Genomic DNA, 57671 nt, shown 5'->3' on the forward strand with positions numbered 1-57671 from the left:
GAATTCTAAGGCGCGCGGAAGAACTCTCGTTAAGGAACTCGGCAAAATGACCCCGTAACTTCGGGAGAAGGGGTGCCTCGGTAGGGTGAATAGCCCGAGGGGGCCGCAGTGAAAAGGCCCAAGCGACTGTTTAGCAAAAACACAGGTCTGTGCGAAGCCGCAAGGCGAAGTATACGGGCTGACGCCTGCCCGGTGCTGGAAGGTTAAGGGGAGTGGTTAGGGAGCAATCCCGAAGCTATGAACTGAAGCCCCAGTAAACGGCGGCCGTAACTATAACGGTCCTAAGGTAGCGAAATTCCTTGTCAGGTAAATTCTGACCCGCACGAATGGCGTAACGACTTGGGCGCTGTCTCAACGAGAGATCCGGTGAAATTTTAATACCTGTGAAGATGCAGGTTACCCGCGACAAGACGGAAAGACCCCATGGAGCTTTACTGCAGCTTGATATTGGACTTTGATACGATTTGTACAGGATAGGTGGGAGCCTAGGAAGCCGGAGCGCCAGCTTCGGTGGAGGCGCCGTTGGGATACCACCCTGATCGTATCGGAGTTCTAACCTGGTACCGTGATCCGGTGCGGGGACAGTGTCAGGCGGGCAGTTTGACTGGGGCGGTCGCCTCCTAAAGAGTAACGGAGGCGCCCCAAGGTTCCCTCAGAATGGTTGGAAATCATTCGAAGAGTGCAAAGGCATAAGGGAGCTTGACTGCGAGACTGACAAGTCGAGCAGGGACGAAAGTCGGGCTTAGTGATCCGGTGGTACCGCATGGAAGGGCCATCGCTCAACGGATAAAAGCTACCCTGGGGATAACAGGCTTATCTCCCCCAAGAGTCCACATCGACGGGGAGGTTTGGCACCTCGATGTCGGCTCATCGCATCCTGGGGCTGAAGTAGGTCCCAAGGGTTGGGCTGTTCGCCCATTAAAGCGGTACGCGAGCTGGGTTCAGAACGTCGTGAGACAGTTCGGTCCCTATCTGTCGTGGGCGTAGGAAATTTGAGAGGAGCTGTCCTTAGTACGAGAGGACCGGGATGGACGCACCGCTGGTGCACCAGTTGTTCCGCCAGGAGCACAGCTGGGTAGCTAAGTGCGGACGGGATAAGCGCTGAAAGCATCTAAGCGTGAAGCCCCCCTCAAGATGAGATTTCCCAATTCGTAAGACCCCTTGAAGACGACGAGGTTGATAGGCTGGGGGTGGAAGCACAGCAATGTGTGGAGCTGACCAGTACTAATCGGTCGAGGGCTTATCCAAAGAACTAAACACGCAAATGAAGTTTCGTATCCAGTTTTCAGGCGATCAACGCTTGAACCGTTTGGTGGCGATGGCGGAGGGGTTCCACGCGTACCCATCCCGAACACGACCGTTAAGCCCTCCAGCGCCGATGGTACTTGGACCGAAGGGTCCTGGGAGAGTAGGACGCCGCCAAGCAAAGATAAAGAGCACTACCGAGTTTTCTCGGTGGTGCTCTTTTTTTATACAACCATTTCGGTTGTGGTGACGGAAGGGAATATGCTCTGAAAAGGATAGTTAAAAAGGACTATTTTACAACTCATTACATAGTAAATTTTAACTACTTTTGATATTATGATAACGTTTCTCAAATAAGACGAAAGAAGGATAATGCACTCATGCTAGATTTTATTTACTCCAAAGTAAACTTTAAAGCAAGGCTGATCGCAGTAATTTCGTTTTTAGTGCTTCTCCCGCTAATCGTTACCAGCTTGATAAGTTACAGGCAGTCTTATGAAGGAATCAAAAATCTGACTTACGGTGATCTGGAATACATCGTACATATTAAAGCCAATGAGCTGTCCGCTTATACGGAATCGACCGAACTATCCGACAGGAGCAAATCTATCGTTGCGGATATCGTTTCCGATATCGAGGAAAATTACTATAAACCGAACGGGATGTCGGGCTATGCCTATGTCATTGATGAGACAGGCAAGGCGCTCTTTCATCCGGAAGAACAAACTGTGGGAACGGATCTTTCCACAAACGATTTTATCAAGGATATGCTGAGTCAAAAGAACGGAAAGATCGAATATGAATGGCACAACGGGAAAAAGATTGTTGCGTTCGAAGAGCTGCCTAATGGCTGGATTATCGCGGTGGGAAGCTATATTAACGATGTCATGCAACCGGCGTATAAGATTTTGCAAGACATTTTAATGACTGCCGGGATAAGTTTTATTATCGCTTTCGTTATTTCCTATTTATTCGGACAGGTCACGGTGAAACCGATCAATGAACTGATCGGGGCACTGAAAGCCTTCGAGAACGGGAATCTCGGTATTCGGCTTGCTGCCAAAACGAAAGATGAATTCGGAAAAATGAAAATCATGTACAACAACATGGCGGATCGCTTCACCGAAATGATCGGGACGATTCAAACGTCGGCGCAAAATTTGAACGCTTCGTCGGAAGAGTTGATGGCAAGCACCGAGGAAAATCTCGCGGCCACGGAACAAGTCTCCGCCACGATGCAGCAGATTGTCTCGAGCTCGGATATGCAAGCTACGGAAGTCAAAAATAGCGAAGCATCCATCTACGAAACGAATCGACTCCTCGAAGAAATGGTAAAAAAATTCGGCGAGATGGAGGAACAATCCGCAACAACGAAAGAGAATTCCAAGGTTGGAAGTGATTCTTTAGTCAACCTGCTTGAAAAAATGAAGGACATCACCTCATCGGTATCGACAACAGAACAAGCTATTGATAGACTTGGGAACAACTCGGTCTCTATTAAAGAAATTATCCTTACGATTCGGGAAATTTCCGAGCAAACGAATCTGCTTGCGCTGAATGCGGCTATTGAAGCCGCAAGAGCGGGAGAGGACGGCAGAGGCTTTGCGGTGGTGGCCGGCGAGGTCAGAAAATTGGCGGATCAGGCGAATCAAGCGACAGGAGAAATCGTTCGCACCATAGATGTTGTGGATGCCGATATCCAGCTTGCCGTCGCAGCGATTAAAAACACCTCCCTCTCAGTCACGGTGGGCGAACAGGCAGCTCAAAGCATGAGCGCGGTCCTGGAGCATGTGGAGCAGGCGTTGAACAACGTGGCAGAGAACATCTCCGATCTTCACGTTCTGTCCGAAAAGGTGAAGCAGCAGGCGGTCATTGTAGAACAGGGCTCAAGCTCGATTGCGGGCCTGTCCGTAAAAAATGCGGATGCGATTAATGAAATCAGCGCCACTTACGAACAATTAAATGCGTCCATGGAGGATATTACGAATGCGGCGCAGGGTTTGACCACGTTGGCTGAAGTACTGCGGCAGAAAGTGAACGATTTTAAATTTTAATCAAGTTAATATTCCAAGGCAAAATACCTGTTCTTGGTGCGGCGGCACGAAGGGCAGGTGTTTTTTTGTTCTTTGGTATGTGATTTTATGATGATCGTAAAAATTCAAACCATAAATCGCAATATTGCCTCCTCAAAATATCGGACGGATTCCAGTAGACTTAGGATGAAAATAAGAATTAGAAAGGGGTTTCATGAATGAAAAGAACCAGACCATGGGCAATGTTGATGGTGGCCGTTCTGTTGATCGCTTCCCTGGCCGCTTGCGGCGGAGGAAACAACAACAAAACAGCGAATGGCAATACGAGCACACCTGCAGCCACGAACAATGGCGGAACGGAGCCGGCAGAAAGCACGGAACCGGCTGAAAAGGTTGAGCTTACCTTCTGGTCGCTCGGCGTAACGAACTACGAGGACCTCGCCAAGGAATATACGGCACTGCATCCGAACGTAACGTTCAAGTTCCAAAACACGGCGGACCAAACCGCGCATCACAACAACCTGACAACAGCGTTGTCCGCGGGCTCCGGCGCGCCTGACATTTTCCAGCTTGAAATCGCATTCGTGGAACGGTTCATGAACAACACCGACAAGTTCCATAACCTGTATGATCTCGGGGCAAAAGATATCGAAGGCAACTACCTCGACTGGAAATGGAAACAAGTTACGTCGAAAGACGGCAGCTTCCAATTGGGGCTTCCTACGGACATCGGTCCTACGGTAGTTTACTATCGCACGGATTTGGCTGAACAAGCCGGCTTGCCGACAGATCCGGACAGCTTCAGCGCAGCTATCGATTCTTGGGATAAGTTTGCAACTGTTGCCAAGCAGTTCAAGGATAAAACCGGCAAACCGTTTGCCGATTTGACGGACCTCGTTTACAACGGCGTACGCGACCAATCCGAAGGAGAAATCTACTTCAGCAAAGAAGACGGATCCTTCATCGGCGCGGACAATCCGCAAGTAAGAAAAGCTTATGATTTCACCGTTAAAGGGATTCAAGAAGGCTGGATCGGTAACTGGGTACTCTGGTCTCCTGAATGGCAAAACGCCATCAACAAAGGCGACTTCGGCGTAATGCTCGGCCCTGCTTGGATCGCGGGTACCATCAGAAACGCCAAGGATTCCGCAGGTAAATGGGAAATTGCCCAAATGCCTGAAGGCGCTGGTAACTGGGGCGGTTCCTTCCTGGTGCTGCCGAAAGAAGGCAAGCATCCGAAAGAAGCTTACGAATTCATCTCCTGGGTTCTGAACAAAGAAAATCAATTGAAATCGTTTAAAGACAGCGGTTTGTTCCCGACGATTCCGGCCGTGTACGAAGAACCGGCCTTCAAGGAAGGTAAGGACGAATTCTTCAACGGTCAAGTTATCGCGGAAGCTTACGCGAAAGCGGCTCAATCGGTTAAACCGATTTACTACGGACCGCTTCATGACCAAGCCGACACGATCATCAAAAACGCACTCAAGAACGTCCTTGAGAAGAAAGCGGATCCGCAAAAGGAATGGGATAGCGCAATGAAACAAATCCAAGCGTTGGTGGATCGCAGCTAGGTCAAAAGATTCTCATATCGAATTCATTATCCGAATTCGCAGGACGATGTTCTCCTGCGGATTCGGATTTATCAATTACTTCCTGGAGGTGCATTCATGGCTGACACTGCTACAGCGGCTGCCCAGTCGGTCCAGGCGAAAAAGCCTTTCTGGACGGAGAAAAGACGCAGCCAGCTTACGGCCTATACGTTTATCTCGCCGTTTTTTATTCTTTTCGCCATTTTCGGCTTGTATCCGATCCTTTTCACGATATACCTGTCCTTTTTCAAATGGGACGCGCTCGGGCCGATGAAATATGTCGGCTTAAAAAACTACGAGCTGGTTACCGGCGATCCGACCTTCTGGATTTCGTTCAGCAACACGCTCATTATGGGGCTTATGGGGACAGTGCCTCAGCTTATCGTTGCCCTTCTGGTGGCGGTGATGCTGAATTCGGCTTTAAACAAGTTTAAAAACACATTCCGGATTCTGTACTTCATGCCGAACATCACATCGATCGTTGCCGTTACGCTGGTGTTCAGCACCATGTTCGGCAACAACGGGATGATTAACTGGATTCTGAACGGACTCGGCCTGGAAAGCGTTCCTTTTAACTCCGGCTGGTGGGGCGTCAAAATTGCTATCTCCACAATGGTCATGTGGCGTTGGATGGGGTATAACGCGATCATCTTCCTGTCCGGTCTGCAAAGCATTCCAACGGATATTTATGAAGCGGCAAAAATTGACGGAGCGACCCGCACCCAGCAATTGTTCCAAATCACGCTTCCGTTGCTCAGACCGTTTATTCTTTTCGTCACGCTGGTATCCACCATCGGGGCATTGCAGCTCTTTACGGAGCCGTATGTATTCCTTGGACAGTCCGGAACGGGCTCGACTCGCCAAGAAGGCGTAACGATGGTTACTTACCTGTACAACGAAGCGTTCAAGAACAGCTTCTTCGGTACGGCGGCAGCCACGGCGGTCCTTCTGCTGTTTGCCACAATACTTTTCTCCTTGCTTAATATGACGCTGTCCAGCCGTATGGGCGGAGATACAGGAGGAGGAAAAGCATGAGTACAGTAGCGGTTCGCAGAAAAAAACCGGATGATCCGGGTTTCGTCGCCAAATTTTTCTTTTACCTTGCACTCATTATCGGGGCTTTGGTTTCCATCTTTCCATTCTATTGGATGTTTGTCGTCGCCACGAACGATAAGGACGCGGCATTCCACATTCCGCCGCTGTTGACGCCGGGGCTGGAATTCTTCGACAACTTCTCGCGCGTTCTGGAACGGACCGAGTTTTTCCGCGCGCTGATCAATTCGGTCGTCGTTTCTTCGGCGGTCACCGTGTCGGTCGTGTTCTTTTGTACGCTGGCGGGCTATGCTTTTGCCAAGTACGAATTTCCGTTCAAAAAGCTGCTGTTCGTCCTGGTTCTCGGAACGATGCTGGTACCAGCACAGCTGAGCGTGCTTCCGCAGTACGTCATCATGGCCAAGCTGCACTGGATCGACAGCTATAAAGCGCTGATCGTGCCGGCGATGGTCAACGCGTTCGGGATTTTCTGGATGCGCCAATACATCTCTTCGGCGGTTCACTCCGAATTGATCGAGGCGGGACGGATCGACGGCGGCGGACACTTCCGGATTTTCTGGAACATCGCCATTCCGGTCGTCACTCCGGCGATGGCTACATTGGGGATCCTTAATTTTATGAACGTGTGGAACGACTTTTTCTGGCCTCTGGTCGTGTTGAAAAATAAAGAAAATTACACGATTCAGATCGCGTTGCAGCAGTTGTTTACCAATAAGGACGGCCTGGACTTCGGGATGATCATGTCGGCCACCTTTACGGCGACGCTGCCGCTGCTTATCGTATTCCTGCTCTTCAGCCGCTGGGTTATCGCCGGGTTGACGTCGGGTGCGATAAAAAGCTAGGTGTTTTTCCAATTGCACAAGGAGATAGAAACATAATGAAGAATAATAGAGTAGGAGATTGGGGAGGGAGGGCTTTGTCATGAAGCTCCGTCGAAAAATCTTACTGGCTATTATTCTTCTTGTGTTTATCCCCGTGATCTTGATGGGTTCAATTTCGTATTTCAATTTCTCCCGTGCCATGGAGAACAAGTCGACCAACTTCTACTGGGTTTCCCTGCTGGAGACGGATCGAAAGCTGAACTACGCCTTGAACGAAATCACGTCCATTTCAAATTTCGCGATTACGCAGGATGTCATACAGGATACGTTGAAAAAGCCGGGTTTTGTCATTACCTATGATCAACGTCAGGAAATCAACAATCTGATCAACCATCCGATGATTTCCGCCTTTGGACTGTATTCCAAGGATAAATTGTTGTATCCGTTTAATGACGCGATGTCATTTGATCAATTGCGCAACGAGAACTGGTATGAGGCGATGAAAGCGGCCGAAGGAAAGCCGATTTGGATCGGTCCGGGGGAAAACGGCAGCGCCTCTTCGGGGAAACCGGTTTTGATTCAAGCGCGGGTCATTAAGGATTATTATTCGTTGGAAGACATCGGGGCGGTTGTCGTTTATATCAAGCCGGATATTTTGGACCAAGTATTTTGGGATGCCGCCATGCTGAAGCAAGGGGATATTCTTTTGGTGAACCGGCGGGGGAATATCGTGTTTGACAAGTCGGGCGAGCATATTGGGGAACGAACGGACTTTCCTTTTTTGACGGAAGGAGATTCGAACGAGAAGGGTTACTATGTCGACAAATATTTAGGGGAAAAATCGCTGATCACTTATTTGCCGTCCCATAACAAGGACTGGTATTTGGTCGCGATTACGCCAAGCAAGCTTATTGCATCGGAATCGATCAATATCCGGAATATCGCCGTGGTACTTGTGCTCGTATCGCTGATCTCGGCATTCCTCTTCGACCGGTATTTCGTACGCAGACTGGTTCGAAGCATCAGCAGTGCGGTCAACGGGATGAAGCGGGTACAGCAGGGGATATTCACGCCGATTCAGCGCGTCGTAAGGGCAGAGGACGAAACGGATTTGCTGATTGACGGCTTCAACCGGATGAGCACTCAAATTTCCGAATTGATTGAACAGGTGCAGGTCGAACAGGCCCGCAAAAAGGAAGTGGAGCTTCAGGCTCTCGTTGCGCAAATCAATCCGCATTTTATCTATAATTCATTGGAATCGATCAATTCGATGGCCGTTTTGCAGGGGAACAAGGACATTAGCAAAATGGTGGTGTCCTTGGGCAAGCTGCTTCGAATCAGCATCAGCGAGAACCAACAGTTGATACCGCTTTCTATGGAAATGGAGCATGTCAGACATTATCTGGACATCCAGAAATTCCGGTTTGAGGACAAGTTTTCGTATCAGATCGAGATTCCGGAGTTTTTAAAATATTATAAAACCCAGAAGCTCATCGTGCAGCCGATTGTGGAAAATGCGCTGTATCATGCGATCGAGCAGATGGAGGGCAGCGGGTTTATATCCATAACGGCTCGCGACGGCGACAATGATATTTTGATCGACGTCATGGACAACGGACCCGGCTTTGATCACGAGACGCTGTTGAGCCTATGGAGCAAAAACCGGGAGAATCCGAAGAAATACCGGGAGAACGGCGTCGGTTTGAAAAATGTCCATGAGAGACTGAGAATCCGGTTCGGCGGGTACTACGGGATCATGATTTGTTCTTCCCCCGGTTACGGGTCGATTATTCGAATCCGGATACCGAAAATCTTATCTTGAATAAGGCGCTGTTCGAAAGGGGGAAGAGGACATGAAATGGTTTCTGAATTGGGGCTGGATTACCGTGTATGCCGCGGTACTGGCTATTTCGGTACTGATCATCGCGTTGAACGGCAGCGAGCCGATCGAAGAACAGCAAACCGAAAAAATTACGCTCACGTTCCGGCATTTTTGGATCAAGGAGCATGATACGAAAATGCTGCATATTTTCGAAGAAGTGGTTGACTCATTCCAGCAATCCCATCCGAACGTGAAGGTGAATTTTGAAGGAATGGATCAAACCTTTCACCGCGAAAATAAACTGAAGCAAGAGATGGTGACGGGAACCGCACCAGATATGTTTGTTTTGTTCGGAGGCGCGGAAATCGAGCCTTATGTCAGATCCAACCGCTTGATGGATTTAACGGATTTTGTGAAGGACAGCGGGCTTGACGGAAAATTCCAGGATCTTAGTCTGTGGACGTATGACAATCATATATATGGATTACCCTTGGAGGGACATGCGGAACCGCTCTATTATAATAAACAGATTTTTGAAAGGTTAAGCATTCAGCCGCCGCAAACGTTGGACGAGTTGGACGAGGCCGTCACGCTGCTGAAGCAGAGAGGCTACATTCCGTTCGCGCTGGGGAACAAGGAGCGGTGGCCGGCCGCGATTTTTGCACACTACTTCATGGACAGATACGCGGGACCCGATTTGATTGATGAACTGGCCAAAGGAAACGAGGCCTATAATTTCAATAATAATGGCTATTTGCAGGCATTCATGCATTTTAAATCATGGGTGGCGCAAGGGGCGTTCAGTTCTTCGTCCAATGATTTGTCGACGGAGGAAGCGATCGATCTGTTCACCTCCGGAAAAGCGGCCATGTACCTGAACGGAAACTGGGATATCAATTTATTCGAGGGCGGGGAAGAGGACGAAGATTTTCCGAGCAAGGTGGGCGTCATCCCTTTTCCGACGGAGTTTCCGGATCAGAAACCTTCGATGGCGGGCGGATATACGATCGGCATCGCGCTTTCCGCGAATCTGGATGAGGCAAAACGCGATGCCGCTCTGGAGTTGATGAGGGCTTTTTATACCGAGAATATTCAGCAGCGGATCGTTTACGAAGGGCTGAGAGTTCCGTCCATGAAAATCTCTTTCGATTCCGAAAGGACCGGACCGGTTTTCGCCCAGGTGATCGAATTGATGGAAGAAAGCGACGACATTTTTCTGGCTTACGATAATGTGTTGTCACCCGAAGTGAACAAAACGTTTCTTAAGGTGATCGAGCAAATGATTTCCGGTGAGATTACGTCGAACGAAGCCCTGGATCAAATTCAGGCGGCCTCGGAGCAGTATTGGATGCTGAGAAACAGTTCGCTTCCGAATTAACGGAATGGAGGGGGAAATATGGAGTTGGGTCAAGCGAAATACCGCGTCATTCTCGTGGATGACGAGCCGATTATACTCCGCAGCTTGAAAGTGGCCGTCCCCTGGAGTGAGCTGGGCCTAGAAATTGCAGGCGAAGCAAGGAACGGAGAAGAGGCGTTAAAGCTCGTCCGCGAACTGTCGCCGCATATGATCATCAGCGATATCCGCATGCCGGGGCTCGACGGAATCAGCCTGATGAAGGAAGTGATGGCCGAGAATCCGAAACGCCTGTTTATATTTATCAGCGGGTACGGCGAATTTGAATATGCCCGGGATGCTCTGAGGGAAGGGGCGTTCGATTATTTGCTCAAGCCGATCGATCATGACGAATTGATCGAAATGATCAAGCGGGCGAAGAAAACGATGGAAAAGCAGTCCGAAAACGACAAGCTGCTGCATTCGGTACAAGTGCTGTCCATGCTGGCCAGGGAGCGCATGTTTGCGGAGTTTATCGAGGGAAACCATAGTGAAAATCACCTGCGGCACATGCAATGGCTGGAGCATAGCAAGCTGGAGGAAAGCTATTTTGTAGCCGTGCTCCAACTGGACCATTATATGAGACTCTACGGGAGCTGGTCCATGGAGGAGCGCAGATTGTGGCTGTTTGCCATCCGTAACATTTTAAGCGAATGGTCGCTGTCCCAAGGGGCGCTTACGGTGTTCCCTTTTCACAGCGGCGAGTGGGTGATTCTGTTCCCGGAAGGGATGGACGCCCGCAAAGAACAGTTGGGTATTGACCTTATCCATCAGATCAAAATGAATACGAAATTGTCCTGTTCCGTCGGATTCAGTCCAACGGCCATCGGAATCGAGCAGCTTAGCGAAGCTTATCACGCGGCGGCAAAGGCGTTGTATCAACGGTTCTACAGCGACCAGGAGGGCGTATTCGTCGGTCAGGCGTCGGATGAAACGGGGGCGGCGAGCGAGCCGAAGTATCCGAAGCACCTGGAAGCCAGAATGCTCGAATGCATCCGTACCCTGGATGAAGCCCGTTTATTGTCCCTGCTGGATGAGACTAAGGTTTATATTGAAACCCAAGCGTTTACGAAAGAAACCGCCGAGCGCATGATCGTGGAATTAACGGTTGTCTTGTACCGGGAATTCGAGCATATGAAGCTACCTCCCGAATGGTCGTTGGAAGGCTTGCTCCAGGAGCTTCATACGCTCGGCACGCTCCATGAAATGATCGGGCTACTCAAATACAGCCTGGAGAAATGGATCCGGGACAGCAAGGAATCGGAGTCCAAAGAAAACATGCATACGGTAATTGCCAAAACCCAGGAGTATATCTCAAATAACTATCACAAGGATCTCAGCATCGAAGAAGTGTCCGAAATCGCGGATTTGAGCATCAGCCATTTCTGCATGCTGTTCAAGCAGGTCACGGGATATACGTTTTTGGAATATTTGACGAAGTGCAGGATTGAGAAGGCAAAGTATATTCTGAAAAATAGCCAGGTGAAAGTGTATCAGATTGCCCCTTTGGTCGGGTATCAGGATCCGCGTTATTTTACCCAGGTATTTAAAAAGGTGACGGGAATGACTCCCTCGGAATATCGCGAGGAATCCACCGCATCTTAAAACGAGAAAAGAACCGCCGGATCGGCGGTTCTTTTATGTGTGTGCGTGTCAAACTAGTTTCAAGATTCGATGCTCTGCGTTACGAACGTCCCCGGCGCATCGAGCCCATAATCAGGCTGACGATAAAGACAAGGACGACCGCGCCGATCAATGCCGGTACAAAATAGAAGTCGCCGATGACCGGCCCCCAGTTGCCAAGAATCAGGCTGCCGAGCCAAGCCCCGATGAAACCGGCGATGATATTCCCGATGATGCCTCCAGGGATATCTCTACCCATGATCAATCCTGCGAGCCAACCGATTACGCCGCCGATAATTAATGACCATAAGAAACCCATTCTAATCACCTCGAGTTTTTTAATTTGCTTGTCGATTAATATTAACCAAAGGAGTTCTTTTTAAACAGGGCTTCATGAGAACGAGGGCAGTCACCGCCTTTTGGCGGAACTGCCCTCGTTCTCGTTTTTTAGTGATAAGACCCTTTTGAGTCGTTATTTTTATCATAAACGTTTTCTTCGGAAAAAAAGAACAAACAGGGCGCCCAGGACGAGAACGCCCAAAGAGATCAATACGGTGACGGGCTCGTTGGGATTGGTTTGCGGCTGCGGGCCGTCGCCTCCGAAACCGCCGCCCATCGGGCCGCCGCCAAATCCGCGGCCTCCTCCGAAGTCGTCGTCCGGCGGACCCCATTGGCCGCCGTTTGCTCCCTGCCGGCCTTGGCCGCCCGGATTGCCTTGGCCATCGGCACCGCCTTGCGGCATTTGCGGCGCACCGTCTCCGCCCGGCGTCTGGCCATCCATGCCGCCCGGCGGCGTTTGTGCCGCTCCGTCGGAGATGTCTCCCGGCGCCCCCTGAGGGGGAGCCGGGAAGCCCGCTGGACCGGCGTCTGCACTTCCGTTAGCGTTGCCCCCGAACGCCGGCATGCCTCCGCCTCCGAATCCGCCGCCGCTGCCCGATCCGTCTCCGGAAGATGGAGAGGTTCCGTCAAGCTGCTGCGATATTTTTTCGATTTGCGAGGCGTTCGTGGAGATCAGCGCGGGAACGGCTTGCTCGAATTCCTCGTACGTATAGAACGGTCTCGGATCCGCTTTGACGTAAGGTGCGATCATTTCATACACCTCGTTTGCACGGGCTGAGAAATTGTCGTTGGCGAGATAGCCGTCCACCGCCGTCTGCAGAATCGCATGGTAACGCGCTTTGTACTCGTCCACGGCCAACAACTTTGCGACCAACGGCCGTTCGGCAACAGCGCCTTGCGTCGGTTCATCGATCAGCAGGCCGCTTCCACCGGTTCGGCCAGGATTGTTACGGTCGAACTGTTCTGCGGCATTGCCGTTGTTCGGAGCATTGTCGGCGTTGCCCCCGGCAGTAGCGCCGGTATTGCCATTCGTACCGGTACCTTCGGTATCCGCGGGGATTGGGGGTTCTTTTCCGGTAACCCCCGCTTCCGTTCCGGTAATTCCGGCTTTGGCATCGCCTTGGGCCGCGTTGTCGTTATCGTTAGCGATACCGCCTCTGCCGCCGAATCCGCCGCGCATGCCGCCACCCATACCTCCGCCCATGCCACCGAAGGCCATGTTGTAATCCCAAGGAAGAATCGAAAAGACCCCTTCATCTTCATACAGGTAGTAATTCTGCTTATTGCCGCCGATGTAGCTGTCCATATTGTTCGTAAGCACATTCAGCGCGATATAGCCGAGCGCATGCTCTACATTGAGCACTTTTTCATAATCCGAGCCGTTATTCAGCTCATCCAGCATATCGATCAGTACATCGCCGTTCGTCGTTTTCGACTTGAGCGCCAGCCCGGTATACAGATCCGGGTCGTCGCCAAGCCAAGCCAAGTCGCTGCCGCTGCCGGTCATTTCGCCTTTGTAAAGGGCCCCGTAGGCATTTCCGAAATGCCGGTTCAAATAAGCGTCGCCGATTTGTTCAACGGCAAGGTAGAAGCCCCATAGTTCGCCGTTTACGTAAACATTGACGAAAGAATATTTCGGCGTGGGCAGGCCCATTTTTTCCGCTAGCTCATAGGTTAGAAATTCGCGCATGGAGGAGGCGTCGCTGTAATTGTTATTCAGGTTGATTTTGCTGATGCCGTCCAGCGTCTGATTGACGTATTCGTCAAAGGAAAGCTTGAAGCTATAACGGTCCGAATCCGGCATTTGAACTACGCTACGCAAGCTCAAATTGCCTTTGGTGCGGATGCCGATATTATCAAAATGCTTCCCGTTGTAATCGACGGAAGCCGTTTTGTATTCCTCCGCGCTGGCGTTGTCGAGCATGTCCTGAAAATCGTCCTCGTCAATCGTGATTTTTACATCCACGACTTTATCCTTGGGAAAGACCTCCTCGTCCAGCTTCCGCTCTTCCTTTGAAACCGCCGGATCTGCATCCCCGTCCGTCTGCTGTGCGGTTCCCCCGCTGCAAGCGACGAGTCCGAGAATCAGCATCAGCGAGCAAAGGGCGGGAAGAAGCCGCGAAAATTTGGCTTTCATCTTGTCACCTCCGGCTTTTTAAGACACATAATCCCCGTTATAGCTGATCAGGACCGCATTTTTTACTCCGCCAAGCTTGGAAATTTCGTTAATGAGCTGCCCTTCCCGTTCGCGAAGGCGAATTTCGAGCGTCATTTCGATGTTGCCGGGAGATACGGTTTTTTGTTTGATGTTATAGCGTTTGACGAGTCCGGCCATATGGCTGTGCACCAGCCCTTCGCTTTCGTCGTTGTCGCAGTTGACGACAAGCAGGTAAGGGGTTTCCGAAGACGCATTTTTAATGAACAGGAACATGATCACGCCGACGATGACGGAACCGATGGCCGCAAGCGCGTAGAAACCGGCGCCGGTGACGATCCCTACCGCGGCGGCCCAAAACAGGAAGATCAGATCGGTCGGGTCCTTAATCGGCGTTCTGAAACGAACGATCGACAACGCGCCGACCATACCGAGGGACAGCACGAGATTGGAATTGACGGCGATAATGATCATCGCGGTTACCATCGTCATACCGATCAGGGATACGTTGAAGCTTTTTGAATACAGCACGCCGCTGAATACCCGCTTGTACAAAATAAAAATGAACAGCCCGATGATAAAAGAAATGCCGAGCGTAATCAGAATTTTGGAAACGCTAATGTCGGACGTAAAATTTTCGGCAAACGAATTTTTGATGATATCGCCGAAGGTGTTCGTTTGATTCGTCGTATTCATGATTTTATTGATCCTCCCAAGAGTTCGATTTTAAATATTTGCAGCAGATCACATACTTGGATGCGGCTTGCTGCCGCAAACCTTCCATTTGCAGGGCGCGTCTGATGTGTTCGGGAAGATATTCGTCATATTTGACTTCCAGAATCATCATATGGTCGTCGATGGCGGGCACGGGGCGGAGCGAACGGTCAAAAATATCCGTGGCATGCAGGCCGGTCCGCAATTCCTTGTCAAACGTGATCCGGACGTTTCCGTTAGGATACACGTACGGCTCGCGGACATAATCCACAATGACCTTAGGCCGGAGCATATTGTGCTTGAGCTCCCTGTACAATTCCATCATGAACGGTTTGTCCGGCTGATTGAGCGCCTCATAATCTCCGCGCAGGATGTCGTCGTACATTTCCCGGGTCAAGGGTTCCTTCAGCTTGGAAATGTAATCGCCGACCTTGATCTTTTTTTCGAAATGGATCACCTCGTCGCCCCCGTTATAAATCCGGATCCGGTATTTGCGCCGGTCGCGGAATCCGCCGAGTTTTTCGGATAGCGCCGAAAGGTCCATATCGTCAAAATACAGGCTGCGAATATGGTACTCGCCGTTTTGCCCCGCGTGTACGTCCCGGTGGATCAAGTTTTTTAGTCTCTGGCTGATGACGTAATATTGGTGACGATGGATCAAAAACTTGAGCTCATGTCGAAATTTAAGATGTTTATAAGCCCTATTCACTTTTGCACCTCATTTCCTGCTTCGTGTACTCAAACCATCCTAGCAACCTTTGCTGAGTCCACACTTAACGGAAACTGAATGTAAACTGAAAGTTTTTACATTGCGTTGACAGTTGGGGAATTGAGGAAATGAGGAAAAGGTTCAAGGGGACAAAAAAACCACCGGTCACGGTGGTCAAGAGTTCGCATAGCGATCCCTTCCTCTTAGAAGGAGAAGCAAAGCGACCGGAACGAATACGAGCATGAGCACAAGCGCCCAAAGAAGGTCACCGGGACTGACAATCCCTTCGGAGAGAAGACGGTAGTATGCGTACAGAGAATAAGGAAGGACCGGAAATACGGCGGTCAGAACTCCCGGGGTATACTTTTTCAAATATATCGTTTGTCCAAGATGGGTAAAAACATGAAGAAAGTATAAATGGAGAGCGGCGAGAAAAAGGAGGTAGAAGTCGAAAAATACGGCCAATCCGGTCGTGACGACAATTACCGAGTAGACGCCGAGCACATCTTTGGCAAAATTCAACGTGTTCATGTGCAGGGAGGAATTGAAGATCTTTTTGGCAAACCCGGGCAAGGTGTTCCGGACATGGTCGCCGTGTTTCCCGATCCATTTTTCGACCGTAATGATTTCCTCGAAATCATGGAACAAAAACGTAATCGGAAATAGCCAAAGCAAACTGATGAGCTCGATATGTTCGTTCAAAACGGTAAGCAGGTTCATGCGATTGCTCCTCTCCTTTATTCATTTTTTGTCATGGTTCAGTACGCCTTGTAGGAACAATAGCCTCGTTTGGCGCCCCAATTCCTCCGCATCCTTCTCCCCCGTGGAGATATATCGGTGTACCAAACGTTCCACGGAGGCGACCACCGATTCCGCGGCAACCTCGGGATCCACTTCCGCACGGATCAAACCGGATTGTTTGTTTCTCATCATATTGGAGGCGATCAATTTTACGATCTTATCCCGGAGCAAACTGCCGCCTTCAGTATCCTGAAACACGATCCGGGTCAGATTGGCGTTCGAGCCAAGCAAACGGAACAGTCCTGTGAAGGTGCCGACGACAAAAGCCTCGAGTTCGGCTGCCGATTTACCGCCGGCATAGCGCCCCGCGTCCGAGTATGGGAGCAGTTGCTCTTCAAACCGGTGAAGCATCTCGCGCAGAATCTCGTCCTTGCTTTTGAAATATAGGTAATACGAGGCTTGGGTAAGGCCGGCGTTTTTAACGATCTGGCTGACGGTGGTGGCATGAAATCCTTTCCGGGCAAACAGCTCTTCGGCGGAAGCGATCAATTTGCTTTTACTTGCTTCTCCCTTGGGTGTTAACATGGCGCGCATTCCTTTCTCAATAAAACTAACTAATTAGTTATAATTATACTCCGGAATTGGAAAAAATAAAAGCCCTTCTTCACCTGTTCGTTAAAAACGAAAGCGGGTGAGGAAGGGCAGGATTATGGCGGGATCAATGTCCGGTTGTATTTGGATGCAAAGGGGGCATTAGCCGCTGAGCATCGGTGCGATACGGTTCCGTTTCGCTGAATCCGCCGCATTCACGGAAAGCGAAATGACGGCAACCGCGGCATCGGTCAGCGTTCAGCGTGCTCAGCGTCTCGTTTAAGGCTTCCCCGGTATGATCGAACAAATGGGATGGACCGATCAGTTCCAGGGTGCCGGTTTTTTCAAGCAGCCGGCGGGGCTGAGGACGAATGCCGGTAACGGCGACACGGACGCCCGATGCTTTTAAGCGTTTGATCAAGGCGGCGAAATGCGCTTCGCCCGAGGTGTCCATTACAGGAACCTTACTCATGCGAAGGATAACCGCGTGCAATTCGGGCCCGTTTTCGATGACGGTTCCGAAATCCGCAAATGCCTGGGAAGCTCCGAAAAACAAAGGACCCTCCACCGTAAAAATGGATACCTGGGGGCAATCATGACCATCGGTGACGATGTGCGCGGACACTTTATTCTTCGGATTGGACGGATCCGGGAGAACTTTGCGAACGGTTAGCGTGTCGCTCATGCGCTTGATAAACAGAAGCGCGGCCAGCACAAGCCCGGCTTCAACCGCTGTCGTCAACGTCGTGAACACGGTGAGCAGAAAAGTGACAAGCAAAATAACGGTATCGCTTGTCCGCGTCTTTGCCAGCTTCGCAAAAGTTTTGCGTTCGCTCATATTCCAGGCGACCATCATGAGAATCGGCGCCATGCTGGCCAGCGGAATGTCCGAAGCATAGGGAGCGAACAGGATGACGACAAGCAGGACGACGAAGCCGTGGATCATACCGGAGAACGGTGAGACCGCGCCGTTTTTAATATTGGTCGCCGTTCTGGCGATGGCCCCCGTCGCAGGGATGCCGCCGAAAAGCGGGGTGACGATGTTCGCAATTCCTTGGCCGATCAGCTCTTTGTTGCTGTCATGGCGAGTCCCGGTCATCCCGTCGGCGACGACGGCGGACAGGAGGGACTCAATGCTGCCGAGCAGCGCGATGATCAAAGCGGGTTGCAGCATGGTTCCGATGTTTCCCCAGTCCAGCGGAATTCCGTGAAACTCAGGCAAACCGCGGGGGATGGACCCGTAAGCCGATCCGATCGTAGCGACCTTCCTAGGAAACAACCAGAATGCGGCCAATGCGGATACGATGATGCCGACCAGGGAACCAGGAACCTTCGGTACGTACTTTGGCGTCAGAATCAGGGCCGCCAAACAGATGCATGCCGTCAGGATGCTGTACATATTAATGGAGCCTATGTGCAGGGCGATTTCTTTCATATTTTCATGGAAATACTCGTGGCTTTTGAGACCTTGAAGTCCAAGAAAATTGCTGATCTGTCCGCTGAATATCGTAACGGCAATCCCGGCGGTAAAGCCGACCGTAACAGGTTTCGGAATAAACTTAATCAGGGAGCCGAGCCGGAACAAGCCCATTAGCACTAGCATGATGCCGGCGAGAAAACCTGCGATCAGCAAATTTTCATAACCGTACTCCATGACGATGGCGAGCAGAATCGGTATGAAGGCCCCCGTCGGACCGCCGATTTGAAATTTTGAACCCCCCAACACAGAAATGAGAATACCCGCAATAATCGTTGTATATAGTCCATACTCAGGCTTCACACCCGAAGCGATGGCGAATGCCATGCCTAGTGGAATGGCCACAATACCGACGATGATGCCGGAAACGAGATCCTTGCGCAACAACCCGGCATGATAACCTTTAAAACGTCCTGTCCACTTCATCCCAAAAACCTTCTTTTCCTTATAAAGTGAATTAATGCACAAGATTGAGAGCGAAACGAAAAAGACCCCCGCAAGAAGCGGGGATATTCCGAAGCTATATTTCTTTGCGGATTCCTTCAAGCAGTGAAATCGATTCGACCAGATGGTTGTCGAAGATTTGTCTTGCAACCGCCAATAAATCCTTGATTAACGGGTCGCGGAGTGAATAGACAACCGTTGTCCCTTCCTTCGCGGTATTTACCAGATTTTTGGCCCGGAGGACGGATAACTGCTGGGACACCGCGGATCCTTCCGACCCGAGAATGCTTTGCAGCTCGTTGACGTTGCGCTCTCCCTCGCAGAGAACTTCCAATATGCGGATTCGCATCGGGTGTGCAAGCGCCTTAAAAAACTCGGCTTTAAACTGTTGCAAACTGATATCCATTCCATCCCTCCTTATCTTAAATTTTAGGATTTTATATATTCAAAAGTTTGAATATTTAGAGTATATAAAGTATAGCATGCTTTCTATGGTAAGTATAGGAATTATTTGTCCGCATAATTGACAATGAGAATTATTATCAACTAGAATGATTGGTAGATTCATTAAACAGAGCCGTTTTGGACGGCACCTATTGAGGAGGCGTTGTCTCATGTTTGTAATGACCAGAACGATGAAGATTCAAAAAGGAAATAGTGATAAAGTGACAGCCCGATTCAGCGGGGAAAGCCCGATGGACAGTATGGACGGATTGGTCGATGTCAGCGTACTTGTCAACGACAAGAACAAGGAGTATGATGAGGTTCTCGTTCTGATCTGTTGGGAGTCCCAGGAAGCGTGGAAAAATTGGGAGAAGAGCGACGCGCACATTCAAGGCCACAAGGAAAACCGCGGGAAACAGCCGCCTGAATTCATTATCAGCACCGAGGTCAAATTATTCGACGGCGATGTTGTCAAACGGGGCAAAGCTAGCCGTTAAGAAGGGTAAGGTTTTTACGATGAAGTTGGTATCCTGGAATGTCAACGGTTTGCGCGCTTGCGTGAACAAAGGGTTTTATGATTACTTCAATGCCGCGGATGCGGACATTTTTTGCGTACAGGAGACGAAGCTTCAGGAAGGGCAGATTGACCTGGATATCGGTCCGGAATATGAGCAGTACTGGAATTATGCGGAGAAAAAAGGCTATTCCGGAACGGCGGTGTTTACGAGGATCAAGCCGGTGTCCGTCCGCTTCGGGATGGAAGAGGATTCCGAGCCCGAGGGCAGGCTGGTGACGCTGGAATTCGAGCGCTTTTTCCTCGTCAATGTGTATACGCCGAACGCGAAGCGGGATTTGTCTAGGCTCGATTACAGACTGGAGTGGGAAGAGCGGTTCCGCAGCTATTTGCTGGATTTGGACATTCGGAAACCGGTCATCGTTTGCGGGGATCTCAATGTCGCGCATCGGGAGATCGATTTGAAAAATCCGAAGTCGAACTTGGGTAATTCCGGATTTACGCTGGAAGAAAGGGGCAAGATGACGGAGTTGCTCGACGCGGGATTCGTGGATTCGTTCCGGCATTTTTATCCCGACAGGGAGAACGTGTACAGCTGGTGGTCCTACATGCCGAAAGTGCGTGAGCGGAACGTCGGCTGGCGCATCGATTATTTCCTGGTATCGTCGAGGCTTGCGCCTTGTTTGCAGGGTGCCGAGATCGATTGCCATGTTATGGGCAGCGACCACTGCCCCGTGACCTTAAATGTCGGAGACATCAATATCGTTGTGCCTGAGACTCAAACGGTATGATATATTCTTTTTAAGACGAAGAATGTCCTTTTGCCGGATATCCGGCAGGGGGCGTTTTTTTTATTTTGAAAATAACGGGATGAACTCCTTCAATTTTCGGTTAGTTGGCTTTTTTCTTCGAATTAGCCGGAAAACCTCCCGCTAATTCGGCTATCTAAGCAGTATTAGCTTCTTTTTTGCTGAAATAACGGGATCATTTCCGGTTAAAAATCGTCAGCACAACATCCGATGATCATTAGCGGGAGATTTTCCCTTTAATGCTCGGTAGAGCGCTCCCTTCCCGGCTGCAACATGATTCTGTGATGCGTCTTGCTGAGCTTCTCATAGAACAGCGTGGAATCTTTTAGCACCATATGCTTGACGACATGGATAAAAAACCAGAAGTCCGCCGCCAGCACGATCAGGCCCAGAAACAATCGCGATATCCCCGGCAATTCCGCGGATGAGAAGGCCAGCATACGGTTCAAACCGAAAAGCAGCCAGTAAAGGATCCCGTAGCGAAGGATCAGGGAATACAACGGTATGCGTTCCGGCCTGCCGAAATGCCCGGCTGCTCCGGACTTCATGCCGGAAACTTGATCCTTGACCGATTCGGGTCTTGCACCAACAACCCTAGCTTCCTCTGCAATTGCAGTGTCCCTAGCCGCCCCGACGGTCCGAGTATTATCGGCATCTTTGGCATCCTGGGCGACATCGGCGACCTCGCGAATCCCAGCAACCCCGCTAGCCCCGGCAACCCCTGGGATTTCGCCAACCCCGTCAACCCGAGCAGCCCTCGCGTCCCCGCCGTTCCCGGCATAGGTCAGCCGGATCCGCACCAGCCATTTTCCGAAGGTACAGCCCCCGGTCAAATACGGCAGCACCATAAAATACAGCCCGGTAACGGCAAAATAGGCCCCCGGGAGACGAAGCAGGGAAAACAGCACGATGATCACGCCGCAGATGACATAGTCGAACATGAGCGCAATGGCCCGCCGGGTATAGCTGACTCTTTTTAAAGACAAGTCCACGTCCCGGTCCAGATTCTCAATCCGCGGGAGCAGGCCGGACAACCATTCGGCGGCGAGAAATCCGATCATTCCCCCGAGCGTGTTGGTCATCAAATCATCGACATCGAACACGCGGTAAGCATGTTCATAAAAGCCGTAGATCCCAGTGAGTTGGGTAACTTCGAAAAAGAGGGAAAGCAGAAACGACAGCAAGAGGCTCCGTAAAGGGCCAAGCCGGAAATAATACCGGATCAGCATGCCGAACGGAACGGTAAGCAGCACATTGAATACGACCTGCAGAAAGGCGCGTTCCTTCAGGAGGCGCCAGTACGTTGACGGTTCCGATTTGACAACCGCCGTTTCCCTCAGAATATCTTGAATGAAATTAAAAGGCACAAGCTGCATGGCTCCTCCGCTCAGCGGGGGATTGTGCCGGGAAGAAGGCAGCGGCAGCATGACGAGAAAGACCGCGTTCATCAGATACAGCAAAAACAGATAAAGCACGAACGCCCGAACTTTGTTGACATAGCCGTGCCTGCGGTATTGAACGATGAGGAACGGCAGGGTAAACAGCAGCGCCGCGAACGGAAAAGCCATAAAGGCATGTGAGATCGGAAACAGATAAGACTGGATCATACGGTAAACATCCTCCAAAAATTTTAGCCGAATCGGCTTTATGACTGTTCCATTCTAACATGCGGAGCTTAAATCAGGGTTTAAGATTTGTTTAAGAAACGGCTATATCCCCGCCGCTTTCCGATATCTCATCACTTTCCGGTACACGGCCTTATCCGCGAGTTTGCTGAAAATGTAGGGATCCGGGTTGGTGTTCACTTCAATGATCCAAGGCCTCCAGGAAGCGTCGAACCCGACGTCGAGCCCGATCTGCCGAAAACCGGGATACTTCTTATGCAAATGACGGGCGCAAGTTACGCCCAGGTTCTCAAGCTGGCCGATCACCTTTCGGATTGCGTCGGGCTTCAGACTGGCGGATAGCAGGCGTTGCGTATCCATGAGCTTGCCGCCGTTATGGTAGTTGGTTACGATTTTTTTCGGATGCGCGATCCTTCCGATCAGGCCGGTCGTCTCCCATTTGCCTTTGGGGCTTAGCTGGACCATGACCCTGACATCAAAACGCCGCTTGTCGTATTTCATCAAATGGATGCCCTTCTGTATCAGATAACGTTTCTTGGCGGCAATTTTCCGAACGGAGGCGTAAAAAGTTTCAAAATCCCCGAAATTCCTCGTCCTCATGTCCACTTGGTACATGTACTTTCCGTGGTTAAGCTTTTCAGCGCGGATAACCCCATTCCCATGTGTGCCTACATCCGGTTTGACGTATACCATACCGTATTTATCTAGCATGCTTTTTAACGTGGATTCCCCGAATTGACGGGTGTCCGGAATGAACGGACTCACCGCTTTGTTCTCCAGCAGCACTTTCGTTTTGATCCATTTGCTCATTAAGAAGCTTCGAGGTTTCTTTTTTCCGCCCACTACCCCAATCCCTCCCGAAAATGAAAAATATAACGGCACCTAAAGACTTCCCTGTATATTATGCCCCCAACGGTTTCCGAACAGGGTAACTGTCACGGTCTCAGCCAATTGTCGGTGTTGCCGGGCGGCAATCAAAGGGTGCCGGTTTGGGGGGCCGTCAAGTGGATCGGGAAACAGAAACAGGGAAGAAGCGGCGTGATCCAAAAATTTACGTGGGGACGGATCGCCGACAAACTGTCTTCCCTGTACGCAAAGCTTTTTTAGGCCATTTTGGCACGGAACCATTTATACCATTCGGAGACAATATCGATAAGGGTCGTCAAGGCGATCAAAAAGATGAGGTTCTCGGTGACCAGCGTCCAAATCGATTTGACCGTGTCGAAAGCTTCGCCGTCGGACGGAAGAAATCCGCTCGCCTGCAATTGGCTCAGGAAATCGGCGTTCCAGAAACCTGGAGCCCCCACCAAAATAACGGCAAAAATCAGGCCAAGGACACTCAGGCATACATGGTAGACGAGCAAAGGCAGCGTGCGGCGGCGGGCGACAATTTTCCATATCTCCCTAAGCACAGCCAAGGCTCCCAAAGCTCCTATGATGGGAAGGAATTTGCGGATCACGTCTGCATTCATAACCGGTATCGAGGTCAATACGCCGTCATGAATTCGGTACGCGCCGATCAGGTCATTACCGAACATAAAGACGACCGTAAACAGTATGGTAAAAATAATCCCGGCCACCGGCTCCGCCAGTTTGATCTGTGACCGTACATCGGGAACCGGCGGAAGATTGCCTGGGGTCCACTTCTGTCCCGTCCAGCTCTCCTTTCCGTCGGGCTTTTTTTGAATCCCGTATTCGATCATGGCAAAGACGGCCGTCACCCAGAAAAATCCTTGCGTGCCCGTCGTAAACAGGGAAACGAGGTATCCCACAAAGTGGTCGAGAATCGAAACCGGCTCAAGTATCGCCTCAATGACAAATACCGCGCTCATTGCAATGAGAATGGAGATGGAGACGACTTTGATCGTAGACAAATACGAATCAAATAACGCCGGGCCTATCAAATAACGCTCATATCCTCTGTACTTGGCCGCCATTTGCGCCGGCGGGCCGAGCTTCAGCAGCACTTGCTCCACATCCTCCGGGCCGGGCTCGCCGTGAGGTGCTTGCTCCTCCAGCATATCTTCAATCAGTCCGCGCAGTTCTTTGCTGATTTCCTCTCTCTGCTTTTCCGGCAGGCGGTTCGTCACCGCGTACACATAACGGTCAATCAGTTCCATTCGATTGCCTCCTTGTTCAACGTTCATCTTAGTTCACAATGTTCTCCATGCTTGCGGTCATGGCTCTCCATTCGCGGCAAAGGCCCGCATAAACCTCTCGCCCCAACTCCGTCACCACATAATATTTCCTAGGACGGGCTTCATTGGTATCCCAACTGCTCTCAAGCAAAAGCTGCTTCTCTAGTCTTCTGAGCAGGGGGTACAGTGTACCGGGGTCGATGCTCATGCCCTTTTCCTCAAGTATCGAGACGAGGGAATAGCCGTATTGCGGCTCCTTGAGCTGGCTAAGAACTCCGATAATAATCGTTCCGCGTCTCAATTCCCCAAGCAAACCCTGAATGAGTTCTTCTGCTTCAGTCATGTGATCATCTCCTGATCGCATTATACTGTGTGTCGCACACTATTGTAAATAGACCATTATTATAAATATAAAAATAATAAGGGCACTCGCTCATGCGGCTTGGTTTTACAAGCCGAAGGCGGGCATTCATGAATAGGGCATTATTCGGTTATATCCGTATTGAGGGCAAAACCGAGCGTACGGCTAAGAGCCGCAGGCAGGACGCTCACATGGCTTTCTCCGGGAAAAATAACGAGCCCGGAGCTGAATCCGAAACGAGCCCACGATTTCAGGGTTTGGGCGAGCTCTTAGCATCGCCGAGCATATGGCCCAATTAGAATCTTGGTGTTTATGTTCTCAACGGTAACGGCTACAATAACATCAAGCGAAAAAATATAGAAACGGAGCAGCATAGCATGGATATCCAACAATTAAGGGAGCACAGACAATATCCGGACAATATCGGGCATGAAACGAATCGGGCCACGTTTGAGCGCGATTATTCGCGGCTGATCCACTCGCCGACGTTTCGCCGCCTGCAGGGGAAGTCTCAGGTGTTCGGGGCGGGTACCGGCGACTATTATCGCACCCGGCTGACGCATTCGCTCGAGGTGGCGCAAATCGCCAGGGAAGCGGCGCGGAGTCTGCTGAGGACGTACCCGGAGGTCGCCGCGGACGCGGCGGAGCACCCGGGCCTGGTGATCGACCCGGAAGTGGTGGAGTGCGCGGCGATTTGTCACGACTTCGGTCATCCGCCGTTCGGCCATAAAGGGGAGGAGGTGCTGGAAAATATCCTGGAAAAGCTGATCGCGGACAAAGCCGCCGAGGCTTTGAAGGGACGCAGCGTCTCTCCCGAGGAAGCGGAACAAACCTTGGAAATGATCCGGCGCAAATACGAGCATTTCGAAGGGAATGCGCACAACTTCCGCTTAATGATGTTTTTGGAAAAACGGGAGAACATCGACGGGTTGAATCTGTCCGACGCCGTACTGCTGGGGACAAACAAATATCCTTATCCGGGGACGGAGAACAAGAAAGGGTTGTACCGGCATGAGTGGGAGTACATTTCGCATATCCGAGACCGCTGGGGGATCCCGGCAGGAATGAGGACGTTTGAAGCGCAGCTCATGGATTTATGCGACGATATCGCCTATTCGGCCCATGACCTGGAAGACGGCATCAAAGCCGGAAAAATCGAAGTGCATGAGCATTTTCTGTTCGATTCGAACATCCAGGGACTGATCGTGGAAAAGATTATGACGCTGGAGGACGGCTTTTGGCAGGGGTGGACTCCGGTACGCATTCAGGTCAAGGTGGAGGAAGTGCTTCGGTCTTTTCTGAATATTTGGAAAACGAAGCTGCCGATCTGCGACCATGATCCGTCCCGGACCCGGCGGGAAGTGAAAGCCTACTGGGTCAGCTTGTTCGTGGGGAATTTGGGCGTCGTCGATGACGGTGCCTGGAAGAAGGTCACTTTCGTCAAGGAAGGGCGGGAAGACGAGGATATGCTGCGGACCGTCAGCGTGCTGAAAAGCTTTGCCTGGGTGACGATGATCCGGGATCTGCGGGTCCAGCGGCTGCAGAAGCGCAGCGCTTGGGTCATCAAGCGGCTGTGGGACGCTTTCGTCGATCCGGTCACCTCGAAATCGATCATCCCCGGGGACTGGCTGCGCCGGTTCGACCGGGACCAGCAGAGAGCGAACCCGATCTGGACCTGGGAGCATATGATCATCGATTACATTGCCGGCATGACGGATGCCTACGCCGAGAAAATTTACAACGAGCTGTACGGGCTTAAGGTAGGTACGATTTACGAGATGGATTAGATCGCATGATTATGGAACGGATCTCGGCCGTCCAAGCGAGTTTTGAATAAAAAATCCAGGTCCCTAAGCGGGCCCGGATTTTTTTCGTGTTTACAGCGGCGGATTCGCATGGCATTTCCGGCATACCGGGTAGTACGATTCGTTGCCGCCGATCTGAATCTGCTCTCCGGTGTACACCGGCTTGCCGTTTTCGACGCGGAGGTTCATCGTGGCCTTGCGGGCGCAAAACCAGCAGATCGTCTTCATTTCCTCGATTTTATCCGCATAGATAAGCAGCTGACGGCTTCCTTCAAATAACTGGTTCTGGAAGTCGTTTTTCAGGCCGAACGCCATCACCGGAATATCCAGCTCATCGACGACCCGGACCAGTTGGCGGATGCTGCCCTCGCTCAAAAACTGGCATTCGTCCACCAGGATGCAATACAGCTTCGGGGTATGGGTACGTACAATTTCAAAAATATTCGTATCCTCGTAAATAGGAATCGCTTCTCTGCGAAGTCCGATTCGCGAGGAGACATAGCCGATTTCATCGCGGTTATCCAGAGCGGATGTAAAGAGAAGCACCGGTTTGTTCTGCTCCTCATAATTGTGGGCCACCTTCAAAATTTCAATCGACTTGCCGCTATTCATTGCTCCGTATTTGAAAAACAACTGTGCCAATTGTCTAACGTTCCTCTCTGTGTCTCATTTACTCGATAGATTAGTCAAACATGACTATTCTATCACAATCGGCCGGATCTTGGAGTCCATTTTCGCCTGGGCTGGATGCGGAGCCTCCCCCCAATTTTTGGCTGATGGGACAGACTTCCTCCATAGCGCCGGAAGCGGGATTTTTATCTTTTCCAAGTAAGGGCTCATCCTGTAAAATAGTTAAGTCAAGCCGCTTGATATTCGGCGACCACGAAAAGGAGAACCTGATATGTCCGATCGGAATCATCATACGATAAATTCATTAAAGGAAAGAGAGTCGCGTTTGCGGGGGGACTGCGAGAGCTGCTTCGGTTTGTGCTGTGTCGCCCTGCCCTTTGCCGCATCGGCGGACTTTGCCGCAAACAAGGAAGCGGGACAGCCTTGCGTCAATTTGCGGGCGGATTTCCGCTGCGGCGTTCACGATACGTTAAGGGAGCGAGGGTTCCGCGGGTGCACGGTCTACGATTGCTTTGGTGCCGGGCAGAAGGTCAGCCGGGTCACGTTTGGCGGGAAGGACTGGAGGGAGTTTCCGGAATCCGCGAAAACGATGTACGACGTATTTCCGGTGATGTGGCAGCTTCACGAGCTGCTTTGGTATTTGGAGGAAGCGCTGACGCTGCAGGCCGCAACGCCTGTGCACGATCAACTCGGGCAGGCGCTTGGAGAGACCGAGCGGCTGACCGACCTGCCTCCGGATGCCCTGCTTAAGCTCGATGTACCGGCGCACCGGGCCAAGGTGAACGCACTGCTTCTGGAGACGAGCGAACTCGTCAGGACGGAGGCCCGCAGCAGTCATAAAGGCCCGCTGCACCCGCCGAAGAAAAAGCTCGGCCGCGGAGCCGACCTGATCGGCGCCAAGCTGAGCGGGGCGGATTTAAGATTCGCCAACCTGCGGGGCGCTTACCTGATCGCCGCGGACCTGCGGGGTGCCGATCTGCGCGCGGCCGACTTGATCGGCGCCGATTTCCGGGACGCGGATATCCGGGGAGCCGATCTCACCGGCAGCCTGTTTTTGACCCAGACTCAGCTCAATGCCGCCAAGGGCGATGCCGGTACGAAGCTTCCGTCATCGCTTACCCGGCCGCAGCACTGGGCCGTTTAACAAGAAAAAGCCCCGCCCGTTCGCGCGATTGACGCGGTGAACGGGCGGGGCTTTGCATATTCTGCAGTGTTATGCGCATCCCTCTGTGCTCCAAAGGCTGGATGAGGGCCCTTGATTGGAAAAAATCCAATCATTTCGCTCATATTCGCTCAACTGGGCGGTTAACCCGCCATTTCGTTGGATAATTTCCAATCAACAGGTTAATTCATGAGAGTTGCAGGAGATTTGGTTGGATATTTTCTAATGAGCTAAGTTGGCGGTGAAGGTGAGCCTTCTAATGATCCCTCGTACAAAGGGGCTACATTGCCGGATATTTACAATACTTTATATGTCCCGTACATCCGCAGTTGTCTCCAGAGTCAGTTACATAGCTGTAAGACCGTTGCGGGCTCACACTCCCACGGTACCAAGCGATTGCAGGTACCATTTCCCGGTACCTAACGTCAGGCGCCTGAGCCGGACGACGAAGATTGGCGCTTATAGCCCCAATCTTTGCCCTTTCTCCAACCGGAGAATTTGCTGCTCGCCGCTGTCGGCCATTTCCCGGAACTGGAGGATCGTTTCGCGCATTTTGGGCAGAGCCTCCTGTTTGTAAGTGCTGATCGACTCGAAGGCCGAGAGCACGTCGGCAAAAGCCTGCTTCAACGTATCCACGGAAATGCTCGTTTCCAGCGATTGTTTCTGGATGGCCGCGCCCTGATCCTTCAGCATTCTCGAGGTGCTGCTGATCAGATTGTCGGTCGTCTGGTTGAGCAATTCGATTTTTTTCAGGACGATTCGCTGGTTGTACAAGGCGCTGGCCACAGTGACGGAAATTTTCAGGGCGGAAACCGTTACGTTTTTGGCCCGGTCGACGCCGCGGATCAATTCCTTGTTATTGCGGATAACGACCTCGATGGCCATGATGCCTTGCTGGTTCACGACCAGCATTTGCTGCAAATCCATCAGGCGCTGGCGAAGCGGGAACAGCACTTCTTCGGTAATGAACCGGATTTTGTCCTCCGATTCCTGGCGTAGTTTCGCGGCCTCAAGCTGGGTTTCGATCTCGGTGTCCATCAGCATGCCGAGTTGAATTTCCTTTTGCAGCTTTTTCGTAAGTTCGCGCAGTGCCTGCTGTTCAAACTCCAGGGTCGTGTTGTCGTTTTTCAAAATCGCCTTGCCTTTATCCAGCGATACGATGACATCGGAGATGACGGAGTCCGCTTTTTCGAATTTCGCAAAATAACTGCGGAGCGGATTGAACAGTTTCCCGAGAAAGCCGGTTTTGGCAAAATCGACGGCGCTCGGATCCAGATCCTTCAGTTGAAGGTGCAGCTCCGTCAGTCCTTTGGCCACCTGACCGCCGTCATCGCCGGATTGGGACAGCTTTCCCACCGATACGTGGAGCAAGGAGTTTTTTTCCGATGAGGATTTCATCGTGCCGAGCCCGAAGCTGTCGATGGACTGCAAAATTTGCTTGCGCTGCTCCAAGGAATCGAGATCCAGTTCCAGAATGGCGTTCACGTTATTCGAAGCGAGCACTTTAAGCTCCGTTACTTCCTCCGGCTCGGGCTGAACCTGTTCCTCGATGACCGATTTTAGCTTTTCGGGATTAACCACTTCCATCGAAAAAGACGACATAAAACCCCTCCTAAAAATTAAATATATACCATTTTACGTACTCGCCAACGGGCATTCATTTCATCCGTTCATCTTATAAAAACTACATTTGCACATTGAGCAGGTTGCCGATTTTGTATACGACGTCGTCGGTATCCGCATTGATGCTCGCCGCTTCGTTAATGCTGGAAATGCTCTCAAGCGCCTTGATGTTGGCGTTGTACCCGATCGTGTAAATCGGGATTTTGTAATTCTCGATGAGTCCCCGGATATCCTTGAGCGAGTGGCCTTCATTCGTTTCCCCGTCGCTTAGCACGAAAATGACGGGTTTTACGTCCGGATTGACGGCCAGCGTATCCTGCAGCATTTTCATCGCGACGACAATTCCGTCAAAGGTGGCCGTTCCTCCGCTCGCCTGCAGGCTGTTGATCGCCCCGACGAACATGGACTGCTGATTCGTATCGTATTTCGCGATCGGCAGGTTAATCGTGACATTATCGGAGTAGGACACAAATCCGATGCTGTTGTCCCGTCCGAGATATTTTTGGCCTTTGAGCAAGGATTCCTTCAAGCGGTTCAGCGGCTCGCCGTCCATGCTTCCGGAAACGTCGGCCACAAAGACGGCGGCAATCGGCTTGTTGCCGTCTTTTTTCTCCTTCCAAAGCTTTTGGGCGGAGGAGAGGAGGCTGCCGTCTATGGCCGGAAGCTCGGACCGGTATTCATTCAATCCGTTGAAGCCTTTCTCGTCGGCCAGTTTTTGATATTTGTCCTGCTGTGCGAACTCGGCAAACTTTTTGATGATGTCCAGCTTTTCCTGCGGAAGATCGCCCAGCGCGTACAACGGGCTGTCGTGCCTTACCCCGAACGGGGTGAATACATAGCCGCTCTTGAAGTCCGCCGCATTCATGTACGTCTGGTATTCAAGGACGAACGCGTCGAGCATGCCCGTTTTGGCGGCTTCCCGCATTTGCAGTGTCGTCGAAGCGATAAACGGCACGTTCGCCTGGAATTTCTCGAATCCCTGTACCGCCTTGTCACCGAGCAGATCGGAGCTGTCAAACGTCCCTAGCGCGGTCACCAGAAAGTTCAGGCCCGTGGAGCTGGCGAAGGGATCGGTGTACCCCATGGACAGTTCGTTGTCCGCGATCGCATCCGTGACGGTTTTGATGTTGATGGAGCCGTATTTTTCAACCAGTTCGTCATGCTTTGCCTTGCTGGATACGATGCCGGCGACATTACCGACGAGCCGCTCGGCCACCAGCTCCGTCTTGACTCCCTGCGCCTTGACCATCTCCCCCCAAAGCTCGTTGGAAGGCGTAAAAGCGTCAGGTACGTATTTTCCCGACTTGATATAATCGGCGGCGGTTCCGGAAGCAATGTTACGGATTTTAACCGAGACCGGACTTCCACCCACCTTGATTTGCGCCTTGTTAAAATCTTCGGCAACTTCATTCAACCACCCGTCGACCCCGGTTCCCGATTTCTCGGTGGAAGAAAAGATTTCGACGAATTGGTCCGTCGTATTCTCAACCGAAATAGGGAACTTGGATATATCGGGCAAGGAGTCTCCAATATCCGCCGGATCCAAGTCGATTTGCCCTTTGACCGGTTCCGCGTTGGCCACCTGAATATCCTTGAACATCTTATCCAGCTTTTTGGACGCGTCCTCCGCGGTGATCTGGGTCTGCGTTTTGCCAAGGTTTTGCGTCAATGTAATCCCGAAATAAACAAGTCCGAAAACAACCGCGGCGATCACGATCAAAATGATAAATGCTTTGCCTTTACTTCTGGCCATCCTCATCTCCCTTTCATGGGTTGTAAAATTTAGTCTGATGAATCAGTGCATCAATTTCTTTCATGCAGGGCATTTCTTCGACGTCGTTATAATCCGTGCTGCCCAATTGCGAGATTTCGAGCAGCAGCTTATCCAGCTTCAGTAAAATTTCCTCGTTGGCGCTCACATAGCCGGATATGGCGGTCAGATATTCATGGTAAAGCGCCGTTTTTTCTTGGATCAGCTTTTTGGAAAATTTCGCGGAATGATGTGATTCTTCCAGTGAGGCATATTCTGTGGGGTCGAAAACATGGAGTTTATTCAGCATTCCTTTTATATTGAGGTAGAACAGCTTCGTGACCTCATCGATCACGGAATGAAATCTTTTGTAGCTTAGCTCGGTGGCATCGAATCTTTGGCTAAGAACGTCCGACAAGGCGTCCCTTTTTTTCGAGAGTCTTTCCAATTGATCGAGTACAAGCGTAACATCGGATTTCAACGGTTTCATGTTCTTGAACGGGTGCAGTGCTTCTATGTAATCTTCATGTGTTGTTATGTCTTTAAGCGGCGCCCTTGCGGGAGGCTTGAACAACAGCGTGTAGCTACCGTACACCAGTATCAAAAAACTGACGACCAATAAGGTGATACCCAGAGCGGATTCCAGAACATGGTCCCCGCCGATTTGAACTCCGAGCAGCCCGGGTGAAAGCACGGCAATATTCACGATGACCACCCCGGCCATAAGTCCCGCCAGCTTGATGAAATTCGAATTATTCATGGCACACCTCCTTTTGCGGGCGCTTGAGATTTAGGGACTATTCGCCAATCGCGTTCTCCTCTGTTAATCTTATCAGATTATGTCTTTTTTGTGTTACTACGGGATAACTCGGGGAATTGTTTCAAAATTGGGAGGATTGGGCCTATAATGACCTTATGGTTTGAGCGGCCATCCCATGAAAGGGCGGGACCGCAAAGGAGGAAATGGATCGGATGACAGAACGTCTTCCCTGCAAAAGCGCGGGCTGCAAGGCTACGATTTTGCCTACGACGGCAGCCAAAACAGGCGGCTACTGCATGCCCTGCCACCAGGAACAGGAGCGGCAGGAACGGGAGGCTTTCATTAAAAAGCACCGTAAAACCGTTAATTTATACGAAGGTCTGACGAATCCCGTGGAAATTCTTAAAATAATGCATGCCCCAAGAAAGCATGATCCGCTTATTCAATATGTTCCTTATCCGCTGAAAAAAGAGCAGTTGTACGAGGCATTATCCGATGACGAGGCCGGACAGATGAGGGATGAAGCGATGGTGTTTTTGGCGAACGGAGACGAGGAGACAAGCCGGGAAATTCTGACTTCCCTCATCTGCTACAGAAATCAGAATATTGCCGAATGTTTGCCCGAGCTTTTGGAGCACGAAATGTTTCTCCCCGATATTTTGTATAAGGATGCTCCGCCGGAGGTTCGTGACCGGCTTTTGGAGCGGCTGGAATGGGATGCGGAGCACCGGATTTCCGTTTTGCTTGCGCTTAGTTGGATCGGGGACGAGACGGTGGTCCGCCGTTTTGCGGAGTGGCGAGACATCAAGCCGTCTTGGGCGGAGACGTTGTACGTGTCGCCCGAGAGATACGCGCAACAGGCGGGATGGGAGCTGGATGCCGATGGAGAACGCCGGGATTTGGTTCATCCGCTGAACTATGCCATTATTCTTGATGATAAGGCAGAGACCGGTTTGAATGGAGGCTTGGCAACATCGGCCCGTTTTCTGGAGCTCAAGGATTGTGCTTGTCCATGGTGTGGTGGAGAACTGACTATGCTTGCTGATCTGGACCCCGCTCATCCTTCCCTGGCCTATTTGGAGCTTAAGTTAAACAGGCTGAAGTTTCAGACTTGCGTGAGATGCGGCTGTTACGGCGTCATTTTCATGGAGCCGGGCAGGCAAGGAGAACCGGTCTGGAGCGGGCATAACCGGATGCCGGACTATTTGCCCGATATCGACTTGGAGGACTATGACGGGGAATATGTAAACTCGGGACCGATGCTGAACGTTTCCGCCGAACCGCGTTCTCCGGTCTACGCGGCGGAATGGGGGATGTCCCAGCATGATTCACAGATCGGCGGATATCCGAGCTGGGTCCAGGACGCGGAATATCCGGCATGTCCCTGCTGCGGCAAGAGCATGCGTTTTATCGGCCAGTTGGACTGGGCGGACCTGGAGGAGTACGGGGAAGGCATTTTTTATATGTTCCTTTGTCCGGAGGATCAGGTGACGGCAACGTTGTATCAGCAGAGCTGATGAAGCCGAAAAAAAGGAGAGCCGCTTTGCGACTCTCCTTTTTGACGCCTGCAAGGAGTAATCTGTTTGAATTATCGTACACACTTTAACATTTGACCTCATTCCGATGGATTGTGTATGAAAAATCGTACACAAATCGCTTTTTTGCCTCATTCCGATGGATTGTGTATGAAAAATCGTACACAAAACGTCTTTTGACCTCATTCGGATGGATTGTGTATGAAAAATCGACCACAAATCGCCTTTTGGCCTCATTCCAATGGATTGTGTATGAAAAATCGCCTACAAATCGCCTTTTGACCTCATTCTGGTGGATCCTGTATGAATTATCGTACACAATTCGCCATTTGACCTCATTCTGAAGGAATCTGTATGAAATTTCGAACAGAAAGAGTAATTGGGTTGGCCGACATCCTATCGTTAAGATAAGTCATTATTCAATGAACAAATCTCAGGCCCTTTTCTTCATGGCATTGGCTCGAACCGGCTCGGGACGCAAGCTTGACTCGGGTCTTTTACCGAATTGCAGGAAAAACAACAGGAACATTCCGAGTTGAACCGCAACGAGCAAGGTGAAAATATTGCTGTACGCGGAGGAAGACGGAAACATGTTCAACGGATTCCAGAGATGGGAGGATCCCAGGTCGATGGCTCTGCCGTAAACCCCGGTGGCTACCGCACCGGCCAGGAAGTTGAGCATGGAAAGCAGCCCCATGCCGACTCCGGTTTGCTCGGCGGGCAGCGACAAGGAAATCGTTTTGGATAGGGAAACCTGCATAAACATTTGACCAACATTGCCCAAAATGAGAATCGCGGCGATGAAAAGCGGCGATGTCCCTGCAAAAGTGGACAACAGCGCAAAGCAGACCGCATTCAAAGCAATGGCGAGATAGAACAAGAAGGGAGTCCCGCGGTGATCCGCCAAACCGCCGCCCGTTCTCCCGAGCAACGCGCTGGCGACGGCACCGGGAACCATCACGAAGCCGATCAGTCCCGGACTTAACGTATTCAGGTCGGCTAGCAGCTTCGGAGTCAAAAACGGCAGGGAATAGCCGGCTCCCATAATCAGAACGGCCAGGACAAGACCTGCGGTATAGCTTTTATTCAAGAACAGGCCGGGTTGAATAAAGGGTTCCTTGGCGGTGCGAATGCGTAGAATGAAGAGGAACAGCAGAATCAAGCTTCCCGCGCCAAAAACCAACCCTTGCCCTTGCGTGATCGTCAGGAGGAACAAGGAGACCGTTCCGGCCAAAAGCCCTCCGCCCAGCCAGTCGATCCGGCCTCCCGCCCTTTGTTCGTCGCGTAAATACTTCCGGTAATATGGCAAAGTAAACAGAATTAGCAGGGGGATGCAAAAAAGCCACCGCCAATGGAAAACACTCACCATCAGAGCGGACACGACAGGGCCGATCGCATTGCCGAGGGCAAGCCCCGTAGCGGTGATCCCGAGTGCGCGTCCGCGATTTTCCGGGGGAAAATACCGTGCCGGAATGATCATTGCGATAGCAGGAATGACGGCTGCTCCCGCGGCTTGCAAAACACGACCGGTCAGCACCATCCAGTAGGCGGAAGCCGACAATCCTACGATCGAGCCGATGAAAAAGACCAATAGCCCGATCGTGAGCAGGTTTCTCAATTTGAAAGTGTCGGCGAGTTTTCCGTAAATGACGGAGCCGATCGCATAGATGAGCAAATATATCGCGGATACCCAGCTGACCTGGGCAAAAGAAAGCTGAAATTCCTTGCTGATCTCGGGCAGCACGATATTGAACATCGTCGCGCTCATGGATGAGAGTACCATGGTAAACGCAAGGATTCGGATTAATTTATCCGCCGAGCCGGAGTTGTTGTCGACCATCATCGGATCGCCCCTTTCCTTTCGTGTGGATTTATTTTACAATCAATAATTAATAAATAAAAATACATATTTTCTTATGTATTAATATACTTAAGGTTATGGATTGAAAGGGGATGAGCGGGTGGAACTTCTTCAACTTCAATATTTTCGGACGGTAGCCAAGATGGAACATATGACGAATGCCGCAAAGGAGCTGCGTATCGCCCAACCGGCGCTCAGCAAGACGATCTCCCGGTTGGAGGAAGACCTTGGGGTCCCTTTATTCGACCGGAATAACAGGCAGATCAAGCTCAACGCTTTCGGCAAAGCATTTCTGAAAAGCGTGGATACGGCTTTATCCGTATTGGAGGAGGGGAGAAGAGAAGTGGCGGACCTTGCGGGAATGGAGCGGGGCAGCATCCGCATTGCGACGACCGCTTTGAACCGTTTATCGGGTGCCTTGGGTGCTTTTCGGGAACGGTATCCGGATGTCAGCTTCCGGATCGTTCAAATTGCGCCGAACTCCATGATGGATATGGTGCGGATGCTGGAAAGCGGCGAGGTCGACTTATGTTTTATCGCTGCCTCGTTGGAGCATGCCCTTATCCGGGAAATGCCGGTCCTTCAGGCTGAGGTTCATCTTGCCGTACCGCGCGGACATCGACTCGAAGAGCGGAAAAGCATTACGCTAAGGGAAGTCGACGGCGAAGACTTTATCGATTATAAGGAAGGTCATCCGTTCCGAAAATTAAATGAATCGTTTTGCCGGTCGGCGGGCATCGGGCGGGACGTCGTGTGTGAAGTGGATGAGCCGGCGGCTCTTTCCAGCCTGGTCTCCGCAGGGCTTGGCGTTGCGTTCGTGCCGACCTGCAAAGGAGACGAAGAACCGCCGTACGCCTTGGTTCGAATCGAAAATCCGGATTGCTACCGTTCTTATTCCGTCGCCTGGCAGGAACAGCGTTATTTGTCGCAGGCGGCAAAGGAATTCCGGGAGTTTCTCGTCCGGCATTTCAACGGGAATTAAGGGAGCTTCGCCTCGGCCGATTTCAAAATATTCGCGATAGATTGCTCCCATGCGCAGATCCTTTTCTGAGACGCTTGAATTTCGGATAAGGTTCCGACGATGCCGCCCAATTCCTCAGCGACCGCCGTGGCGTCTCCTTTCTTCACGGCCTCTTTATAGCGCTGTTGAGCGGCGGATTTGGCTTTGTTGGATGCCGAGACCCGCTTGTTTTCCGCCGTAATCTGCTGTTTGAGCGGCGTTACCTCCTTTAACGCTTCCTTCGCCGGCTTCGCCTTGGCGGAGGCCTGGCTTTTGGCGGCGGCAAGGGCATCCTTTTTGCTTTTGATCTCTTGGCGTGCCAAGGTTACGGAAGCCTTTATACGGTTCCGCTTAAGATCAAAAATGAGCGCGGCCTTCTTGTCCTTCCGCTTTCTGGCCTCGGCGGCCTTCTTTCCGAGTTCGGTATATTCGGCAAGGAGAGGGGCGTATTTCTTTTGGGTTTGATCCGATAGAAGCTTTAACTGGTCAAGCTTGGTTTTATCGATAAGCCGGATTTGAGCCTGGATCGATTTCAGCTTTTCGTTATTCTGCTTTCGCAAGGACTGGATCTGCTGCTTGACCTGTGTGTTTACGGACTCCAATGAATCAGAGGAATCGTAAAGCTGCTCTATGTTGGCGATCTCTTCCTCTCCCCACCCGGAATCGGAGGCTTGCGCCGGAGTGGTTCCTGCGATGAAGAGTACGAGACAGAGGAACGCGGACAGGACAATGACACGGGTTCGGTTAGGCTTGCTAAGACGGTTTGGCAACAATTTCATCTCCTTTGAAACGAAAAACGCAAAAAAGCACCCGCAAGAAAGGCCAGTCGGCCTTATCCTGCGAGGTGCTTCTCCCGCTTGTTCGTTCATTTTGATTTAAATATATAATTGGACGAAAGAAATGTCAATGATTTCAGGAACGTTTGTTCCCTGTTTTTTTCTTCTTCGATTATTGTAACGAATTTCGGTTTGAACGGTCATATCGTCGTGAGGATGTGAAGCTGTGGTTGATTTCGAAAAAATATATTCGGAATATTTTCGCGATGTGTACCGTTTCACGTATTCGATCAGCCGTGATGAAAAGATGGCCGAGGAAATTACCCAGGAAACCTTTTTCAAGGCTCTGCAAGGGATCGACACTTTCAGGGGGCAATGCAAACTTGGCGTTTGGCTATGCCAGATCGCAAAAAACAGTTACTTTTCGCACCTGGAAAAGCAAAAGCGCTTCGTTTCGGAACATGAGGAAATGACCGCAAGCGAAGCGGGGCCCGAAGAGTCCTTGTTAAAAAAGGATGAGACGCTGCGAATCCACAAAGCCCTGCACCTCATGAACGATCCTTACAAGGAGGTGTTCATGCTGCGCGTGTTCGGGGAATTGTCTTATGCGGAAATCGGCGGGTTGTTTGAAAAGAGCGAGGTTTGGGCAAGGGTCACTTTTTACCGGTCGAAACAAAAAATTCAAGAGATGCTGAGGGAGGAGACGCGGATATGAGCAAAGTTCATGACAACGTGATACGAGACCTGCTGCCATTATACATAGATAACGTATGCAGCGAAGAATCATCAAAGCTGATCGAAAATCATTTGTCGAGCTCGGCGGTGCTCCGGGAAGAAATGAATCGCATGCGGGAAGAACTACGGATTGCCGGGGATTCCGGAAAGCCGGACAGCAAGGAAGCCGAAACGATCAAGAGGATATCCGCATTCTGGAGCCGCTCGAAGTGGAAGTCTTTTATGAAAGGGGCCGTCCTTTCCGTTGTCGTATGCGGTATATTGCTGCTCGGCTATATCGGTTTGTTCCAGTGGAACATTATCCCCGTACCGTCCGAAGTTATCGCGATATCCGATGTAGGCAGGCTAAAGAACGGTAAGATTGCTTACCATATCACCTTGACCGATGGCTATGAATCCAATTACGCAAAATTCGAAATGGATGACAAAGGCAACTTTTACATCGTCCCGTACCGCCCCATTATCAAAACCAGGGCCAAAGTGGAAATCGCAACGAGTTATTATGCAAATATCGGTACAGAGCAGTTTTTTTACAGTGAAAAATTCGGTCAAAACGCGAAAATCAAGGCCTTCTATTACGGCAAGCCGGAGGATCGCGTTTTGGTGTGGAAAGAAGGCATGGAAGTTCCTGAAGCCAGCGACAAAGCGGAGGCATGGTTTCAGGAGCCCTGAGCTCGTCCCTTAACGGAAAATGAATAAAATCGGACGCTTTGCTGTACCCTACAATTGGACTGAAATGGTAGTTGAAGGAGGGTAGACAGCATGGAGAAAAATTCTCAAGAACTGAGCAAATACGAGGTACAAAGAGACGAATTTAACAAAATGCCGGTACCAAGCAAGGAAAGGGAAGAGTTCGCCAAGGAAATGGCGGAGGACGCCAAGGAGGCATTCGGCGAGCAGCAAAAGAATCAATAAGAATAAATGATGATATGACATGGACAGGGGCCGGATCTTGTAAAGATCGAAAGGCCCCTGTTATGATTTTAAGCTATAAAAACCGTGAACCGCGACAATTACCCCTCTCTACCATCCCACTCCAACATAAACCGTTCCAAGTATTCCTCCATAACCCGATGACGTTCCTTGGCGATGCGTTTTGCGGACGGCGTATTTATCAGGTCTTTTAATTTGAGCAGCTTTTCATAAAAATGATTAATGGCCGTGCTCCGCCCCTTACGATATTCATCTGTGCTCATCGAACCGCGCGGCGGCAGCTCGGGATCATGAATCGGATGTCCGACCCAGCCGGCGTACAGAAAAGTCCGGGCGATCGCGATGGCGCCAATGGCGTCGAGACGGTCGGCGTCCTGAACGACCTTCCCTTCGATCGTGCGCATAGGGGGATTTTTTCCTGCGTTATACGACATGGTTGATATAATTTCGAGAATATGTTGACGGTCCTTCTCCAAAAGCGGTTGAGTCTCCAGCCAGTCGCCGACCTTTTTAAGCCCGATTTCCTTGGAAGGATTGAGCTTCTCATCGGCCACATCGTGAAGCAAGGCGGCGAGCGTGCAAACGAAGGGATCGGCACCTTCGGCGGAAGCCAATTTTTTGGCCATGCGCACAACCCGGTGAATGTGCCACCAATCATGGCCCGTGGCGTCGTTTTCAAGCACCGACTTGGCAAATTGTTCGGCGGCCCCGATGATTTGATCTTGGTTTATGGAGTTCTCCATCATAAAGTGTACCCTTTCTATACATATTTCATTTAGTAGTGGAAGCAGACAACGGTCTCATCATGGTGAGTATACAAAAAAACCGGAAATAATCAATGGCCGTTCTCTCAAATGAATGACTTCGGCTCTAACGGTTGCTAGGGACGTTAAATGACCGAAATAACGGCGTTTCATTTTTTAACGGTTGCCACAACGCTTATATGCCTAATCCCGGCTTCTTTTGGGCTAATTAGGACAAATAAGAGCGCTGACAACCGTTAGATTTTTCAGTAGGCCACTTTCGTGCAATTAGCGGTTGCAGCATCCGTTACATGTTGATTTTTCCTCTTCGGCTCGGATCAAATCGTTGGTGAAAGTCATCCTTCCGTAAAAAAATAAATATGTTGCGCCAATTTATGCCGGGTTGCATAATCAATCTACCAAAATTTAATATCTTGATTTCGAGAGGAAGACATCATGAAAGAAAACTCTCGGTTCTTGCAGCCTCTTCACTGATTTTAAGCTCCCAGCCCGTATTGTCGGCGCATGCCAGCCCCGTCCAGGCTACGCTGCTTCAAGACGGTACTTGGTCAAAAAGCAAAGACAAATGTTACGCGTGCGGAAACGGCGACATTGATTCAACGCTTGTTATTGAAGTTCGGGTTGATTCTTAAAAAATAATCGCAATGATCTATGAAAAGAGAGCACTCAGCGGAAGCTGAAGGCTCTCTTTTTACTTTTCAGTCATTAATATCTCATGGCAACTCAATTTTCTACGCAAGGCAATCCCATCGCCTTCGGATGCGAGAGCAAATGCAATATGTGCTCAACTATCATGTTACCGGCTTGGTCCGGTTACTTTTTGTACGGTCAGCATATCTGCATCGATGGTCCCCAATAAATCCTTGGATGACAGAAGTGCTGGAACATGCTTACGGTGGATATTGAAAATGCTGTTCGGAAATTGAGGATTGGAATTTGTTCCCTAATATTGATCCGGCAACATGTGGACCGACGAATCTTATTTAATGTTTATCGTTAAATAATTATTGTTTTTCATAAATGAATCATTTAGTATATATTGTAAGTTCACATGTAAAGGAGATTGCGCATGAACGGAATCGAATTCAATGCCAAACCTGGATTCAAAAGAATGCACACTGCGCTTAAGATCGGATACTGGGGAGGAATCGGGCTGCTCATTGCATACGTCTGTTTCAATCTATGGCTCGGATTGAAGCCCCAGGAAATGTTCCACGCAGAGAAGGGAATCGCGCACTGGTCTTTTTCAGTACCGTTATCGGATACGGTGACGAAGAGTGTCATGGTGCCTTTTACTTATTTTCAACCGATCAATCCCGACATGTTCAATGCCAAGAACGCATATCTGGTCGTCAGCTTGACCAATGCCATTCTTGTCTTCTGTGCCTACATCTACTCGATCGGCCAGATTCGCTATATAATAGGAAGCATACTTAGCGGAAGCAGCCCGTTTAGCCTAGCGAATGCCGCCCGTCTGAAAAGGCTGGGAATCGTCGTTATCCTGTATTCTTTGCTGGCGAAGCTCGTTCTCAATATTCTGATCTGCCTGTTCGTTACCCGCATCTTCTCAATCAATCTGGGCGGTATTTCTTTAATCGGAATTATCATCGGCATACTAGTGCTGTTCGTCTCCGAGATTTTCAAATATGGAGATCTTCTGCAGGAAGAGCATGATTCGACTTTATGAGAATGGAGACTGATGACAGTGCCGATTATTATACGTCTGGACCGGGTTCTGGCCGACAAAAAAATGAAATTGAATGACCTGGCCGACAAGGTAGGGATCTCGAACGTCAATCTGTCCAATCTGAAGACGGGAAAAGTAAAGGCGATCCGGTTCTCCACCTTGGAATCGATCTGCGAAATTCTGGACTGTCAGCCGGGAGATATTCTGGAATTTGTTCCGGCCGATAGCGACAGTAGCGAAATCGATTAAAGGGACCAGGGCATGTGATCAAGATAAAGTGCATATAGATCGAGATCGACCCTTCATGTTGACTCCTCATGGACTCGGAATATCTCAGAGCACTGTGTACCAAGGTACCAAGGGAACACCATCTTAGTACTAAAAAAGAACCCGCGCCCAGCGCGGGTTCTTCCACGTTATTCAGTATCTTTAGCCACCGGGTTCTCCGGGTAAGACACCCAGTCGCTCCAGCTGCCCGCATAGAGCTTCGCCTGCGGGTAGCCGAGCCGGTGCAGCGCCAGCACGTTCGGGCAGGCGCTGACGCCGGAGCCGCAGTAGACGATCGCGCTGCGGCCCTCCTCCAATGCTTGGATGACCGGGGCCAGCCGCTCGCGGAGCTCAGGCTCCGGGAGCCAGGCCCCCTGGTCATCCAGCACGCCCCGCCAGAACCGATTGATCGCGCCGGGGATATGCCCGGCTTTCGCGTCAATCGGTTCCTGTTCTCCCGCGTAGCGCGAAGCGTCGCGGGAGTCCACGAGCAGGACGCCGGGGTCCCCGAGGGCCCGGCGGACATCGTCCACGTCCGCGGCCATTTCGCCGCGGACGCTGAACTCGAACGCGGCCGGCACCACGGTGCGGGTCGCGTCCGTCACGGGGAAGCCGCCGCTTTGCCAGGCGGCGAACCCCCCGTCCATGACAACGGCGTTGTCATGGCCAAGCCAGCGCAGCAGCCACCAGAGCCGGGCGGCGTATATGCCGCCCTGGTCGTCGTACGCGACGACGCGGCTGCTGTTGCCGATGCCGGCCCGCCCCAGGCGGCCGGCCAGCTCGGCGGGATCGGGAAGCGGGTGGCGCCCGCCATGCGGGCCCACCGGCGCGGACAGATCCCGCTCCAGGTCCAGGTACACCGCGCCCGGGATATGCGCGGCGTCATAGGCATCCCGTCCCGCGTCCGGGCTGCCCAGCACGAAGCGGCAATCCACGATGACGAGATCGGGCTCGTACATCCGGGCAAGCACCCATTTTGTCGATACAACAGGGTCTATATTCATCATCTGTAACTCCTTTCGGAAAGGAAATTTGATTAGGGGCATATCACTCATCGCTAACCATGATCATCCGTATGATGGACTCGGACGAAGCCAGTTAACGGAAATCACCGCCGTTATTTAAATAAAAACGACGATTTTCAACTGCTAACGGAACTGGGAGCCGCTATTTGCCTCCAAACACAGGTGTTTTTCCGGAAATTTGCCCAATAAGAGCGCCTAGTTCCGTTAGGCTAGGAAATGATACGAAAAAGGAAAAATAAGGTCTGTGAGTTCCGCTAACAGTCCGTATCAAGTTTGGCATGCCGCATGTCAAACAGTCATTTCCAATGTAGCATACACCGTGAAGGCCCACAATTCCATTGCCCAATTTCCTCGCAATGATCTATAATTAGTTTCGTCTTGTTCACCGAAGGCCGAAGTTCTACCATCCATAATCAATCATAATCATTATGAAGCAGGGAGCAGTTTACGAAATGAATCCGAAATCCAAGTCATCCGTCTCGATCGAGCTTCTTTATATCATCGGCATTATTGCCATTTCGTTCTCATCGATTTTTGTCCGCTGGTCTACGGCCGAAGTCTCGGTCGTGGCTATGTACCGCCTCTATCTCACTAATCTGCTGATGCTGCCGCTCATATGGAAATACCGCAAAGAGATATTCTCGCTCACGCCCAAACAATGGGGCGGGCTGGTGCTGTCCGGCATTTTGCTCGGCCTCCATTTCCTGCTCTGGATGAGCTCGCTCCGGCTGACGACCGTGGCCAGTTCGACGGTCATTCTTACCTTGGAGCCGATTTTGGTCATGATCGGTTCGTTTTTTCTGTTCGGCGCTAAAATCAACCGCGCTATGCTGGCCGGAATGATTCTTGCCCTCATCGGTTCGATCGCCATCGGTTCCGGAGATTTCAAGCTGTCGGGGACGGCGCTGCATGGCGACATTTTGTCGCTGCTCGGCACGGTCGCCGTGGCGGGTCATATGCTGGTCGGCAAGCAGCTGGTCAGCACGATGAGCTCTTTCGTCTACAATTTCCTGGTATTTTTTATCGCGGCGACGACGCTGGCGGGGTATAACGCGGTTCAAGGCTTTAACTTCACGGGATACGCGCCGAAAGAGTGGGGCATTTGCCTCCTGCTCGCGATCGTGCCGACCCTCTTCGGTCATTATCTGTTCAACTGGCTGATGAAATTTATCAGTGCGGCCTCCGTTTCGATGGCCGTGCTCGGCGAACCGGTATTTGCTTCCTTGCTCGCTTGGCTGCTGCTAAAGGAAAGCATGACGGGGATTCAGCTTGTGGCAGGGGTGGCGATCTTATGCGGAGTGTGGATCTTTATCCGTTACGGGAAGGAAGCCCCGGCTTTGGAGCCGGAACAACCCGGTATTCAAAAGTCCGCTTGAATTAGAGATGTAGATGTTCGTTTTTGAGTCTCTACGAGATTATTCTGTTCAAAACTCACGGTAAGATCCTCCTGGAGTCCCCTGGGAAAGGGGCCACCAGATTTCTGTATCCCTGGATATAAGCCAACCAAGCATCCTTCATCGGTGCGGGTTGGCTTTTTTCTTTTGTAGGACTTAAGTAGAGAATATGTAACAACAGCATTCAAATTTCGACAAAATTCTCACATTTTAGGTGATATACTGGCTAGGAAAATAGTCGTGATAGGGGGATTCGAATTGGAACGTTTTCAAGCCTTGGAAGACGGCCTGGTCATCGGGATGAGCCTCGTGATGTTTTTGGTGAGCGGACTGATGTATCTGAGGTGGAGAAATCAGCTGTATTTGAACTTTACGGGAGCCGCTTTGCTTGCAATGATTTCTTCCTTTGGAATGGCTGTCTTTTCCCATGACCGGAATGTGTTGTTTATGTTTTTCGCGTCATTGTATACCTGCGGTTTTGTCATGCAGCAGATTAACAGTTTCCGCTTGTTTTATCCGAAAAGAGAGGACAAGCTTTTCGTCCATTTGGGGGCGACGATTTTAACGGTGCTGACGGCGGCCTCGTCATTGTTTCTCCCGCCGGAGATGACGTCGCTTCTGCTGCTGCTGATTGTTTCGGGTTTAGGCTTTTTTTGCGTTTTCAAGCTGTTTGCCGATACGGGAACAAGGTTGAGAAACACCGTTTCCATCGGTTTGTACGGGATCTACGCACTCTGTCTGTTTGTCTGGGGCATTACCAAGGTACAACGATTGCTGCTGTTCGGAAATCTGTTTCTGATCCTCTCGTTGCTGGTCGTTTTCGCGCTGATTTTCGAACGGATCGCCGGCATTATGCAGGCTGCGGCATACACGTCGACCCGCGACGAGATTTCGGGGCTGTTCACCAGAAAGCATTTCATGCAGCAAGCGCAGCAGCTTATGAACCGGAAGCAGGCCTACGGATTGATTTATATCGAAATGGCGTCCGGCCAAAATGATGTCCATTTATCGAATGATGAACTCATTAAAAATTTGGGCGCCGTGATCGGAAAATATACGGCCGCATACGGAATCTCGGGCCGCTTTGTTCAGGACGGCTTCATCGTCATGGTGACCAAACCCGACGCGGAAATCAGCGATTTGGCGGAACGTCTGCGAATGAGGCTGGAAACGGAGCTGCCCGAATCCATTTTTGCGGGATGCGCCATGATCAGGGAGGGCGCCGATCTGGATCACACGATACAGGAAGCCCGAAAAATGGCCGAGCGCAACCGGGTAAACAAAATGGATAAGGTATACAGTCTGGATCAAAGCAAAGTGTTGACGGATAGCGGGGTGAGATTTTGAACGCCATCATTGTTTCCGGCAAATCCGCCCCGTATGTGTTGGAGGCCATAGGAAATTCGGACATTAGCTTTGAAAAAGTGGGAAGGTTCACGGCCGAGCAGTTTTGGGAATACTGCCAATCCGCGGCAAGAATCAATATTTCCACGTTTATTACGGATGCCGACTGTACCGAGCCAAAAGCATTTATGGAAGGAATCCGGCAGTATAAATCTTATCGAAGCCAGGTCCCCATTATCGTCATTGCCCTGGATCGGCAGGATGACGACGGAATGGTTCATCAGTTGGCGGATATGGGGATCACGGTGATTTCCACCGCCCCGGGGACTTCGCCCAAATCCGTTGCGAAAGCTTTATCCAAGCTTCAGCCGGGCAGCGCTCAAGCGCCGTTGGCCCATGCGGAGGAGGACCCGGAGTTTAATCTGGAAAGAGTAAAAGAGCGGATATACCGCTATACCTCCAGCTTGAAGTCAGGTCCGTTGTATGGAACGGATGTGATGGAAATGGAGCTGCCGGACCTGCCGGTGCAGGAGCGGATTATTTTACAGGATCGGATTATCGGAACGATTACGGTCGCGGTCATCGGGGTGGAATCCAAGATGGGGGCTACCCATTTCAGTATCATGATCGCCAATTATCTACATAGAAAAGGGTATAAGGTTGCCCTAAAGGAAGCGAACGGCAGCCGGGATTTTACGAGAATTGAACACGCCTATGAGGGAATCAAGGATTTTGAAAGCCAAACGACGCGCTTTAGCATAAACGGTGTCGATTATTTTAAAAGCAACAGCCCCGAAGATATGAGCAAGCTGATTTCTCTGGGGTACGACTATCTGATTCTCGATATCGGGTACCCGGATGACAGCGATTGGGGACAGGAATTTTTCAGGGCGGGCGTGCAGCTTGTTTTGGGGTCCGGCAGCGAATGGAGGCAGCCTCAGCTTGTCCGGTTCCGCGAAAGATACAAGCATCTGGACCAGTCGAACTGGCTTTATTGCATTCCCTTTATCGAAAAGCAGGGGATTAACGACATCAGGAAGGAAATGCCGGGAAATTTGATTTACCGAGTACCGCCGCATCCCGACCCGTACCAAACTCAGTCGGACAGCGACGGCTTGTTGAATACTCTTTTGAAAAAATATACGGGAGAAAAGAAAAAAGCGTCGACGAAAACGATCCTTTATAGCGTCATCGGGGTCTGCGTCCTGATTATTATCGTTCTGATTATAGCGCTATTAACGATCATATAATCCTATGATTTCATTCAAGATACGCCGCTCTTCGCCTGACGAAGAGTGGCGTTTTTTGCTTTGGTGCGTCGTAAGACACGGATCTAACATCCTATTTTTTTCGTTAGCTGGTGGTTATCATACAAAAAACGACAATTTTTTTCAAAACCTATATGATATAATTTTCCTGGATTTAGGATGTTGATAGGTATATTGGATCGTTTGTTTGAAGGAGGAATACGCGAATATGTAGGAATAAAGCAGGGTGCAAACGAAACAGGCGCGATATTTTACTCTCAAAATAGCAGTGCGTGCATGGGGAAGGAGCAAAAGAATGTCCAGGATTCGTTTTCGACAAAAACGGTTATTGATCGCCGGATTCATCGGCGGCGTGGCCGTACTGTTAATTTGCTTTATATTCGGTTATCTCATATTCAATCACTTACATAACAAATACGAAAAGCGTACCGCTGAGATCGAGCTGAAGCTGGTCGAGGCGGAGAAGCGGTTAAACGAGGAACGCGTGGATGTCACGGTTGTCAATAGAAACGTTCTTGCCGGGGAACGGCTGCTCGAGACCGATTTGCAGACGATCAGCGTTCCGGTCAGCTCAGTGCCGGCCGATACGGCCGATAAAGAATCTATCGTCGGAAAGTACATAAAGATTCCCTTGCAGCCTAACGCTGTCCTGACGAGCAGCATGCTCTACGAGGAAGGAGTGATCCCTAATGATCTCCGGATGCAAGAGTTCAGGGTAATCGAGCTGCCGATGAAGCTGCAAAAGGATGATTTTGTCGATGTTCGCATCAAATTCCCGACGGGTCAGGACTACATCGTGTTGTCCAAGAAAAAAGTCGAGGATCTGCTCACGGGGACGGTATGGTATGAGATGAGCGAAAAAGAAATACTGACCATGTCCAGCGCCATCGTCGATGCTTACATTAACAACGCCTCCATTTACGCGCTAAACTACGTGGATCCGTATTTTCAAGAGAAGGCCGTCATCACGTATCCTCCAAATGCCAAAGTCCAGGATTTGATCGCATCGGATCCCAATATTGTGGAAATTGCGGAATACGAGATGGAACGCAGGGCGCGGATCAAGCTGGAGCAGGATTTGGCATCCATGCCGCCGGAGGACGTCCAAGATTATGTCAACGGCAAAACGAAAACGGATGCCAAGGCTTACGAATACAGCATAGAACCGCAAGGGCAGAGCGGAGAGGCCCAACAAAATCCGCTGCTTGAGGGCGGAAGCGGCGCCGCAGGTGCAAACCGGTCGGGCTCGGTCCAGTCCAGCCAGACGAGCTCTGACCAGATCTTCAGCGACAGTAACGAGTCAGTTCCCATCCAGAAATGAGGTTGAGAATAGTGAAACAGGCCGTTTTTATTGGAGATTGCGATAAAACAGACCTTTTATTTTATGTTTGCAAGCTGCTGGGAATGAACTACCGGGTTTTGCTTGCGGATATGACCAGGCAAGGCAGATACCGTCATGCCTTTCCCAAAGTGGAGATGGAGAAGAATGTGCAGCAGTACGACAATTTCGACGTCGCGGAATCGTTGGGCGGAGCGTTCGAGCTTGCCGAACTGGTTGCGGCTTCGGATTACGAGTATGTCATGGTCGATACCGATGATCCTGCCAAGCTCGGGGATTGGGTTCAGTCGGAAGAGATCTATCTTGTAACCTCCTATGAAAATCCCGTGATGCAGGGGAATAAGGAACTGCTTGAGGGATTGGTCCGGTCCTTTTCGGAGGGACAGCTTCCTCTTCAAATGACCAAAGTGATTTGCGAGGCCGGCGGAACGTTATCGGAGGATTACTTGGATCAGCTTTACGATCACTTGCCGATCGAGTGGAAAGAGTCGCTGGTCTATTTGCAGGATCACGGGGACATCAGCCGCAAAATCCTGAATCAATTTTCCGGTACCGTGAAGCTGAAGAAAATATCCTCCGAATTCAAACATGCGGTCAAGAGTATAGTCGAATCGATTCTTGAGTTGGATTCGGGTCAGGCAAACCAACTATGGAAAAAGGCAGAAAGGAGTAAATAAAGATGGGAAGAGTCACATTTTGGGGGATGCAGCATGGCTTGGGCGTGACGAGTCTCACGGCGGCCACCGCGGCCTACATCGGCTCGGAATATGATGCAAGAACCTTGGTCTCGCAGCCCCAATGCTGGGATTCCACCTTGGAAAGGTTCTTCGGCAAAACGATATCCCAGTATAACAAACAGTTCACCGAGGTGTCGGCGAGGGGAATCGACGCGCTGGAACGGGCCGCCCGGAGCAACAAGCTGGAGAAGGATACGGTCAAAAACCATGCGCTTCCCATCGTACGCGGGCGTCTCGATCTGCTGCAAACGACCGAGAAGCCCGGCAAGCATCATTCCGACAACGATGTCATGAACATTATTTTCGACAAAGCCGAGGAATACTACGCCGCGATCCTTCTGGACGGACAGTGCGGCACCGATCAAAGCGTCACCCATTCCCTGCTGGATAACACGGATTTGATCGTGGTTTGCCTGAATCAAGACGTGAATGTACTGGATAAATACTTCGATCCGGCCAGAAAGTACTGGCCCGAAGCTTTGCATCGCATTCCGCACATCGTCGTCATCGGGCAATATGATCACGGCTCCAAATATAAGGTTAGAAATATCGCGGCCAAATACAAGTTCAAAGGGGACATCTTTCCGCTCTCGTATAATACGGATTTCCGGGATCATTTGAACGACGGCGATATTCGTGGCTTTTTCTCCCGCAGCAAAGATCTGCCCAAACAGCATGATAATTACGTCTTTATGAAGGAGATCGGTCAAATTGCCGGACGCATTCTGGAATTGACCAACGTGTACGTATCGCACAATCAATTGGAAAGAAGGGCCTTGTAGATGGGTCTGACCTTTATCGTCAATTTTGTAATCATTGTTCTCTTATTAACCTCGCTGATTGTGTTCCTGGCGGTGAAACTGAACCAGAAGCCGAAGTCCGCGAACGCTGCGGGGAAAACCAAAGATGACATGGGCCGGGATTATTTCGAATTCGATAGCATTCTTTCCTACGTCAAAAGAACGATCAACGAGTACGTGAACAGCAATCTGCTGGATATGGGACTTACGGGTGAGGAGTATCGCCGGAGGCAGGCGATTGTCGCCGAACTGAGAAGCGCCATGAAGAATGCGACCTCGGGGGATATCCAGGAGAAGGTTTACCTTAAGCAGTATATTTTCGATTTGCTTGACCGCAATTACGGATTTAATACGGACAACATTAATCTCGTCATTCCGTTTCACGATATCGATAGGCTTACGCATCAGGATAAATTCGATATTATGCTGTACATGTACAAAAAACAGCACGGATTTCAGGGGTTAAGCAAATGGATCGACAAGTATGGATTGGATGCTCCGAAGAAGGTGATCGAAGATCGGACCGTCGATTCTTACATTATTACGGGGGAAGAAGTCGACAGGATCTTCAAGAAGGAATACATAGGCGCTCTGGAATACGAGGATAAGCTGAACATCGTGGTTCAGCGGATTTATCAGCATTACAAAGGCTTCGGAGTCATCGACGAGATTAGGGACATGTCGATCGACGGGGTATCCGGCGGCGTTTCCGGCATTCCGGTCAGCATGCAGATGATCGAAGATGAAATGGAGCTCTTGCAGGGAATGAAGCAATCGAAGTATCCCGGCTACCAGAGCGTATGGATTTTCTTTCGCGGGAAATCGATTCATCTGTCCTTCCTGAGCTTCGGTTCCGAAAACGAGCTGAAACGGGTTTGCCAAAACATTTACAAATACGATAATCCGGGGCAGCTGACCGAGACAAACGGCTATAAGGTGAATGAAATGAAGGACGGCTCGCGGGTGGTAGTCGTGCGGCCGCCGTTTTCCGAAAGCTGGGCGTTCTTTGTCCGCAAATTCGATCTTCCGAATATGCATCTGGAAAGGCTGGTTTCTTCCGAAAAAGCGGGAAACGCGGAGCTGCCCAGGGAATTGATCAAATTTTTGATGAAGGGTGCCCAGGTTACCGCCTTCACCGGACCTCAAGGCTCGGGGAAAACGAGTTTGGTCATGGCCGCGGTGAAGTACATCTATGCAACGTTGACGCTACGGATCCAGGAGATGACTTTCGAGCTTCATTTGAGAAGGCTTTATCCGGAGCGCAACACCCTTTCCTTCCGGGAAACGGACAGCATTTCCGGGCAAGCGGGCCTCGATCTGCAGAAGAAAACCGACGGCTCCGTCAACATTTTGGGGGAAGTTGCTACGGACCCCGTTGCGGCATGGATGATCCAGATGTCCCAGGTCGCAAGCTTGTTCACGGTGTTCACCCATCATGCGACCACCGCCAGAGAGCTGGTCTGGTCTTTGCGGAATTCCCTCTTGAAAACGGGGGTCTTCCAGAACGAACGAATCGCCGAGGAACAGGTCGTCAATGCGGTCAAATGGGATGTTCATTTGCGGAAGGAGAACGACGGAAGGCGTTACATCGAAAGAATAACCGAGATTTCGCCGGTACATTACGATCTGGAATTGCTGGAGGGGACGGGTTCTTCATATGGCGACACCGTGGAAAGCAAGCTGGACGCGCTCTTGAATTTGCAAAAAGAGGTTTATCGCAGAAACCACGGTCGGGTATGGATTGCCCGCAATATCGTGGAATACCGCGACGGCGAGTATGTGGCGGCAGCGCCGATTTCGCCCGAAAAGATCGAGAGCATGCTGTTCAACATGAATGCGGAGGACCGGGTTCATTTTCAACAATTCCTGAATTTGCACTGGGGGGAGCGCCATGAATAAATGGTTTTGGATTCTCCTGATTTGCGGGATTGCGATCGCCGCCTCCGGCTTGTTCCTGATCTATACGATCCTCAAGGAAAGAAGGCGGAAACGGAATTTTGGCAGTGTCTGGACGACGGGGGCGCTTCGCAAGCGGGCAACGCACCCGAAACTGCTGATATTTTATCAAAAATCCTATGTGCAGTTGCAAAAGGTGCCGATCTTCAGCAGCCAGATGAAACGCATCCGCAAAAGATTGTCCGCGATCAATACGTATGACGAATATACGCTGCGCAAAGAAACGATGAGGATTACGTATCTCTCGCTGGGCTTGCTCCTGCTTGCGATCGTTTTGCTCGGCATTTTCAGCAGAAGCTGGATCGCGGTATTTTTCGGGGTGCTGGTGGCGGTAGTCGTCAACGAAATGTTTCTTGATATTTTCGTGAACCGGATCGAGGATCGGCAGCTCAAGCAGTTCGCCCAATTTCTCGAAGACAACCGGCATTACTACCAGGAACTGCGCATGGTGGATGAATCCATATACCAGGCGGCGCAGGTTTCCGCGCATGAGATCAAGCTTCAGGTGGAGAAAATCCACGAAATTCTCGTCTCCAACGAGCCGACGAAAGGGCTGGAAAGCTACTATGCGGTAGCTCCGAACCGCTATTTGAAGGTGTTTTCGGGAATATCGCATCTGGTTCAGGAGTACGGGGACCGCACGCTGCAAAAAGGCTCCATGTACCTGAACGCTATTAACAAACTGGTTCAAGAGATCAGGTACGACCTGCTAAGACGGCAGAGACTGCGGTACAAGCTGGGCGGTCTGACGATGATCGCCTTGGCGCCGATTTTGCTGTCATTTCCGCTCAAACGCTGGGGAGAGAGCTATTTTCCGATTACGAAGGAATTTTACGAAGGACGGATCGGATACATCATCCAATTATCGATTTACGCGATAGCCATCATCAGTTACGTCCTGATTCGCAAGCTATCCGAGAATGACGAGGCGAAATACGTCACCAAGGGCAAGCGAAAGCAGTGGGAGAAGAAGGTCTACCGTTGGCCACCTTTCAAGTGGCTCGTAGACCGTCTCGTTCCCGCCAACCATACGAGGCAGCATTACCGGTTGGACATGCTTTTGAAGGAAGCCAACTCCCCGCTTACGATGGAATGGTTCTACTTGCATCGGGTGCTTCTAAGCATCGGGGGATTTGTGGCGGTGACCCTGATCGCGTTATTTCTGCATTGGAATGCGGTGCATCATATTTTTAACGACCCGACGAAAGTGAATATGAACATCTTGGGCTACATGAACGAACAAGAGATCCAGGACGCCCGGGCAATAACGAAAACGGATAACTCGATGATCCATGAGCTAAAGGATGTCAAGGATCTGACCAGGGAACGGGTTGTCGAAGTCGTGCAGCAGAACGGCAGCAAGGAGACCGTGGATCTCAACAACACCGTTAACCGGATCATGGATAAAATAACCGTCATCAATAACGAATACCTGAAATGGTGGGAGCTTCTGATCGCGATTGCGGTGGGAACGGTTGGTTACTATTTGCCCTTATGGGTGCTTCAGTTCCAACGAAGGATGCGGGCATTGGAAATGCAAAACGAGGTGGACCAGTTCCATGTCTTGATTTCGATCTTGTGCGAGTTCGAACGGATTTCCGTGGAATCGGTGCTGGAGTGGATGGAGCGCTACGGCATTATTTTCAAGCCGGCGATCCAGCGGGCGATGCTGACGTATGACAGCGGTGCGGAAGAGGCTCTCAAGACGTTGCAGCAGGAAGCGCCGTTCGAATCGTTCGAGCGGATCGTCCGGAGGCTCCTGCAAGCGGTCGAAAAGATCTCGATTCACGATGCGTTCGACGATCTGGAAATGGAGCAGGAATATTATGCCGAGCAGAAAAAGGAGCGGCTGGAGCGCCTGATCCGCAAAAAAACGTCCTGGGGCAAAATGATCGGCTGGACTCCCGGAGCCCTATTGATCGGGCTTTACCTGGTGTTTCCGTTCATGTACATGTCGTTCGGCCAATTAAGTGATTTATCCAGTAAAATTCAATCTATTTAAAAAAGGAGTTGAACATTCATGGAAGAGAATACTGGCGTTGGTATACGAGTTGCGGCGGGGATCTTTTTAACGATCATGCTGATTACGATCGTCGTCATTATTACGATATCGTCCCAGGACGCCGCCAAGCAAGGACAGACGAAGATGGCTTCAATTACGACCCAGCTTTCGGACACGGAGTTCAATACGTATAACAATACGACGTTGTCGGGCAGCCAGGTGCTGAACGCGATTAGACAGTATATGAATTTGGATCAGTTCGGGGTTAAGGTGTTTACTGGAAAACAAAAGTACTATGGTGCTAGTCCAAGCTTTTATGGCAATCAATTTACTTATGATGATACTACCAAAATAGTTGATCAAGTATTTGGTTCAAAGCTGTTAACTTTAGATGACGCCATTAATGAAAAAAGCTATGCCTACATCAACCCAAGTGGAAAATTCAAATCCTTTATCGTTAGAGATGACAATAAAATGATTCGCGGTATCGTATTTGAACAACAGTAGTTACTAAATCAATCTAAGGAGTTGATAGTCATGGAAGAAAATACTGGCGTTGGTATACGAGTGGCGGCAGGAATATTCCTGACAATTATGTTGATTACGATTGTTGTCATTATAACGATTTCATCACAAGATGCGGCAAAGCAAGGCCAAACTAAAATGGCTTCGATAACAACACAATTGTCGGAAACCGAATTTAATACCTATAACAATACTACTTTGTCCGGAAGCCAGGTACTGAATGCGATTAGACAGTATATGAGTTTGGATGAGTTTGGAATTCATGTTATTACAGGAAAAGATACAAATGGAGAGTTTTACGGGAATACATTTAATCTATCGATTGGGCAAATAGACCAGAGTGTCAGCAAAAAATTAGAATTAACAAAGGCGCTAGCACAGGAAGCAGATGAGTACATTAACCCAAGCGGCCAATTTAAATCTACTATCGTCAGAGACAAAAACAATATGATCCGAGGCATTATTTTTAGACAGCAATAAAGCAGTCAGCATCCCCTTTCGAGGGAAGGGGATGCTCTTTTGCATAGGTGGGATATCATGAGCGACACAGTGGAGAAAGCGATTTTCTGGATTGTAGAGGTTTTTATATTTATTACGGCCTGCATGTTCGCGATCGGCGGGATTAATATCCAGGAAGAGGCGGTGCTTGCCGCCCACAAGTCATCGGAACAGGAGGAGCGTCGGCTGTTTACCGATCTCAGGGACAAAGGCAATGAAGTTTACACCGGCGCGGAGGTATTAATGAGCATCTATCATATTCGAGAACTGGATGCGAACATTCGGGTCGACGGTACCTTTTTCTCCAAAACCGCGGAGGTTGAAAGTTTGGATGTCTCCCATATTTCGCTGACGAAAACTTATCGCGTCGACTATATTTACGATTCGAACGGGACGGTTCAAACTATAGTTTTTTCTTAAAGGGTGATTAGACTGGAGAGCTCGTTGTCGAAAATATTGGGTGTTTTTATCGCACTGATTCTGATGTTCTTATATCCGCTGTATCAACAAGCACAAAGGCAGGATGATCTATCCCAGATTGTGGTTCACTCGGCGGTCACCGAATTTGTGGACGCCTCGCGGACCAAAGGATACATCACGCCTACCATGTATTCCGAGTTAACCCGCAAGCTGGGGGCGACCGGCAATCAATACGAAATCGAAATGGAGCATCTTCATAAAAAGTACAGCCCCGTTTATACGGACCCCGCAGATCCCAACGGCTTTCAAAACAGCTATACAACCTATTTTGACGGTCATTATACGGAGGAAATCATGGGCAGGCTGTTTCCGAACAATACGTCTCCGATCGACGACCCGGACCGGAGGTACCTCATGTCCGAGGGCGATTTTTTTACGGTGAAGGTGAAAAATATCAACCGCACGATGGCTACCATTTTGCAGGATGTCTTCCTGAACGGGAATACGGGGGATAACACGAGGATTTATATGCCGTACGGGGGGATGGTCATCAATGAAGATTACTAATCTGGCCATCTTGTTCGTGTGCATCTTTGTCCCGTTCCTGCTGGTGCTCGATATGCGGACCGAAGCCCAGGAAACGGTGCTTAGGTTGGAAGATCAGTATTCCGCCGCGCTGCGAACGGCCATTCAGGATGCCGGCAAAGTGTTGAACATCAACGAAATGCAGGAATATGAGACAGCCTATCAGTCGGAGAAGTTTTTTAAGGTGAATAAAGAGCTGGCGCTCGACACTTTTTTTCGGACGCTGTATTTGAACTTTGACGTGGCGAATGACCCGATCGGCCAAGGGACGCTGGCCTCTTACATTCCGGTGATCGGGGTGACGGATTACGACGGGTATTTTTTATATACCATGACCGAATACATCGATGCTACGGGACAGACGCTGGCCAAGCCGATGTGGCGCCCTAAAAAGCCGTATGCCTATTCGGACAGCAGGGGAAATACGATTAATTTTACATTGGACAGCTATGTTTATGCTTATGAAGCCGCCCGGGGGGAATGGGTCAAGGGGTACAGGGAGGATCTTGAGGGGCGGACCTCCATTCCGCTGCTGAACGACGACGCCAATTTCGATACGGTCCGGCGCAGCACGATTGTCCGGAGGCTGCAGGAGGACTTCGCTTATTTTATCAACGCCTACAACGAATATGCCACACGCTATGGCATTAGCTATACGTTCAAGCTGCCGGAGATTTCCCAGGAGGAATGGACCAATACGATCAGCGACATCGGGTTCATCGCCTTTATCCAGGGAATCCCCGTCGGAGATCAAACCTATAACAATTACGCCTTTGGCGGAGGGCGCCTGGTCAAAAAAGAACATATCGTCGGCGGAGTAGATCCGCGGACAGGCATAAAGTATTTCTACAAAGAAGGGTGCACTTTCCCTTACGAGCCTAAAGAGAACTTTGATCATGCGAAGGACGCGGCCGCGAAGGGGTATTTTCCCAAGGAATGCGTTAACGGATGGGATTCTTAATGTGGATTAAAAGTCTATGTATTTTGGGAATATCAATATAAAAATTAAGGAGTTTTGCTCATGTTCAGTAACCGGTATATGAAGCTGAAGAAGTCGAAAAATAAGGTGGCTGCTTTTCTCGCTGTGGTCATGGCCGTAAGTTTTTCGGGGGTTGCCTATGCCTCCGGAACGCCGGTTAGAGTGGTGGTTGACGGAGTGAAGTATCCGATTGAAGAAACGACTCCGTTTACGGAGGGAGGAACTACTTGGGTGCCGCTTCGATTCGTATCTGAAAAAATGGGAGCGAAGCTGAACTGGGATCCGAAGACAAACCTGATCTTGATCAGTAAAGGCGATGTCAATATCTCGCTGACTGTCGGCTCTTCCTCCGCCCAAGTAAACGGAGAAACCGTAACCCTGGATGCGGCAGTCATGCAGAAGCAGGGAATCACCATGGTACCGCTTCGATTCATCAGCGAACAATTGCATGCCGAGGTAAGCTGGCTCCCATCCTTGGGAACGGTGAACATCGTTATGCCGGACAAGGAGCCGGGAGAAACCGATCCTTACGGGCGCAAGATCCGGACAACAAATCTTCCAAAGAACTATCAAGAGTTTCCATATATTTTGGAGGATATCCCGAATGAAATGTATGAGATGAAAATCGGTATTCCGAGTGATACGAAGAATATCGGGTTTTCCGATGCGTTTGGATATACGCCTCCGGCTAAGTTATTGAAAACCAACCCCGAATTTACGAAAGAGAATATTGACATATGGATGGATCATATTGTGAAATTTGGAGATTTATCGCTAAACATCAATTACAGAACTATGGACAATCAGAAGTGGGTAGATGATATGTTAGCGCATATTCTTGAGCAATCTAAGGGATCTGTTTCTAGAAAGC

At 50.4% G+C, this 57671-nt stretch carries 52 protein-coding genes and 2 rRNA genes (2 of these 54 only partly in view); 34 read left to right on the top strand and 20 right to left on the bottom strand.

Annotated features, from left to right (window positions below; translation table 11 throughout):
* The 9 genes from ACSFXJ_RS04060 to ACSFXJ_RS04100 form a co-directional block, all read left to right on the top strand.
* Positions 1 to 1248 (top strand): 23S ribosomal RNA (locus ACSFXJ_RS04060); it begins 1809 nt to the left of the window's first position.
* Positions 1249 to 1308: 60 nt separating this feature from the next.
* Positions 1309 to 1425: ribosomal RNA gene (gene rrf, locus ACSFXJ_RS04065) — 5S ribosomal RNA — on the top strand.
* A gap of 200 nt (positions 1426 to 1625) precedes the next feature.
* The gene (locus tag ACSFXJ_RS04070; protein ID WP_435923959.1) at positions 1626 to 3299 is read left to right on the top strand and encodes a methyl-accepting chemotaxis protein; all 1674 of its coding nucleotides are present in this window, start codon (positions 1626 to 1628) and stop codon (positions 3297 to 3299) included.
* 197 nt (positions 3300 to 3496) lie between these two features.
* Positions 3497 to 4849: an ABC transporter substrate-binding protein gene (locus ACSFXJ_RS04075; RefSeq protein ID WP_435923960.1), complete on the top strand. Its 1353-nt coding sequence runs from the start codon at positions 3497 to 3499 to the stop codon at positions 4847 to 4849.
* 96 nt (positions 4850 to 4945) lie between these two features.
* The gene (locus tag ACSFXJ_RS04080) at positions 4946 to 5902 is read left to right on the top strand and encodes a carbohydrate ABC transporter permease (protein ID WP_435923961.1); all 957 of its coding nucleotides are present in this window, start codon (positions 4946 to 4948) and stop codon (positions 5900 to 5902) included.
* Positions 5899 to 6762 (top strand): carbohydrate ABC transporter permease, encoded by an 864-nt coding sequence (locus ACSFXJ_RS04085; protein ID WP_435923962.1) that lies wholly within the window; start codon positions 5899 to 5901, stop codon positions 6760 to 6762. Before ACSFXJ_RS04080 ends, ACSFXJ_RS04085 begins: the two co-directional genes overlap by 4 nt.
* A 79-nt stretch (positions 6763 to 6841) precedes the next feature.
* Entirely contained in the window at positions 6842 to 8563 is a 1722-nt protein-coding gene (locus ACSFXJ_RS04090; protein ID WP_435923963.1) for a histidine kinase, read from the top strand.
* Positions 8564 to 8594: 31 nt separating this feature from the next.
* Positions 8595 to 9941: an ABC transporter substrate-binding protein gene (locus ACSFXJ_RS04095; protein ID WP_435923964.1), complete on the top strand. Its 1347-nt coding sequence runs from the start codon at positions 8595 to 8597 to the stop codon at positions 9939 to 9941.
* Between the two features lie 18 nt (positions 9942 to 9959).
* A complete protein-coding gene (locus ACSFXJ_RS04100; protein WP_435923965.1) occupies positions 9960 to 11561 on the top strand; it encodes a response regulator in 1602 nt (533 codons plus the stop codon).
* 79 nt (positions 11562 to 11640) lie between these two features.
* Here the strand turns inward: ACSFXJ_RS04100 and ACSFXJ_RS04105 are convergent, their stop codons facing one another.
* From ACSFXJ_RS04105 to ACSFXJ_RS04140, 8 genes are all read right to left on the bottom strand, one after another.
* Positions 11641 to 11898 (bottom strand): GlsB/YeaQ/YmgE family stress response membrane protein, encoded by a 258-nt coding sequence (locus ACSFXJ_RS04105; RefSeq protein WP_334075857.1) that lies wholly within the window; start codon positions 11896 to 11898, stop codon positions 11641 to 11643.
* 162 nt (positions 11899 to 12060) lie between these two features.
* Complete coding sequence (locus tag ACSFXJ_RS04110) at positions 12061 to 14055, bottom strand: CotH kinase family protein (protein WP_435923966.1); 1995 nt, start codon at positions 14053 to 14055, stop codon at positions 12061 to 12063.
* A gap of 18 nt (positions 14056 to 14073) precedes the next feature.
* The gene (locus ACSFXJ_RS04115) at positions 14074 to 14769 is read right to left on the bottom strand and encodes a DUF4956 domain-containing protein (protein WP_435923967.1); all 696 of its coding nucleotides are present in this window, start codon (positions 14767 to 14769) and stop codon (positions 14074 to 14076) included.
* A gap of 4 nt (positions 14770 to 14773) precedes the next feature.
* Positions 14774 to 15496, bottom strand: coding sequence for a polyphosphate polymerase domain-containing protein (locus ACSFXJ_RS04120; RefSeq protein WP_435923968.1), 723 nt, complete (start codon positions 15494 to 15496; stop codon positions 14774 to 14776).
* Between the two features lie 174 nt (positions 15497 to 15670).
* Positions 15671 to 16216 (bottom strand): HXXEE domain-containing protein, encoded by a 546-nt coding sequence (locus tag ACSFXJ_RS04125; RefSeq protein WP_435923969.1) that lies wholly within the window; start codon positions 16214 to 16216, stop codon positions 15671 to 15673.
* 21 nt (positions 16217 to 16237) lie between these two features.
* Complete coding sequence (locus tag ACSFXJ_RS04130; RefSeq protein WP_435923970.1) at positions 16238 to 16822, bottom strand: TetR/AcrR family transcriptional regulator; 585 nt, start codon at positions 16820 to 16822, stop codon at positions 16238 to 16240.
* 133 nt (positions 16823 to 16955) lie between these two features.
* Positions 16956 to 18731, bottom strand: a complete 1776-nt coding sequence (locus tag ACSFXJ_RS04135; protein WP_435923971.1) for a SulP family inorganic anion transporter — start codon at positions 18729 to 18731, stop codon at positions 16956 to 16958.
* A gap of 94 nt (positions 18732 to 18825) precedes the next feature.
* Positions 18826 to 19155, bottom strand: a complete 330-nt coding sequence (locus tag ACSFXJ_RS04140; protein WP_435923972.1) for an ArsR/SmtB family transcription factor — start codon at positions 19153 to 19155, stop codon at positions 18826 to 18828.
* A 208-nt stretch (positions 19156 to 19363) separates the two neighbouring features.
* Here ACSFXJ_RS04140 and ACSFXJ_RS04145 point away from each other — a divergent pair, with 208 nt between their 5' ends.
* Positions 19364 to 19690, top strand: a complete 327-nt coding sequence (locus tag ACSFXJ_RS04145; RefSeq protein ID WP_435923973.1) for an antibiotic biosynthesis monooxygenase — start codon at positions 19364 to 19366, stop codon at positions 19688 to 19690.
* Positions 19691 to 19709: 19 nt separating this feature from the next.
* Positions 19710 to 20498, top strand: a complete 789-nt coding sequence (locus ACSFXJ_RS04150; protein WP_435923974.1) for an exodeoxyribonuclease III — start codon at positions 19710 to 19712, stop codon at positions 20496 to 20498.
* Between the two features lie 254 nt (positions 20499 to 20752).
* On the opposite strand, the gene ACSFXJ_RS04155 is transcribed toward ACSFXJ_RS04150, so the two are convergent.
* The 4 genes from ACSFXJ_RS04155 to ACSFXJ_RS04170 form a co-directional block, all read right to left on the bottom strand.
* A complete protein-coding gene (locus tag ACSFXJ_RS04155) occupies positions 20753 to 22123 on the bottom strand; it encodes a VanZ family protein (RefSeq protein ID WP_435923975.1) in 1371 nt (456 codons plus the stop codon).
* Positions 22124 to 22225: 102 nt separating this feature from the next.
* Positions 22226 to 22984 (bottom strand): YheC/YheD family protein, encoded by a 759-nt coding sequence (locus ACSFXJ_RS04160; protein WP_435923976.1) that lies wholly within the window; start codon positions 22982 to 22984, stop codon positions 22226 to 22228.
* Positions 22985 to 23244: 260 nt separating this feature from the next.
* Entirely contained in the window at positions 23245 to 24261 is a 1017-nt protein-coding gene (locus ACSFXJ_RS04165; RefSeq protein WP_435923977.1) for an HAAS signaling domain-containing protein, read from the bottom strand.
* 28 nt (positions 24262 to 24289) lie between these two features.
* Positions 24290 to 24622, bottom strand: a complete 333-nt coding sequence (locus tag ACSFXJ_RS04170; protein ID WP_435923978.1) for a PadR family transcriptional regulator — start codon at positions 24620 to 24622, stop codon at positions 24290 to 24292.
* 395 nt (positions 24623 to 25017) lie between these two features.
* On the opposite strand from ACSFXJ_RS04170, the gene ACSFXJ_RS04175 reads away from it, so the two are divergent.
* Positions 25018 to 26427 (top strand): deoxyguanosinetriphosphate triphosphohydrolase family protein, encoded by a 1410-nt coding sequence (locus tag ACSFXJ_RS04175; protein WP_435923979.1) that lies wholly within the window; start codon positions 25018 to 25020, stop codon positions 26425 to 26427.
* Between the two features lie 90 nt (positions 26428 to 26517).
* Here the strand turns inward: ACSFXJ_RS04175 and ACSFXJ_RS04180 are convergent, their stop codons facing one another.
* Positions 26518 to 27087, bottom strand: coding sequence for a thymidine kinase (locus tag ACSFXJ_RS04180; RefSeq protein ID WP_435923980.1), 570 nt, complete (start codon positions 27085 to 27087; stop codon positions 26518 to 26520).
* Between the two features lie 259 nt (positions 27088 to 27346).
* Here ACSFXJ_RS04180 and ACSFXJ_RS04185 point away from each other — a divergent pair, with 259 nt between their 5' ends.
* The gene (locus ACSFXJ_RS04185; protein ID WP_435923981.1) at positions 27347 to 28219 is read left to right on the top strand and encodes a pentapeptide repeat-containing protein; all 873 of its coding nucleotides are present in this window, start codon (positions 27347 to 27349) and stop codon (positions 28217 to 28219) included.
* Between the two features lie 477 nt (positions 28220 to 28696).
* Here the strand turns inward: ACSFXJ_RS04185 and ACSFXJ_RS04190 are convergent, their stop codons facing one another.
* The 3 genes from ACSFXJ_RS04190 to ACSFXJ_RS04200 all read right to left on the bottom strand — a co-directional run bounded on the left by ACSFXJ_RS04190 (position 28697) and on the right by ACSFXJ_RS04200 (position 32370).
* Positions 28697 to 29839, bottom strand: a complete 1143-nt coding sequence (locus ACSFXJ_RS04190) for a toxic anion resistance protein (RefSeq protein WP_435923982.1) — start codon at positions 29837 to 29839, stop codon at positions 28697 to 28699.
* A gap of 82 nt (positions 29840 to 29921) precedes the next feature.
* Positions 29922 to 31613, bottom strand: a complete 1692-nt coding sequence (locus ACSFXJ_RS04195; RefSeq protein WP_435923983.1) for a VWA domain-containing protein — start codon at positions 31611 to 31613, stop codon at positions 29922 to 29924.
* Positions 31614 to 31626: 13 nt separating this feature from the next.
* Positions 31627 to 32370 (bottom strand): hypothetical protein, encoded by a 744-nt coding sequence (locus ACSFXJ_RS04200; RefSeq protein WP_435923984.1) that lies wholly within the window; start codon positions 32368 to 32370, stop codon positions 31627 to 31629.
* Positions 32371 to 32582: 212 nt separating this feature from the next.
* Between ACSFXJ_RS04200 and ACSFXJ_RS04205 the strand changes: the two genes are divergently transcribed.
* The gene (locus ACSFXJ_RS04205; RefSeq protein ID WP_435923985.1) at positions 32583 to 33887 is read left to right on the top strand and encodes a DUF1963 domain-containing protein; all 1305 of its coding nucleotides are present in this window, start codon (positions 32583 to 32585) and stop codon (positions 33885 to 33887) included.
* A gap of 451 nt (positions 33888 to 34338) precedes the next feature.
* Here ACSFXJ_RS04205 and ACSFXJ_RS04210 read toward each other — a convergent pair whose 3' ends face one another.
* Positions 34339 to 35748: an MFS transporter gene (locus ACSFXJ_RS04210; RefSeq protein WP_435923986.1), complete on the bottom strand. Its 1410-nt coding sequence runs from the start codon at positions 35746 to 35748 to the stop codon at positions 34339 to 34341.
* Between the two features lie 118 nt (positions 35749 to 35866).
* Between ACSFXJ_RS04210 and ACSFXJ_RS04215 the strand changes: the two genes are divergently transcribed.
* Positions 35867 to 36748: a LysR family transcriptional regulator gene (locus tag ACSFXJ_RS04215; RefSeq protein WP_435923987.1), complete on the top strand. Its 882-nt coding sequence runs from the start codon at positions 35867 to 35869 to the stop codon at positions 36746 to 36748.
* On the opposite strand, the gene ACSFXJ_RS04220 is transcribed toward ACSFXJ_RS04215, so the two are convergent.
* Positions 36745 to 37536, bottom strand: coding sequence for a hypothetical protein (locus ACSFXJ_RS04220; protein ID WP_435923988.1), 792 nt, complete (start codon positions 37534 to 37536; stop codon positions 36745 to 36747). The two genes, ACSFXJ_RS04215 and ACSFXJ_RS04220, sit on opposite strands and share 4 nt — an antisense overlap.
* Before the next feature lie 232 nt (positions 37537 to 37768).
* On the opposite strand from ACSFXJ_RS04220, the gene ACSFXJ_RS04225 reads away from it, so the two are divergent.
* The 3 genes from ACSFXJ_RS04225 (at position 37769) to ACSFXJ_RS04235 (ending at position 39192) form a co-directional block, all read left to right on the top strand.
* Entirely contained in the window at positions 37769 to 38257 is a 489-nt protein-coding gene (locus ACSFXJ_RS04225) for an RNA polymerase sigma factor (protein WP_435923989.1), read from the top strand.
* Entirely contained in the window at positions 38254 to 38949 is a 696-nt protein-coding gene (locus tag ACSFXJ_RS04230; RefSeq protein WP_435923990.1) for a zf-HC2 domain-containing protein, read from the top strand. The genes ACSFXJ_RS04225 and ACSFXJ_RS04230 overlap by 4 nt, the downstream gene beginning before the upstream one ends.
* Positions 38950 to 39039: 90 nt before the next feature.
* Entirely contained in the window at positions 39040 to 39192 is a 153-nt protein-coding gene (locus tag ACSFXJ_RS04235; protein ID WP_435923991.1) for a hypothetical protein, read from the top strand.
* A gap of 98 nt (positions 39193 to 39290) precedes the next feature.
* Here the strand turns inward: ACSFXJ_RS04235 and ACSFXJ_RS04240 are convergent, their stop codons facing one another.
* Positions 39291 to 39956 carry an HD domain-containing protein gene (locus tag ACSFXJ_RS04240; protein WP_435923992.1) on the bottom strand — a complete coding sequence of 222 codons (666 nt, stop codon included), beginning with the start codon at positions 39954 to 39956 and terminating at the stop codon, positions 39291 to 39293.
* A 1087-nt stretch (positions 39957 to 41043) separates the two neighbouring features.
* Here ACSFXJ_RS04240 and ACSFXJ_RS04245 point away from each other — a divergent pair.
* Positions 41044 to 41661 (top strand): DUF2975 domain-containing protein, encoded by a 618-nt coding sequence (locus ACSFXJ_RS04245; RefSeq protein ID WP_435923993.1) that lies wholly within the window; start codon positions 41044 to 41046, stop codon positions 41659 to 41661.
* A gap of 18 nt (positions 41662 to 41679) precedes the next feature.
* Positions 41680 to 41910 carry a helix-turn-helix domain-containing protein gene (locus tag ACSFXJ_RS04250; RefSeq protein WP_068615353.1) on the top strand — a complete coding sequence of 77 codons (231 nt, stop codon included), beginning with the start codon at positions 41680 to 41682 and terminating at the stop codon, positions 41908 to 41910.
* A gap of 167 nt (positions 41911 to 42077) precedes the next feature.
* On the opposite strand, the gene ACSFXJ_RS04255 is transcribed toward ACSFXJ_RS04250, so the two are convergent.
* Entirely contained in the window at positions 42078 to 42932 is an 855-nt protein-coding gene (locus ACSFXJ_RS04255) for a sulfurtransferase (protein ID WP_435925671.1), read from the bottom strand.
* 473 nt (positions 42933 to 43405) lie between these two features.
* Between ACSFXJ_RS04255 and ACSFXJ_RS04260 the strand changes: the two genes are divergently transcribed.
* The 14 genes from ACSFXJ_RS04260 to ACSFXJ_RS04325 all read left to right on the top strand — a co-directional run.
* Positions 43406 to 44329, top strand: a complete 924-nt coding sequence (locus ACSFXJ_RS04260) for a DMT family transporter (RefSeq protein ID WP_435923994.1) — start codon at positions 43406 to 43408, stop codon at positions 44327 to 44329.
* 276 nt (positions 44330 to 44605) lie between these two features.
* Positions 44606 to 45694 carry a GGDEF domain-containing protein gene (locus ACSFXJ_RS04265; RefSeq protein WP_435923995.1) on the top strand — a complete coding sequence of 363 codons (1089 nt, stop codon included), beginning with the start codon at positions 44606 to 44608 and terminating at the stop codon, positions 45692 to 45694.
* Entirely contained in the window at positions 45691 to 46941 is a 1251-nt protein-coding gene (locus tag ACSFXJ_RS04270; RefSeq protein ID WP_435923996.1) for a hypothetical protein, read from the top strand. Before ACSFXJ_RS04265 ends, ACSFXJ_RS04270 begins: the two co-directional genes overlap by 4 nt.
* Before the next feature lie 313 nt (positions 46942 to 47254).
* Positions 47255 to 48280: an SAF domain-containing protein gene (locus ACSFXJ_RS04275; RefSeq protein ID WP_435923997.1), complete on the top strand. Its 1026-nt coding sequence runs from the start codon at positions 47255 to 47257 to the stop codon at positions 48278 to 48280.
* An 11-nt stretch (positions 48281 to 48291) separates the two neighbouring features.
* Positions 48292 to 48975 (top strand): hypothetical protein, encoded by a 684-nt coding sequence (locus ACSFXJ_RS04280; RefSeq protein WP_435923998.1) that lies wholly within the window; start codon positions 48292 to 48294, stop codon positions 48973 to 48975.
* A gap of 2 nt (positions 48976 to 48977) precedes the next feature.
* Positions 48978 to 49817, top strand: a complete 840-nt coding sequence (locus ACSFXJ_RS04285) for a hypothetical protein (RefSeq protein WP_435923999.1) — start codon at positions 48978 to 48980, stop codon at positions 49815 to 49817.
* Positions 49818 to 51734: a pilus assembly protein CpaF gene (locus ACSFXJ_RS04290; RefSeq protein WP_435924000.1), complete on the top strand. Its 1917-nt coding sequence runs from the start codon at positions 49818 to 49820 to the stop codon at positions 51732 to 51734.
* Positions 51727 to 53793: a hypothetical protein gene (locus tag ACSFXJ_RS04295; protein WP_435924001.1), complete on the top strand. Its 2067-nt coding sequence runs from the start codon at positions 51727 to 51729 to the stop codon at positions 53791 to 53793. The genes ACSFXJ_RS04290 and ACSFXJ_RS04295 overlap by 8 nt, the downstream gene beginning before the upstream one ends.
* Positions 53794 to 53811: 18 nt before the next feature.
* On the top strand, positions 53812 to 54300 hold the full coding sequence (locus ACSFXJ_RS04300) for an ABC transporter permease (protein WP_435924002.1): 489 nt from the start codon (positions 53812 to 53814) through the stop codon (positions 54298 to 54300).
* Between the two features lie 30 nt (positions 54301 to 54330).
* Entirely contained in the window at positions 54331 to 54798 is a 468-nt protein-coding gene (locus ACSFXJ_RS04305) for an ABC transporter permease (RefSeq protein ID WP_435924003.1), read from the top strand.
* A gap of 57 nt (positions 54799 to 54855) precedes the next feature.
* Positions 54856 to 55236: a hypothetical protein gene (locus tag ACSFXJ_RS04310; RefSeq protein WP_435924004.1), complete on the top strand. Its 381-nt coding sequence runs from the start codon at positions 54856 to 54858 to the stop codon at positions 55234 to 55236.
* A 24-nt stretch (positions 55237 to 55260) separates the two neighbouring features.
* Positions 55261 to 55803 (top strand): hypothetical protein, encoded by a 543-nt coding sequence (locus ACSFXJ_RS04315; RefSeq protein ID WP_435924005.1) that lies wholly within the window; start codon positions 55261 to 55263, stop codon positions 55801 to 55803.
* The gene (locus ACSFXJ_RS04320; protein WP_435924006.1) at positions 55790 to 56782 is read left to right on the top strand and encodes a hypothetical protein; all 993 of its coding nucleotides are present in this window, start codon (positions 55790 to 55792) and stop codon (positions 56780 to 56782) included. The genes ACSFXJ_RS04315 and ACSFXJ_RS04320 overlap by 14 nt, the downstream gene beginning before the upstream one ends.
* 60 nt (positions 56783 to 56842) lie before the next feature.
* Positions 56843 to 57671: the 5' portion of a copper amine oxidase N-terminal domain-containing protein gene (locus ACSFXJ_RS04325; protein WP_435924007.1), read on the top strand. Its footprint extends 326 nt past the window's final position; only the first 829 of its 1155 coding nucleotides appear in the window; its start codon is at positions 56843 to 56845; its stop codon lies off the right edge, out of view.

Source organism: Paenibacillus salivarius, assembly GCF_051307165.1.
GTDB lineage: Bacteria > Bacillota > Bacilli > Paenibacillales > Paenibacillaceae > Fontibacillus.

Coding starts and splice junctions, on each gene's coding strand:
- ACSFXJ_RS04070 (WP_435923959.1), top strand. CDS start 1,626: ATGCTAGATTTTATTTACTCCAAAGTAAACTTTAAAGCAAGGCTGATC.
- ACSFXJ_RS04075 (WP_435923960.1), top strand. CDS start 3,497: ATGAAAAGAACCAGACCATGGGCAATGTTGATGGTGGCCGTTCTGTTG.
- ACSFXJ_RS04080 (WP_435923961.1), top strand. CDS start 4,946: ATGGCTGACACTGCTACAGCGGCTGCCCAGTCGGTCCAGGCGAAAAAG.
- ACSFXJ_RS04085 (WP_435923962.1), top strand. CDS start 5,899: ATGAGTACAGTAGCGGTTCGCAGAAAAAAACCGGATGATCCGGGTTTC.
- ACSFXJ_RS04090 (WP_435923963.1), top strand. CDS start 6,842: ATGAAGCTCCGTCGAAAAATCTTACTGGCTATTATTCTTCTTGTGTTT.
- ACSFXJ_RS04095 (WP_435923964.1), top strand. CDS start 8,595: ATGAAATGGTTTCTGAATTGGGGCTGGATTACCGTGTATGCCGCGGTA.
- ACSFXJ_RS04100 (WP_435923965.1), top strand. CDS start 9,960: ATGGAGTTGGGTCAAGCGAAATACCGCGTCATTCTCGTGGATGACGAG.
- ACSFXJ_RS04105 (WP_334075857.1), bottom strand. CDS start 11,898: ATGGGTTTCTTATGGTCATTAATTATCGGCGGCGTAATCGGTTGGCTC.
- ACSFXJ_RS04110 (WP_435923966.1), bottom strand. CDS start 14,055: ATGAAAGCCAAATTTTCGCGGCTTCTTCCCGCCCTTTGCTCGCTGATG.
- ACSFXJ_RS04115 (WP_435923967.1), bottom strand. CDS start 14,769: ATGAATACGACGAATCAAACGAACACCTTCGGCGATATCATCAAAAAT.
- ACSFXJ_RS04125 (WP_435923969.1), bottom strand. CDS start 16,216: ATGAACCTGCTTACCGTTTTGAACGAACATATCGAGCTCATCAGTTTG.
- ACSFXJ_RS04130 (WP_435923970.1), bottom strand. CDS start 16,822: ATGTTAACACCCAAGGGAGAAGCAAGTAAAAGCAAATTGATCGCTTCC.
- ACSFXJ_RS04135 (WP_435923971.1), bottom strand. CDS start 18,731: ATGAAGTGGACAGGACGTTTTAAAGGTTATCATGCCGGGTTGTTGCGC.
- ACSFXJ_RS04140 (WP_435923972.1), bottom strand. CDS start 19,155: ATGGATATCAGTTTGCAACAGTTTAAAGCCGAGTTTTTTAAGGCGCTT.
- ACSFXJ_RS04145 (WP_435923973.1), top strand. CDS start 19,364: ATGTTTGTAATGACCAGAACGATGAAGATTCAAAAAGGAAATAGTGAT.
- ACSFXJ_RS04150 (WP_435923974.1), top strand. CDS start 19,710: ATGAAGTTGGTATCCTGGAATGTCAACGGTTTGCGCGCTTGCGTGAAC.
- ACSFXJ_RS04155 (WP_435923975.1), bottom strand. CDS start 22,123: ATGATCCAGTCTTATCTGTTTCCGATCTCACATGCCTTTATGGCTTTT.
- ACSFXJ_RS04165 (WP_435923977.1), bottom strand. CDS start 24,261: ATGGAACTGATTGACCGTTATGTGTACGCGGTGACGAACCGCCTGCCG.
- ACSFXJ_RS04170 (WP_435923978.1), bottom strand. CDS start 24,622: ATGACTGAAGCAGAAGAACTCATTCAGGGTTTGCTTGGGGAATTGAGA.
- ACSFXJ_RS04175 (WP_435923979.1), top strand. CDS start 25,018: ATGGATATCCAACAATTAAGGGAGCACAGACAATATCCGGACAATATC.
- ACSFXJ_RS04185 (WP_435923981.1), top strand. CDS start 27,347: ATGTCCGATCGGAATCATCATACGATAAATTCATTAAAGGAAAGAGAG.
- ACSFXJ_RS04190 (WP_435923982.1), bottom strand. CDS start 29,839: ATGTCGTCTTTTTCGATGGAAGTGGTTAATCCCGAAAAGCTAAAATCG.
- ACSFXJ_RS04195 (WP_435923983.1), bottom strand. CDS start 31,613: ATGGCCAGAAGTAAAGGCAAAGCATTTATCATTTTGATCGTGATCGCC.
- ACSFXJ_RS04200 (WP_435923984.1), bottom strand. CDS start 32,370: ATGAATAATTCGAATTTCATCAAGCTGGCGGGACTTATGGCCGGGGTG.
- ACSFXJ_RS04205 (WP_435923985.1), top strand. CDS start 32,583: ATGACAGAACGTCTTCCCTGCAAAAGCGCGGGCTGCAAGGCTACGATT.
- ACSFXJ_RS04210 (WP_435923986.1), bottom strand. CDS start 35,748: ATGATGGTCGACAACAACTCCGGCTCGGCGGATAAATTAATCCGAATC.
- ACSFXJ_RS04230 (WP_435923990.1), top strand. CDS start 38,254: ATGAGCAAAGTTCATGACAACGTGATACGAGACCTGCTGCCATTATAC.
- ACSFXJ_RS04235 (WP_435923991.1), top strand. CDS start 39,040: ATGGAGAAAAATTCTCAAGAACTGAGCAAATACGAGGTACAAAGAGAC.
- ACSFXJ_RS04240 (WP_435923992.1), bottom strand. CDS start 39,956: ATGATGGAGAACTCCATAAACCAAGATCAAATCATCGGGGCCGCCGAA.
- ACSFXJ_RS04245 (WP_435923993.1), top strand. CDS start 41,044: ATGAACGGAATCGAATTCAATGCCAAACCTGGATTCAAAAGAATGCAC.
- ACSFXJ_RS04255 (WP_435925671.1), bottom strand. CDS start 42,932: ATGAATATAGACCCTGTTGTATCGACAAAATGGGTGCTTGCCCGGATG.
- ACSFXJ_RS04260 (WP_435923994.1), top strand. CDS start 43,406: ATGAATCCGAAATCCAAGTCATCCGTCTCGATCGAGCTTCTTTATATC.
- ACSFXJ_RS04275 (WP_435923997.1), top strand. CDS start 47,255: ATGTCCAGGATTCGTTTTCGACAAAAACGGTTATTGATCGCCGGATTC.
- ACSFXJ_RS04285 (WP_435923999.1), top strand. CDS start 48,978: ATGGGAAGAGTCACATTTTGGGGGATGCAGCATGGCTTGGGCGTGACG.
- ACSFXJ_RS04290 (WP_435924000.1), top strand. CDS start 49,818: ATGGGTCTGACCTTTATCGTCAATTTTGTAATCATTGTTCTCTTATTA.
- ACSFXJ_RS04295 (WP_435924001.1), top strand. CDS start 51,727: ATGAATAAATGGTTTTGGATTCTCCTGATTTGCGGGATTGCGATCGCC.
- ACSFXJ_RS04300 (WP_435924002.1), top strand. CDS start 53,812: ATGGAAGAGAATACTGGCGTTGGTATACGAGTTGCGGCGGGGATCTTT.
- ACSFXJ_RS04305 (WP_435924003.1), top strand. CDS start 54,331: ATGGAAGAAAATACTGGCGTTGGTATACGAGTGGCGGCAGGAATATTC.
- ACSFXJ_RS04310 (WP_435924004.1), top strand. CDS start 54,856: ATGAGCGACACAGTGGAGAAAGCGATTTTCTGGATTGTAGAGGTTTTT.
- ACSFXJ_RS04320 (WP_435924006.1), top strand. CDS start 55,790: ATGAAGATTACTAATCTGGCCATCTTGTTCGTGTGCATCTTTGTCCCG.